Origin of the sequence: Microbulbifer sp. JSM ZJ756 (assembly GCF_044383805.1) — a bacterium.
Lineage (GTDB): Bacteria > Pseudomonadota > Gammaproteobacteria > Pseudomonadales > Cellvibrionaceae > Microbulbifer > Microbulbifer zhoushanensis.
This window is the reverse complement of record NZ_JBISER010000005.1, coordinates 1-57,671: the sequence shown is the minus strand read 5'-3', so window position 1 is coordinate 57,671 and position 57,671 is coordinate 1. Positions and strand designations below refer to the sequence as shown.

Below are 57,671 nucleotides of genomic sequence, written 5' to 3'. Positions count from 1 at the left end.
GTTGCCGAGTTCCCGCGCGACGTTGCTGCCGGAGGCCTGCGCTCCACCCAGCGCTGCGCCCTGCTGTGCGGCCTTGAGCTGCTTGCGGTCGGGCACATGCACCTGGAACTTGGCCAGTGGATTGGGTTTGGCCTCGCTCAGGCAGCGGGTGAATTTGTAAGCGGCGAGCCCGGCAGCCAGCGCGAGCTGCTGCGCCTGCCAGCCGATATCGGCGTCGGTTACTTCTGTTTCCGTCAGGTAGCTGGTGGCGTCCTTGAAGCCCTTCACGGCGCCGGCGGCGGCGCGGGCGAGTTTGCGGAACTCTGCCTGGTCAAGAACACCGTCGCCAGTGCGCACCAGCAGGATGCGGTCTGCCTTGCCCTCACTCGGGGTGAGCAGCAGGGTGCTGCCGGGCTTGCTGCCGAGGTCGCCGCGCTTGAGGATGCGGCTGATATAACCACCAGTCTCACCGTCGAGGCTGCTGCCGCTGGCGGTCAGGCGGTTCTTGCTGTCTGCGGGGAGAATTGCGCAGGCGCTGCGCTGCTTGGTGATATCAGAGACCTTGGCGGTGAACTGCATCATTCCTTTCCTTTTACTGAAAACTGGATCAATGTCCCCGAACCGAGACATTGCTTGCGATTTTGGTGATAATGCGCCGCTCAAGTTTAACCCGGTAGCGATTGTAATGCTTAACTGGGTTTGCACTTGTGCAAATTTTGTCCGGCCGTACGCACTGCTGTTACCAAGGAAGCCATTCGTCCTGTGATTATTTTCCGCTATCTCTGCCGCGAGCTGCTTTATGCCACGCTGGCAGTCAGCGCCGTACTGCTGCTGATGGTGATGAGTGGTCGTTTTGTAAAGTACCTTGCTGAGGCGGCTGCCGGAGACCTGTCTGCCAGTATTCTTTTCCCGGTGATGGGTTATCGCCTGCCGGGTTTCCTGGAGGTGCTGCTGCCGATGGGGTTCTTCCTCGGCATCCTGCTCGCCTATGGGCGTCTGTATATCGAGAGTGAGATGACGGTGCTGCACGCCTGTGGTTTCAGTGAGCGGCGCCTGCTTACCTACACCCTGGCGCCCGCATTGCTGGTGGCGCTGGTGGTGGCCTCCATGAGCCTGTACCTGACGCCCACCGGCCTGGAGCGCTCCTCCGGCCTGCTTACCGCCGACAAGTCCCGCAATGAATTCGATCATCTGGTGCCGAGGAAATTTGTCGCTACCGAGGGAGGCAGGGCGGTCTATTACGCCGACTCCCTGAGCGAGGACCGCTCCACCATGAATGAGGTGTTCCTGGCGGAACTGGGCTCCGCCCGGGCACAGACGGAATCCGACTACCAGGTGGTGATTCTTGCCCGCGAGGGAGTACAGCAGATCGACCCGGAGACCGGCCTGCGCTACCTGGTGCTGCGCGACGGATATCGCTATGAGGGTGTGCCGGGGCAGCGCGATTACCGCCTGATGGAATTCTCCAGCTACGAAACCCTGCTGGAGATGCCGCGGCTGCGGGAGCGCGAGAGCGATCGAATCGAAAGTGCCTCCACCCTGGACCTCTGGCGCAGTGATAAACCGGAGGAGCGAGCCAACCTGCACTGGCGCTTCAGCCTGCCGGTGCTGGTGCTGGTGGTGGCGATCCTGGCGGTGCCGCTGAGCCGTACCAATCCGCGCCAGGGCCGCTACCTGAAGATGATCCCGGCAGTGCTGCTGTACATGGTCTACCTCTACAGCCTGATCTGGGTGCGCGGCGCGGTCGAGGACGGAGACATCAGCAATCCTGCAGCCCTGTGGCTGGTGCATCCGCCTTTCCTGGTGCTGGGGCTGCTGCTACTGGGCGGGGGCAGGTTCCGCCGCTGTCCCAGGCGCAGTGGCCTGAAGCCGGGGGAATCCGGTGGAGAAACGCGGGGAGAGACAAGCAATGATGGGTAAGCTGGATCTCTATATTGGCCGCACGGTGGCCGCAGCGATTGCCGGCGTACTGCTGGTCATCCTGGGGCTGGATATGATCTTCGCCTATATCGATGAGCTGCAGGATATCGACGGCAACTACCAGCCGGCGGATGTGGTCCGGTACCTGCTGTGGACGATTCCCGACCGGGCCTACGAATACCTGGGCTTTGCGGCCCTGGTGGGATGCATGATCGGCCTGGGTACGCTGGCAGGTACCAGTGAACTCACCGTGATGCGCGCGGCCGGTGTCTCCATCGGCCGGCTGGCGTGGGCGGTGATGAAGCCGGTGCTGGTCCTGATCCTGCTGGGCCTGGTGCTGGCAGAGTTCGTGATCCCGCACACCAGCCAGACCGCGGAAACACGCAAGGCGGTGGCCCTGGGTGAGTTGCAGCGGGGTGGCCTGGAGCAGGGGCTGTGGCTGCGCGAGGGCGGGGAGTTTGTGCATTTCAATGCCGCGATGCCCGGTGGGGACCTGTACGGTGTGACCCGCTACCGCTTCGGTAGCGACCGGGACCTGGAGCGGGTGACTTTCTCCGAGCGGGGGCAGTTTGCCGACAATCAATGGCAGTTGGTCAATAATCGCTCGACCCGTTTCACCGAGGAGGAGGCGATCGCGGAGACCAGCGAGAAGCAGGGGTGGGAAACCGATATCCTGCCAGAGCTGTTCTCCCTGGTGGTGCCGCTGCCATCGGACCTGTCACCGCGCAACCTGTGGTCCTACGGCAACTTCCTGGATAACAAGGGTGAGGATGCCAGCCGTTACTGGCTGGAGTTCTGGAAGAAACTGTTGCAGCCGCTGACTATTGCCAGCCTGGTGATGGTGGCCATTTCCTTTATCTTCGGTCCCCTGCGGGAGGTTACCACCGGTCTGCGAGTGTTCACCGGGGTGATGGTGGGCATTGTCTTCCAGACCCTGCAGGACATGCTCGGGCCGTCTTCACTGGTGTTTGGCTTCCCGCCGTTTATCGCCGTGCTGGTGCCGATCCTGCTCTGTTTCGGCCTCGGCTGGATGCTGTTGAAGCGGGCGCGCTAGCCCCGCTGCGCCCTGTAGCAGCTACCCGGGAAGGCCGCGCCGCAGGCGCCTGGATCCCGGGGGCGGCCCCGGGAGGCCGAAATCGACCCGTATTATCCCGATCCCTATTTTTTCTTCTTGGGCAGCACGCGCACCTGGGTGCCGGAGAGCAGGTCGTGCCAGCTGGCGCGGTCGGCCCGGGTCCAGGACCAGAAGAAACCCGCCCCCAGGGTCACCAGTGACAGCGGTCCCACTAAAGCGCGGATAGCGCACTGGCGCCAGCTCATCTGCACGCCCTCGGGGCTCGCCAGCAGTAGGCGCCAGGCGCGCATGCCAATGGTCTGTCCCGCGGCACGCCAGGACCAGATAAAGTAACCGGCGATTACCGCCAGTGCCCCCAGCCGGAACAGTGGTTCGTCGCCACTGACACAGGGGGTGGAGTAATCCTGCGCCCCGGACTGGCAGTCTAGGCCCACCACAGCGGATGCCACCATCAGGGCGATAAAGCCGTAGACCATCAACAGGCCGGCAATGATCAGGCTGTCATAGAGCAGGGCCGCCAGGCGACGGCCGACGCCGGCCAGGGGCAGGTCATTAAAGCTTGCAGGGGGGGTAGGATTGCTCACGGGAGGCTCCGCCAGGTTGGACTGGCGGAGATTCTAACAAACTGCCACGCCTGTGTGCGTTGCGGAATTTCGTGAGCTCCAGGTTGGCTTCAGAACTCGTATTCGAAGCTCACCTTGAACTTGTCGTCCGACAGGCGCACATCGTAATCCATCGACTTGCCAATGCGACCATGGCCGGCGTTGGAGTATCGCAGCAGCGGGTTGGACGAGTTGCGCTTGTTTTGCTCCCGGTACGTATCCCAGCCCATTTTCAGGATCTGGTTGAGCGCCCGGCCACCCATGGTGGGCTTGAACTTGTCCGGATGCGTGTGCATCTGCAGCCACTGGTAATTCAACTGGCGCTGGACGTTGCTCATGGAGTTGTTGCGCAGGTTGTCGGCCGCCTGGTAGAGAGCGGTGTTATCCAGCGCGAAGGCACTGTCGACGAAAAAGGCGTTATCGGCCTGGAGGTTGAGAGCGTGACTGGAATCGGGAATGAAAAGATCGTCGGCGAGGCAGGTAGCTGGGAGCAAAAACAGCCCGAGCACCGCTGTCAGGTGCCTGGAGCTACGGAAACGAGTACTGCAGAGTTCCATTGGATTTACCCCGGGGGTGTCTGTTTTCCTGTACGGTTACTGAACAACCGCTGTAATTATTATGGCTCACCCAGAACAACAAGATGTATCTCACAGAGCCGTCAGCAGTTGCAATGGAAAAGCGTGGACCAATGGGGGTTTTCAGTCAGTTTTTTCTGCAGCCCGCGCCACTACTCACCTCTCACATTGTTGACCAGCCTTGCCTGGCGGTGGGGTGCAAAGCGTCAAAGTTTTTTATTGCGCGGCTATGGCGTCCGGACCTTTTTTATAAAAACTTGATCTAGTTATCATTGCCGCCAGACGCTAAATTCATCAAGTTGCTCGCAAATTGATCAATCCTGGGGCCGCTGAATTGAAAGCCCGGCCCTGAGAGGGCCACAGGAAAACAGCAATCAAAGTTAAGCGCTATTGACAGCGCTGTCTTATTCGCTATCTTGGCCGACAAAGACAATAAGCAATGAGAAGCCCATGGCCACAAAACGACCCGCCAGACTCCTGTCCACGCTGTTTACCTGCCTGCTTGCCGCTTCCTGCAGCGATTCCGGCCGGGGCCCGGCCGCGGATTCGGCGGCGGCGCGCATAGCCGGCAATGTCGAGGTGCAGCAGGCGGTGCTGGTTAACTTCCAGGCCATCGATGCCGACCTGCGCGAGCGCTGCAAGCGGGCCGGGGGCAGTGGCGCAACCTGTTCCACCTATCGCATCTCGCTGACCAATAATGGTCCGGCCATTGCGCCCGGCGAGCGGGACTGGACCCTCTACTTCCACAGCGTCCGCCGGGCACTGGCTGTGTTGAATCGCGACGACCTGGCCCTGGAGCACGTGAAGGGAGACCTGCACCGGCTGCGACCGACACACGGGTTCACCGGTCTGGGTGCGGGGGAAACACTGGATATCGACCTGCTGGCGGAGCACTGGCTGCAGGCAGAGTCAGACCTGATGCCGCGTATGTTTGTGGTGGATGGTAAAGGGCAGGCCAGGGTAATCGAGTCCACTGATAGCGATGCGATTGATGCACTGGTGGCACCCATCAACGCCCACCACCAGGACAACTGGAAACGCACCGCCGACGATGCCAATACCCTGGCCAGCGCCGCCAGTCGCTACGAGGAATTTTCCGCCGAGGAGCATGGAGCCGCGGCAGAGTGGCGCCACCGTATTATCCCCCGGGCGCAGGAGACCCGTGTCACCGGTACAGCCGTGGCGATTGATGCGGGCATTACCCTGGATGCAAACGCACTGGCTCCGGCAACCCGCGCCGCGATCGAGGCGCGACTGCAGCAACTGGGACTGGCCGCCGGCGATAGCGGCGCCTACCCGGTAGCAGTGACTGTCGACCCGGACGTGTTTAGTGAGGGTGCCGGGGAAGAGGGCGTAAGTGGTGCAGGGAGTGTCGCGGGCGCATACCGGCTGGAGACCCGTGCGGATGGCGCCGAGATCGTCGGTTTTGACGTGACGGGGGCTTTTTATGGCGTGCAGTCGCTCCTGGCACTGGCAGATCCCCGCAGCGCAACTTTGCCTACTGTGTCAATTGCAGATGGGCCACGGTTCCCGCATCGCGGTATGTTCCTGGATGTGGGGCGCAACTTCCACAGCAAGGCACTGGTGCTGAAACTGCTGGACCAGATGGCCGCGTACAAGCTCAACCGCTTCCACTTCCACCTGTCCGACGACGAGGGCTGGCGGTTGGAAATTCCCGGCCTGCCGGAGCTTACCGAGGTGGGGGCGCGACGCTGCTTCGATCCGGGCGAGACCCGCTGCCTGCTGCCGCAGCTGGGTTCCGGGCCAGGTACTGACAATAATGGCAGCGGCCATTTCACCGTGGACGACTATATCGAGATTGTTCGCTATGCGGCTGCGCGGCATATCGAGGTCATCCCGGAATTTGATATGCCGGCCCACGCCCGTGCGGCTGTCGTGTCGATGGAGGCTCGCTACCAGCGCCTGGCGGATGAGTCGCCTGGGAAGGCCGGCGAGTACCGGCTGGTGGACCCGGAGGACGATACCCGCTACCTGTCAGTACAGTTCTACGATGACAGTTATATCAACCCGTGCATCGATTCCACCTACGCCTTTGTCGGCAAGGTCTTGCGCGAGGTGCAGGCCATGCACGAGCAGGCCGGGCAGCCCCTGCGCAGCTGGCACTTCGGTGGTGATGAGGCGGTCAACATCCTGGCCAGCGATGCCTTTGAGGCGGGCCCCGGGAATGACCCGGGCAAGGGCGATGTACCCGCCGAGTCACGCCGCCAGCCCTGGTCGGGCTCGCCGCGGTGCGAAAAACTGATTGCCAGCGGGGCGGTGGACAGCATCGATGAGCTGGGCGCCTATTACGCACAGCGTGTCAGTGCCCTGGTGGCAGAGGCGGGGATTGAGACTTTTGCGGCGTGGAATGACGGCGTCAAAACCATCGAGGATGCCGGTAGCACCCTGTCCACGGATGATAATTACGCCAATGCCTGGGCACCGTTGTTCTGGGGTGGCGGAGACGAGAGCGTACACCTGGCGGAGGCCGGGTTCGACGTGGTGCAGTCACACTCTGACTTTCTCTATTTTGATATGCCCTACGAGCTGGACCCGGAAGAGAGTGGCTACTACTGGGCGTCGCGGGGCACCGATACACGCAAGACCTTCAGCTACGCACCCCTCAATACCGCACAGCTGGCGGAGATCTCGCTGAACCGCGATGGTGGTTCCTGGTCCGCCACTGCGCCGGCGCCATCCTTCGCCGAGCGGGTGCGCGGTGTGCAGGGACAGCTGTGGAGTGAAGTGGTGCGCACCGATGCGCTGGTGGAGTACATGGTGTTCCCCAGGCTGCTGGCACTGGCAGAACGGGCCTGGCACGGGGCGGAATGGGAGCTGCCCCTGCAGGCCGGGCAAAAGTTCTCCGCCGAATCCTCCCACGTCGATCGCCGGGCGCTGGAAGAGGACTGGCGGGGCTTCGCAACTGTGCTTGGCCATCGCGAGCTACCCAAACTCGACCTGGCTGGTGTGGGTTACCGGGTTCCGGTGCCGGGTGCCGTCGTCAGTGGCGGTGAACTGCGTACCGCGATGCCTTTCCCTGGCCTGCAGCTGGAGTATTTCGATGGCGAGCAGTGGTATCCACTGGCTGCCGGCGAGTCAGTTGACGCCGGGGGCGTCCGGGCTGTGCGCGCACTCAGCGCCGACGGGCGCCGCCAGGGGCGCGCTGCGACCCTGGCAGCTGCCGGGCAACAGGGACAAGACCGGCCACAGGCTGCTGCGGCCGACTGAAGCCCGGCTGGTGGGCCGGGCGGCGGTCACTCGCTGCGACTGCCCACCAGTATCAATGATGCGGGCTGGCCGGTCTCGGGATGCAGCGGTTCGCGCAGCGCCACCCGGTCCAGCCCATTGCGCTGGAATAACTCGACCCAACTTGTGATTGTGCGAAAGTACCAGGGCGCAGGATCAGAAAACCCTGCGCCAAACCCCTTCCAGGACCCGCTGCGCCAGCCATCCCGGTAGGGTTCCCCACCAGTAGTAACAGTCGGGTGCAGGGTCTGCACCACCAGCCGGCCGCGCTGCTTCAGCAGGCCGGGAGCGCTGGCAAACACCTGTTCCACCGACTCCCTGCCCAGCAGGGAGAAGTTACAGGCCAGGGCGTCGAATCGACGTCCCTGGTAGCCGGGCTCCAGCCCTTCGTAGGAGACCTGCCGGTAATTTTCCAGCGGCCCCGCCTGGCGGCGGGCCGCCTCCACCAGTTCCGCGGTGGCATCGATCCCCCAAACCCTTATCCCGTGCGCGGCCAGCGCCCGCCCCAGCCAGCCCTCGCCACAGCCAACGTCGAGCACTGTCCCGGGTTTGCCCTCGAGCAGGGCGGCTACAATTTCTGCATCGGTGACCAGCCTGCGGCTGGCAATCTCACCGGCACCGACAGCCCGGGTCCAGGGCGAGGCGTTGACCTCCCAGCTCTGCAGGATCTTTTTATCGCTGAATTCGGAATCGGTCATGGCAAGCTTTCCATTCGCCTTGGAGAAGGAGCGCGCCAAGTGTACCTTGAAGGTAAAACAGAGAATAAGAGAGAAACAGTAAATGCCCCGCCAGATGATTTTCGATTATGTCATTGTGGGTGCCGGTTCCGCCGGCTGTGTGCTCGCCAACCGCCTCAGTGCCCAGGAACAGAACCGGGTCTGCCTGCTGGAGGCGGGCCGTCGCGATCGTAGCCTGATGATCAGTATTCCCGCCGGCATCAGCTACCTGGTACCGGGCCAGCGTTATAACCTGCACCATCATACGGAGCCCCAGGAACACCTGAACGAACGGCGCCTCCTGTGGCCCCGTGGACGTACCCTGGGCGGTAGCAGTGCCATTAATGCCATGATCTACATACGCGGCAATGGCGCGGATTACGATGCCTGGGAGGCGGCGGGCAACCCCGGCTGGGGGTGGCGCGATATGCTGCCTTATTTCCTGATGGCCGAGGGCAACGAGCGTGGCAGCGATGCACACCACAGCGGCTACGGCCCCCTGGCGGTGTCGGATCTCAAGTGGAAGACCGAGTCCGGTCGTGCTTTCGTGCGCGCGGCGCAGAAAGCCGGGCACCGGCTGAACAGCGATTTCAATGGCTCACAGCAAAATGGGGTGGGGTTCTACCAGGTGACCCAGCGTCGCGGCCGGCGCTGCTCGGCAGCCGCTGCCTACCTGCACCCGGTGATCAACCGCCCCAATCTCAATGTCCATACGGGAGCCCAGGTGGCGCGGCTGCTGTTTCACGGCGACCGGGTCACCGGTGTGGAGCTGCTCGATGGCCGGCGCATCATTGCCAACCGCGAGGTAATCCTGAGTGCCGGGGCCATCCAGTCGCCGCAGATATTACAGCTGTCCGGTATCGGGGATGTGGCCGAGAGCAAACGGCTGGGTATCACACCGCAGGCGCACCTGCCCGGCGTGGGTCGCAACCTCCAGGATCACCTGGACATCACCCAGGTGGTGGAAGCCAATGCGCCGGTGACTTTTTCCAATTCGTTCTGGCCGATAGTGAAAAACGCACTGCGCCTGCCGGAACTGTTACTGCTCAACCGGGGCCCGCTCAGCAGCAATGTTGCCGAGGCGGGCGGTTTCGCCAGTTCCAGCCATGCCGGCGGGCAGCCGGATATCCAGTTCCATTTTTGTGCTGCGCCCCTGTTCCAGCACGGGCTGAAGAAGCCCGGTGGTTATGGGTACTCGCTGCACGCGTGCGGCCTGCGCCCGGCAAGCCGCGGCACAATTTCACTGGTTTCCCGCGACCCGGCGGCGCTGCCGCGTATCCAGCCGAATTACCTGAGTGAGCGCGAGGACCTCGATGTGCTGGTGGAGGGATTCGAAATGGTGCGCGATATTCTCTCCCAGGCGGACCTGCAACGTTACCAGAAACGCTGGTGGAGCCCGGAGGGCGCGCTGGCGACGCGGCGCAAGATCGAGGCATTTATTAGAGAAAACGCGGAAAGTATTTATCACCCCGCCGGCACCTGTAAAATGGGCAGCGATGATATGGCCGTGGTGGACAATGAGCTGCGGGTACGCGGTGTCGGCGGCCTGCGAGTGGTGGATGCATCGGTGATGCCCACGCTGGTGAGCGGCAACACCAATGCGCCGGTCATTGCAATTGCAGAGAAAGCCGCCGATATGATCCTGCAGCGGGAGCCCGCGCAGGCGTACCCAAGTGAGGAAAAAGAGACAGGATGATCTGGTTGTGCCCGGTTTGCCAGTCGGCTATTGAGAACACCCGAGACAGCTGGTGCTGCGCAAACGGCCACAGCTTTGATCGCGCCCGCGAAGGCTACGTGAACCTGCTGCCGGCAAATCGCAAGCGCAGCCGGGAACCGGGCGACTCCGCGGACATGCTGCGGGCGCGTCGCCGCTTCCTGGAGGCGGGCCACTACCGTCCACTGGTTGATGCCATCGCTGCGCTGCTGCCGTATCGCAGTGGGCGCCAGCTGTTGGACATTGGCTCCGGCGAGGGGTTTTACACCCGCCAGCTGCTCCGGGCCGGCTGGCCCGCCGGGGCGCTCGGGGGGCTCGATATCTCCAAGGCGGGTGCACGTATGGCCGCCAAAGCCCAACCGGATATCCAGTATGTGGTGGCCGGCAGCTATGCAATCCCGGTGCAGACCGATAGTGTGGACCAGCTGTTACGGGTGTTTGCCCCGGCGGCGGACAGCGAGCTGAAACGGATTGTGAATCCCGGCGGCACGCTACTCGATGTGGCGCCGGGACCGGTGCATCTCTGGTCGTTGAAGCGCGCGCTGTATGAAGAGCCGCGGGAGCATGCGCCACCGAAACCGGTTGAGGGGTTTGCGCCGGAAGTGGAAATGCGCTGCAGCTTCCGCTTTGTACTGGATGGGACTGCAGCCGTGGCCGACTTCCTCGCCATGACGCCGTTTGCCTGGAAAGGTGACAGCAGCGCCCGCGAGGCACTGGAGCAGCAAGAACGACTGGAGCTGGAAGGCGACTTCGTCCTGCGCCGCCTGGTTGCCAAACCCTGATCGAGAGACAATGGCGACACCGAAAGACTACACATTTATGCAGCACGCCCTGGAGCTCGCCCGCATTGCCGCGGAGCGCGGCGAGGTGCCGGTGGGCGCGCTACTTGTCCGGGATGGGCAGATCATCGGTGAGGGCAGCAACCGCCCCATCGGTAACTGTGACCCCAGCGCCCACGCGGAAATTGTCGCCCTGCGCCGGGCGGCGGAAAAAGAGCAGAACTACCGGCTGCCGAAAACCACCCTGTACGTCACCATCGAGCCCTGCACCATGTGTTTCGGGGCCATGATGCACGCCCGGGTTGCGCGGCTGGTGTATGGCGCCAGTGAGCCCCGTGCGGGTGTGGTGGAGAGCCAGCTGCAACTCGGTGAGGCGGGTTTCTTCAACCATCGCATCGCGGTCGAGGGCGGCGTGATGGCAGAGGAGGCCGCACAGCTGGTGCGGGAATTTTTCCGGGGCAGGCGCTGACATGCTGTACGCCATGTTTATCAATAGTGCCCTGGTGGCAACGGTGGTGGTGATTCACCACGAGGCGCTGAACGGGCTCTTCCGCCTGGGCCAGAGAATCACCGTGCACCGCAACCTGGCCCTGCTGATCGGGGTGTTCGGCGCCCTGATCGCCCATGTGATTGAGATGTGGCTGTTTGCACTGGGATACTACTACATGGTGCATTCAGACCGCTTTGAGATGCTGGAGGGCAATTTCGACGGTTCCCTGCTCGATTGTGCCTACTTTTCCTTCACCACCTACACATCCCTGGGGTTCGGCGATATCGAACCCCACGGCTACGTGCGCTTTACCGCCGGCCTGGAGGCACTGACCGGCCTGGTGATGATTACCTGGACCGCATCCTTCATGTTCCTGAAGATGCAGAAGTACTGGGTCCACCAGGATGACAATTCTCCGGCTGGTCACAAGCGGGGCTAGATGCCGTAACATCGTCAACCGAGTTCCCTCCCGCTGCCGGTGCAGTCCGCAGTCCCGTTGAGCCAAAGAGAGTTTATGAAACCCGGATTTATCAAGATGGCCCTGATCCTGGGCCTGCTCAGCTGTGTCGGTCCGTTTGCGATTGATATGTACCTGCCCGCGCTGCCGCAGATCGCGGCCAGTCTCGATGCGCCGGTGGAAGCGGTGCAGTACACACTGATGTCCTTCTTTGTGGCCTTCGGTGTCTGCCAGCTTTTCTACGGACCGGCGTCGGACATGTTCGGGCGCAAGCCGCCGCTGTATTTTGGCCTGGGGTTGTTCCTGCTGGCCTCCCTGGGGTGCGCCTTCGCGCCCACGATCGACTGGCTGATCGCGCTGCGTTTCCTGCAGGGTGTGGGTGCGGCGGCGGTGATGTCGATCCCGCGGGCGATTATCCGTGACCAGTACACCGGCAACGAGGGCACCCGCCTGATGACCACGGTGATGCTGGTGATCTCCATCTCGCCGATGCTGGCGCCACTGGCGGGTAGTGCGGTAATCGGGTGGCTCGGGTGGCCATCGGTCTTTATTGCCGTAGCCCTGGCCGCGGTGGTGAGCCTGCTGCTGACACGCTGGAGCCTGGAGGAGACCCTGGCACCGGAGAGCCGGGTGCCATTCCGGTTGTCGTCGATGCTGGAAGCCTTTGGCGTGCTGTTCCGTGACCGGACTTATATGGGCCTGACACTGATCGGTGGGCTGGGGATGTCGAGCTTCTTTATCTTTATCTCCACCTCGTCATTCCTGTATACGGAGTTCTACGGATTGACGCCGACCCAGTTCAGCCTGGCCTTTGCCCTGAATGCCCTGGGCTTCTTCACTTCCAGCCAGTTCGCTGCCACCCTTGGCGAGCGCTATGGGCCCCAGCCGGTCGTCAGGGTTGCCGTGGCCGGTTTTGCGGTGGCATCCCTGGTAATGGTCAGCCTCGTTAGTGCCGGGTTCGACAGCTTTGTATTGCTGGTGACCCTGCTGCTGACCGGCAACACCTTCCTGGGCCTCGTGGTACCCACGTCCATGGTGCTGGCCCTGGATGACCACGGCCCCATTGCCGGCACTGCGGCAGCCCTGGGCGGTGCCCTGCAGATGTTGCTGGGTGCGGTGGCGATCGTGCTGGTCAGCCTGGTTTTTGATGGCACACCGGTGGTGCTCGCGGCGAGTATTGCCATATGTTCTGTGCTGGCGGTTATCCTGTCAGTAACAACCCTCCGCCGGGCAGTACCACAAATGGCCTGAACCTGACTTGATCGCGGAAGGTGGAACCTGGGGTAGCTCGTAATTGCAGCTCTCGACAAGCCGAAAGCCGCAATGGAAAAGCTTTGACAAATTGGTGGCAGAGTCAAGTGTTCCTGTGTGTGGCATTGAAGCCCCCGGCAGGCACTGCAATTGGTTGTACCGGAGACCGGGTGAATGACTGCCGGAGCCCCCTTTTGTGATGGATTTTGCCAATCAATCCTTCAATATTTCACGGGCCGCATTATGTCCCGGAACCCCGGTTACGCCGCCGCCCGGGTGAGTACCGGAACCGCACAGATAGAGTCCCTTGATCGGGGTGCGGTAGTCGCTGAACCCCATAAACGGGCGATTGCACCAGAGCTGGTCGAGGCCCAGTGCACCGTGGAATATGTCACCGCCCACCAGCCCGAACTTGCGCTCCAGGTCCAGTGGTGAGTGGATCTGCCGGGCTATGATTGCATCGCGGAAGTTGGGGGCATACTCAGTCACCGTGTCGATGATGGTGTCCGCGGCCTGCTCGCGATAGTCGTCCCAGTCCTTGCCGCCCGGCAGCTCCGGTGCGAATTGCTGGCAGAACAGGCTGGCTACGTGCTGCCCTGCAGGCGCCAGGGTGTCGTCGACAGTGGAGGGGATCAACATTTCCACGATGGGCTTTTTCGACCAGCCGAACTGTTTCGCATCCAGGTAGGCCTGTTCCAGGTGCTGCATGGAGGGGCCGATCACGATACCTGCCTGATGGTGTTGCTGCAGTTGGGTCCCCGGACGACAGGTGAAGTCCGGCAGCTCTGATAGGGCGACATTCATGCGGAAAGTGCCCGAGCCCACCTTGAACCCCCGCACCCGGCGGCGGAATTCCGGCTCCAGGTGCTGCTGGTCGAGAAGCTTGCCGAACAACAGTTTCGGGCCCACGTTGGAAACCACTTTGTTTGCATGCAGCACCTCACCGTCGGCGAGTCTGACGCCTTTTGCCTGTCCCCCATCGATAATCACTTCCTCGACTCCGGCTCCGGTAACCACCTCGACGCCGAGGCGCTCTGCCTCTTTCAGCATGGCCTGGGTAATGGCCCCCATGCCGCCGATGGCATGGCCCCACGCGCCCTTTTCGCCATTCACTTCACCGAATACGTGGTGGAGCAATACGTAGGCCGAGCCCGGTGTGCTGGGCGCGGCGTAGTTGCCGACAATAGAGTCAAAGGCGAATGCCGCTTTGACATGGTCGTTTTCGAACCAGGCGTCCAGTACGTCGGTGGCGCTCTTGGTGAACAGGTCGAGGGCATCGCGGCGCTGGGCCATGCTGAGCTTCCTGGCACGCATGCCGAAGCTGCCGGCGCGGATCAGGTCAGCCAGTCCGCCGCCGACGTTGGGCGGTGTCCGCAGCAGTTCTTCCCTCAGCACATCGGCGACCGTTTCCAACATCTCGTAGAAAGCGGGTAGGGCATCGGCATCCCTCTGGGAGAAGCGTGCGATCTCCGCCTGTGTTTCCGCGGGGGTCTTGTAAAACGACAGGCTGTCATTGCCTGAAAGGGGAAAGAAGTTGGACTGGGGACGCAGCTTTACCTGCAGCCCGTGTTCGTGCAGGTTCAGGTCCCGGATGATCTTCGGGTTCAGCAGGCTGACCGTGTAGCTGGCCACGGAGTTGCGAAAACCGGGGTGGAATTCTTCGGTGACCGCGGCGCCGCCGACGATGTCGCGGCGCTCCAGTATCGTGACTTGTTTTCCTGCTCTGGCCAGGTAGCAGGCGCACACCAGACCGTTGTGCCCGCCGCCGACAATCAGTATGTCTGTCATTGTTATTCTCTTTACTGCATGGATGTAACGAGGTTATGCCAAAGTTGGCGCAAAAGGGAAGGGGCACCCGGTGGAGGAGGTGGACTGGAGAGTTGACTGCATTGGCATGGCGGGTGTACCCCTGCGCGCACCGCATTGGGGTGTCCCAGCCGCTGGAGTGGTTGGTCGAACCGGAGGGCGGTTCTCGCCGATATTCAGTGGGACTAGAGCCACGGTTTGTCGTCGGGCGAGGATCCTGAAGACCCTCGGCCGGACTAACCAGAAAAGCTGTGGCTTTCTGGCCCTGCGGGCTTCGCAACCTGCGGTTGCTCGTTATTGATTGCGCCCCCAGGGTGGCAGGCGATAGGCGCAACCGGTCGAACCGGGGGGCTGCTCTCTCCGGCCCCTGGTACTATAGGAGAAGAGTTCGCGGGGGCAGAGGATTCAGTTTTCTTCAGCCGGCCGGAGTGATCGCATCGGCGTTGCCGATGCGCCCCTGCGGGCTTCGCTGTCGCTCGTCGTTGATTGCGCCATGGGGCGCAATCGATCGAACCGAGTGCCGGTTCTCGCCGACGCTCCGATTCCAAACAAAAAAGGCCCGCTTATGCGGGCCTTTCTGTTTGGTACCAGAGGCCGGACTCGAACCGGCACGGGTTTTACCCCAACGGATTTTGAATCCGTCGTGTCTACCAATTTCACCACTCTGGCAGCGGTTCGGGGCGTGTTGTGCCCGCTTTGCGGGGTGCCCCGGATAGGGGTGTTGATTATAGCGATGGCCGGTTGGGGGTCAACCGGATTTGGCGGTGGCGGGGGATTCCGGTACTCTTCGCGCCACTTCCCAACCACCTAAACTGAAACCATGCGTCGCCAGGATTTTCATTTCGATCTGCCCGATGAGCTGATTGCCCGCGCCCCTGCAGAGGAGCGGCGGGGTAGCCGCCTGTTGTGCCTGGACGGGCCCTCCGGTGCGGTGAGCCACCGCCGCTTTGCCGAGCTGCCCCAGCTGGTGAGGCCGGGGGACCTGTTGGTATTCAATGATACCCGGGTGATTCCCGCGCGCCTCTATGCGCGCAAGGAGACCGGTGGCCGGTTGGAGATCCTGGTGGAGCGGGTGCTCGACGAGTACCGGGTGCTGGCGCATGTCCGTTCCAGTAAGTCGCCCAAGCCCGGCAGCCGCCTGCTGCTGGAGGACGATACGCCGCTGGAGATGGTGGCGCGCCACGAGGCGCTGTTCGAGCTGGCGTTCCCCGGTGAGGGTGTACTGCCGGTGCTGGAGCGGCTGGGGCATATGCCGCTGCCACCCTATATCGACCGTCCCGACGAGGCGTCCGACCGCGAGCGTTATCAGACAGTCTACAGCCGCGAGCCGGGTGCCGTGGCGGCCCCCACCGCCGGGTTGCACTTTGACGATGACATGCTGGATACGCTGCGGGATATGGGCGTGGAGACTGCCTTTGTGACCCTGCATGTGGGGGCGGGGACCTTCCAGCCCGTACGGGTGGACGATATACACGACCACCAGATGCACAGCGAGGTGCTCAATGTACCCGAGTCTGTCTGTCGGGCAGTGGCCGACTGCCGTGCCCGTGGCGGCCGGGTGATTGCCGTGGGCACCACCAGCGTGCGCGCGCTCGAGAGCGCGGCAGGTTCAGGGGAGCTTCGCCCGACGGTAGGTGAGACCTCGATCTTCATTTATCCGGGCTACCGCTTCCGGGTGGTGGACCGGCTGATCACCAACTTCCACCTGCCGGAGTCGACGCTGATGATGCTGGTGAGCGCCTTTGCCGGTTACGAGCAGACCATGAACGCCTACCGGGAGGCGGTGCGGGAGCGCTATCGTTTCTTTAGTTATGGCGATGCCATGCTGATCGAGCGTAATCCCGACGTTAACCCCTGGTAGGGGTGGACCTGCTGTCTGCCTTGCCACGGGGCCTCTTTGCCGGGCGAACACAAGGTTCGCCCCTACGTTACGAGCGGGTTATGTCCTGGGCGGATATTGTCGCCGCCCGGCAGAACCCCGTTTCAGAGAAAATCCAGGAGCTTCCGTTGAGCCGCCAGTGCTTTATGCAGTTTGAATTGGATACCACCGATGGCCACGCGCGCCGGGGCCGCTTGCGCTTCCCGCGCGGGGTGGTGGAGACCCCGGCCTTTATGCCGGTGGGTACCTACGGCACCGTGAAAGGTATGTTGCCGCGGGATGTGGAGGCCATCGGGGCCCATATCATTCTCGGCAATACCTTCCACCTGATGCTGCGACCCGGTACCCAGGTGATCGAGGAGCATGGCGACCTGCACGACTTCATGCAGTGGCAGGGCCCCATCCTGACCGATTCCGGCGGCTTCCAGGTGTTCAGCCTGGGCAAGATGCGCAAGATCACCGAAGAGGGCGTGTCCTTCAAATCGCCGGTGGACGGCAGCCCGGTATTTATGGACCCTGAGGAGTCCATGCGTGTGCAGAAGGCGCTGGGGTCCGATATCGTCATGATCTTCGACGAATGCACCCCGTACCCGGCGACACCGGATGAGGCGCGCAAGTCCATGGAGCTCTCCCTGCGCTGGGCCGAGCGCTCTAAGCAGGCACACGGCGACAGCCCGTCGGCGCTGTTCGGCATTGTGCAGGGGGGCATGTACCCGGAGCTGCGGGATGTGTCCCTGCGTGGCCTGACGGAGATCGGCTTTGATGGTTATGCCATCGGCGGCCTGTCGGTGGGGGAGCCCAAGGAGGAGATGATCAAGGTGCTGGACCACCTGGCCCACAAGATGCCCGCCGACCGGCCGCGCTACCTGATGGGCGTGGGTAAACCGGAGGATATCGTCGAAGCGGTGCGCCGGGGCGTGGATATGTTCGACTGTGTCATGCCCACCCGCAATGCGCGCAATGGCCACCTGTTCACCTTCGAGGGGGTGGTCAAGATCCGCAATGCCAAACACCGCCATGATACAGGCCCGCTGGATCCCGATTGTGACTGCTATACCTGCCAGAATTTCTCCCGCGGCTACCTGCACCACCTGGACCGCTGCGGTGAGATCCTGGGCTCGCAGCTCAATACCATCCACAACCTGCGCCACTACCAGCGCCTGATGCAATACCTGCGCGACGCCATTGCCGCCGGGGCGCTGGAGGACTATGTGGCCAAATTTTATGCAGGGCTGGGGCGGGAGGTGCCACCGCTGGCCGCCCAATCCTGAGCCTTGCACCTATAGGGGCGGATCTTGTATCCGCCCGTCCCTGCAGATCCCCCTTCCGGCCGGGCAAGAGGTTTGACCCCGTCGGGTCCCGGCTGATTTGTACCCTCAGGCGATCCCCGTATAATCAGCCCCCGATTCGGTTGTGACGCCCGCCTTGCAATTCCCGGCATGTGCCCGCATATCTGCCGAAATCGCCAGCTTTACCGGCCCACAAGGCCGCATTACAACAACGAGAGCAGCATGAATCGCTACCCCATCTGGAAGTACCTCCTGATTCTCATCGTCGTGGCGCTCGGCTTCCTGTACGCCGCGCCCAACCTCTATAAACCGGATCCGGCGGTGCAGATCTCCGGCCAGTCGAGCGCCATGGAGATAGGCGAGGGCGTCCTGGAAAGGGCGCAGAAAGCCCTGGATGAGGCCGGTATCGAGCACTTCGGTGGCGAAGTGGGGGACAAGGCGGTGCTGCTGCGGCTCGATTCCGTCGAAGACCAGCTGCCCGCCAAGCGTGTCATCCAGGAGTCCCTGGGGCACAGCGACTTCGTGGTGGCCCTGAACCTGGCCTCCACCACCCCGGACTGGCTGAGCGACCTGGGTGCCAGCCCGATGAAACTGGGCCTGGACCTTGCCGGTGGTGTGCACTTCCTGATGGAAGTGGATACCAACACCATCGTGCGCACCAACATGGAAGGTTATGAGCAGGATGTGAAGGCCAAGCTGCGGGCCGCTGACGCCCGCTATCGTGGTGTTGACCTGGTGGATGAACGTGAGATCGTGGCCCGCTTCCGCACCGAGGAGCTGCGTGACAAGGCGGTTTCCACCATGCGCAAGGAATTCCCGCAGCTGCAGCTGACCGAGGCCGGCAGCGGCGACAACCTGGAGGTGCGGGCGACCCTGGGGGACCAGGAGATCAAGCAGCTGGAAGATTACGCCGTCAGCCAGAACCTCACCACCCTCCGTAACCGGGTGAACGAGCTGGGTGTGGCGGAACCGATCGTGCAGCGCCAGGGGCGCAACCGCATCGTGGTGGAGCTGCCGGGCGTGCAGGACACTGCCGAGGCCAAGCGCATCATCGGCAAGACCGCCAACCTGGAATACCGCATGGAGGCCCGGCCCGACACCCTGGTCACCAATAAGGAATACTTCGAGTACCGCAGCGAGCAACAGCGGCAGGCCTACGGTGGTGCCTGGCTGGAGCGCAAGGTGATCATCAAGGGTGACCGCGTCACCGATGCCCGCGTGGGCTATGACGAGAGCGGCTTCCCGCAGGTGAACATCACCCTGGATGCCCGCGGTGGTGAACTGATGCACCGTGCCACCTGGAAGAACGTGGGTCGCCGCATGGGCACCCTGTTTATCGAGAGCCGCTTCACCCCCGAGACGGTGGTGGATGCAGAGGGCAACGAGACCGTGGTGCAGAAGCGCACCGACGTGAAGAAGATCATCAGCCTTGCCACGGTACAGAGTGCCCTGGGCCGGCAGTTCCGCATCACCGGCCTGGACAGCCCGGCCGAGGCCCAGGAGCTGGCGCTGTTGCTGCGTGCCGGTGCCCTGGCGGCACCCATGTATTTCGTCGAGGAGCGGGTAATCGGCCCGTCCCTGGGTGCCGACAACATCAAGGTGGGTGTGAAATCGGTGCAGATCGGCCTGATCGGCGTGCTGATCTTTATGCTGATTTTCTACCGGGTCTTCGGCCTGGCGGCGAATATCGCCCTGGCAGTTAACCTGGTACTGCTGGTGGCGGTGATGTCGATCCTCGGCGCCACCCTGACGCTGCCCGGTATCGCCGGTATCGTGCTGACCGTGGGTATGGCGGTGGACGCCAACGTGCTGATCTTCTCGCGAATAAGGGAGGAGTTACGCAATGGCATGCCACCACAGACCGCAATCAGCGCCGGCTTCGACAACGCCTACAGCACCATCGTGGATGCCAATATCACCACCCTGATCGTGGCGGTGATCCTGTACGCCATTGGTTCCGGCCCGGTACAGGGCTTCGCGGTCACCCTGTCCATCGGCATCCTGACTTCCATGTTCAGCGCCATCATGGGCACCCGCGCACTCATTAACCTGTTTTACGGCGGTCGCCGTGTACAGAAGCTGTGGATCTAGGAGACGAGGCGACCATGAGCGAGACAAAAGTAAAAGAAGGCAAGATTACCGAGTATATGGGCAAGCGCGTGTTTGAATTCATGCGCTGGCGCAAGCTGGCCGCGGCGCTGTCGATCGTGGCAATAGTCGCCTCCATTGCCGCCCTGGCGATGAACGGCCTCAAGTTTGGCCTGGACTTCACCGGTGGTACCCAGGTGGAGGTTGGTTACGAGATTGCCCCGCAGATCGAGGATGTGCGCGGCCAGCTGGCCGATGCCGGCTATGAAGGCGCCACGGTGGTCCGTTTCGGCTCCGACAACGAGCTGCTGATCAAGCTGCCGCCGGAAGTGACCGAAAAGCAGGTGCAGACCAGTGCCCGTGACGAGGAGGCCACCCAGTCCATTGGCGACAAGGTGGTAACCGTATTGCGCCAGAATACCGAGGGTGATGTTGACCTGCGCCGCGTGGAAGTGGTGGGGCCGCAGATCGGTGAAGAGCTTCGTGACGACGGCGGCCTGGGTATGCTGTTCGCACTGGCGGTGGTGATGGGCTATGTAGCCCTGCGCTTCCAGTACAAGTTCTCGATCGGTGCCGTGGCAGCCCTGATCCATGACGTGGTGTTGGTGCTGGGCTTCTTCGCGCTGTTGCAGCTCGATTTCGACCTGACGGTGCTGGCTGCGGTGCTGGCGGTGATCGGTTACTCGCTGAACGACACCATCGTGGTGGCAGACCGGATCCGCGAGAACTTCCGCAAGGTGCGCAAGGCCGATTCCGAGGAGATTATCAACATCTCCCTGAGCCAGACCCTGGGCCGTACCTTGATGACATCATTGACGACCCTGCTGGTGCTGTTTGCCCTGCAGTTCTTCGGTGGTGAGCTGATCCACAACTTCTCCCTGGCGCTGGTGGTCGGGGTGCTGGTGGGTACCTACTCGTCCATCTACGTGTCGGCGAATATCCTGATGGCGCTGGGTATCACCAAGGAAGACATGATGCCGCCGGTGAAGGAGGGGGCTGAGCTGGAGGAAATGCCCTGAGGCACCAGGTCCTGTAGCGGGGCGGCCGGCGGCCGCCCGTGCAAGCTTCTCAACAGGATCTGCAATGGATCCCTGTGTGGGGATCCTGGCGGGATGGAATCAGGCGCGGGGCTTCTTGTTGCCCAGGGTAATGTGCTTGGGGCCGGAGGTGTTGGTCTGCCCGCTTACCCCCTTGGGGACCTGCTGGATTTCTCCGCCGGAAGCGAGAAAGGCCTGTACCTGTGCTTCGATACTCTCGCTGGTTTCAAGGGCGTTTGGCTGCTTGCGCTTGGCAGCAGAAGTCGATTTCTTGGCCACAATCATTATCCGGTTTCTGCGTGAGCGGGCTATTCTACAGCAGTTTGCACAAAAAATCACCTTTTCGCCAAATGCCACTCCGTTGCGCGCAGATCGCAGCATTTCCTGCCCCGATGTTTTCCATTGGCAACATAAAAAAGCCCGGCTGAATACCGGGCTTTTGAGCGGGGCTTTTTCTGGCTTGTGGGTCAGGTCAGCCGCCGGGGCAGCCACCCACTGACCAGCTGGTGCCATCACTACTGGACAGGGTATTCAGGCCCCAGGTGGAGCCGGGCATCGGCTCGTCGGTGCCATTGGCGTAGTAGTCCGGGGAGAAGTAATTCCCGCTGCTGTACGCGCGGCCCGCAGTCTTGTGGTAGTAGTTATAGGTGCTTTCCTCCACGCAGGCAGAAGGGTCCGGCCCGTCGCCGCTATCGTCCCCACCGCCACCACCAGTCTCGCTGCCGGAGCAGGCCACCTGCGGGCCGACACAGCTGGCGTCGTCGTCCCGCCACTGGCATTGCCCGCCGCTTGCCGGATACTCGTCGAGCCGGAAGGGGGCCGTGCTGTATTCCAGGTAGCAGGTGGAGTAGCCGGTGTAGTCGAGGCGCCCGGCGGCGATATGGGCATCCAGGTCCGCGGTAACACCGACATCCACGGTAAAGCTGACTGTCGCGCTGCTGCTCTGGCCGGCGAGATCGGTGGCGGTCACAGTAGCGCTGCCATCCCCTCCAGGCAGGTCACAGCGCTCGGCACTGAAGCTGGTGCCGGTGATGGCGGCCGGGCTGTCGCCGGTGGAGTAAGCCACCACCACGGTGTCCAGGTCCAGGTTGTCATCCACCACCTGTCCCGAGACAGTGACGCACTGGCCGGCGACTTCCGCCGCCAGTCCGCTCAGTACGGGCGGGGCGGACGGGGGCTCGGGGCCAACGCGCACGGTTTCCTCATAGGGTTCACTGCCAGCGCCGCTGTCGTCGGTGGCGGTAACGGAGACCAGGTAAAGGCCGTCCGTCAGCGCGGCGCTGGCCAGGCTAAAAAAACCGTTGCTATCGACCCCGCCACTGGTACTGCTGGTGGTGGAGTCCGTGGAGAAGGAGGCAGTGACTTCGCTTACCATGCCGTCGGTGTCACTGGCGTTGCCGCTGACCAGGACCTGGTCGCCACTGGTGGAGATATCCACCTCGCTGACCACCGGCGGCTGGTTGCGGTCGGCCCGCTGGTTGTTATCGAGAAAGAACTGGCCCAGGTAGCGGGCATAATTGATACCGGCACCACTGATGTAACTGCCACTGGCGCCCTCGCCACCGGACCAGGAGTGATCCACCCCGTCCAGCCACAGCATGGAGACGCGCCCGTCCTGCCACAGGGTCTCGTCTGCGGTGCGGCTACCTTCGGTCACGGAATTGGTGCCCGGCAGCTGGGCCACGCCGTAGACGCCGGCCATGCCGCTGGCGTTCTGCTCGTTGTAGCAGGCGTTGACAGTGGTGTCCTCGGTACCGTGGGCAACGGAGGCCACCTGGGTTTCGAAGTGGCTGGCATAGCTGCCGGCATAGGTGCGGCAGCGGCTGGTCACGTCGGCGGATTCGCAGGGACCCAGCGCGCCATTGGAGCTGGTGCCGATACTGGGACCGGCGCTGACGCCGACGCCGGCAAACACATCCGGCGCCAGGCAGGCGGTGGTATTGGCAAAGCTGGCGCCGGAGGAGAGGCCGGCGATATAGACCTGGTCGGGGTCGATGTCCCGGCCGGTGTCGCCAGACAGGGTGTTGGCGAGCTGGATCAGGTTGCTGTAGTCACCGGCGCCGCGGGATTTCGTACCTTCCCAGTAGGACCAGCAGCTGTAGCCCGCCTTGTTCATGGCATCCGGCACCGCTACAACCATGCCGAACTCCTCGGCCGCTTCCTCGAGGTTGGCGGTCAGGTAATTGTCGATCGGCTGTACGCAGCCGTGCAACACGATCAGCAGCGCCTTGCCATCACCGATGCTGGAGCGGCTGTCCGGGGTATAGATATGGACATTGTTGAAACCACCGACAGCTGCATCTTCCTGCCAGCTGCCGGCTGACGCGGCTGCCGGTGCGCAGAGCGCAGCGGCGAGCGCCAGCGCGCGGCCTGTGCCGCGCCGGGGATTGGGGGTCATCATCGCATTCACCGTTATTGTTGGAGTTGTGCACCGGCCAGACTAGGTCGGTCCAGTCGCGGGGGGAATGGGACTTTGGTTGTAGGCCGGAGGGGCGCCGGGGCGGAAGGCTGCGGCCGCGGGAAGATCAGTCGGCGGCTTCAAATTCGGGCAGGCCGCCGGGGTCGGGGACAGCCGGGTTGGGGAGCTGCTCCCGGCCTTCAGCGGGGGCCCCGTCCCGGCATTCCCCGCGCAGGGACAGGCGTCCCCGGGTTACGGTCCGCTCCAGTTCCATATAACCCTCGGGGCAGTAGCCGGTCTCGGCCAGTTTCGCCCGCGCGCCCTCCTGCAGTGTCAGGTTCATCTGCTCTTCGTACTTTTCCCTGATTTCCCCAGCGCGCGCCTGCATGCCGGCCCGGTTGCCGCCACCCATGCCTTTCCCCTTGCCCCGATCCCGGCGTTCCGGGGGCTTTATATGCATGGTGTACTCGAACTGCTTGGAGCCGTTGTCACTGATTTGGGTGTTGAAGAACTCCCGCATTGCGCGGTCGTTTGCAGTGGAACTGGTGGTGCAGCCCGTTGCGCCCAGAATTGCGGTGGTAACTATCAGCGGAATAAGTGGTCGCATGGTGACTTCCCCGTTGCCCTATCTGGCTTGTACTTGAGCGGGGCAGTCTATGCGGGGCGGGGGAGTGGCGGTGTTTAGAAACGAAAAGAAGTGTCAGGCGGGGCCCTGAGTGCCCCCGCCGGCTGCGGACAGGGGCGGGGGCAGTCGCGATCAGTCTTCCTCCGGTTCGCCAGCCGCTCTATCGGGCAGCGGCCAGCCGCCCAGTTCGCGCCACTTGTTGACGATACCGCAGAACAGTTCGGCGGTTTTCTCGGCGTCGTACTCGGCAGAGTGGGCGCTACTGTTGTCGAACTCGATCTTTGCCACCTGGCAGGCCTTGGCCAGCACGGTCTGGCCATAGGCAAGCCCGGCCAGGGTGGCGGTGTCGAAACAGGAGAAGGGGTGGAAAGGGTTGCGCTTGATACCGCAGCGGTCCACCGCTGCGTTAAGGAAGCCCAGGTCGAAGTGGGCGTTGTGCGCCACCATCACTGCGCGGGTACAGCTGTGTTTCTTGATCGCCTTGCGGATCTTGCGGAACAGCTCGGGGAGGGCGATCTCCTCGGGCCAGGCATCCCGGTCCGGGGATTCCAGGTCGATACCGATAAAGTCCAGCGCCGACTGCTCGACATTGGCGCCCTCGAAGGGCTCCAGGTGGAAGCTGTGGGTCTCTTCGGCGAACAGGTGACCATCCTCATCCATGTCCAGGATGACTGCCGAGATCTCCAGCAGGGCATCGGTACTGTTGTTGAATCCACCGCTTTCCAGATCCACCACAACGGGCAGGAATCCGCGGAATCGCTGGGCCAGCAGGCTTTTTGGTCCGGTGGGTTCTTCGGCGGGGGTCACTGGGACTCCTTAATCGCTATTACTTGGTTTTCTGGGCTGGCCCGGGTGTCGGTGGCCGTTTGCTCGACGGCCTCACCGGCAATCGTCTCACAATTGGCCCCCCGGCACCCGGGCCTTCATATATTGTTGTGACGGTACGGATGCCTTTCCGGTGGCCGGGCGATTACGCCAGCCGCCAGTTCAGGGTCTCGCCCGCGGCCAATGGGACCAGCTGCTCACTGCCCATCGCCAGGCTCGCCGGCAGCTGCCAGGGTTCGCGGACCAGCGTGATGGTGTCCTGGTTGCGCGGCAGGCCGTAGAAGTCGGGGCCGAACTCGCTGGCAAAGGCCTCGAGCCGGTCGAGCTTCCCGGCCCGCTCGAATACCTCGGCGTAGAGCTCGATGGCGCTGAAAGCGGTGTAGCAACCGGCACAGCCACAGGCAGTCTCTTTCTTGTCCTGGGCGTGGGGGGCGGAGTCGGTGCCGAGGAAAAACTTCGGGTTGCCGCTGGTGGCCGCCTCGATCAGCGCGGACTGGTGGTAGCCGCGCTTGAGGATTGGCAGGCAATAGTAGTGGGGGCGGATGCCGCCCACCAGCATATGATTGCGGTTATACAACAGGTGATGGGCGGTGATGGTGGCGGCGACACCGTCGCGCGCCTTGCCCACGAACTCCGCCGCATTGGCCGTGGTGATATGTTCCAGCACGATGCGCAGGGCGGGGAAGTCCTCCACTACCCGGGAGAGGATCTTCTCGATAAAGACCTGTTCGCGGTCGAAGATATCGATATCACTGGTGGTGACCTCGCCGTGCAGCAGCAGCTTCATACCGCATTCCTGCATGGCTTCCAGCGCCGGGTAGATATTGGTGATATCGGTCACGCCGGAGTCCGAGTTGGTGGTTGCCCCGGCCGGGTACAGCTTGGCGGCAACCACGCCCGCCTTGTGCGCCAGCTGGATGACCTCCGCATCGGTCTTGTCGGTGAGGTAGATCACCATCAGCGGCTCGAACGGGTTGCCTGCCGGTATCTGCTCGCGGATACGGAGCTGGTAGAAGAGGGCGTCCTCGGCATCGACCACCGGCGGCACCAGGTTGGGCATCACGATGGCGCGGCGGAACTGGCGCGCGGCGTCGCCGACAGTGCGCTCCAGGGCGTCGCCATCGCGCAGGTGGATATGCCAGTCATCGGGGGCGCGAAGAGTGAGTTTTTCCATGGGGCTGTACCGCGGGATATCTGTCTCAGGGCTGTTGGGGCGCCGATGCTAACCGAACCGCCGGGAAATTGCGACGGCGCCGCCTGCTTAAAAAATAATCAGTGTTGTATCTTAATGCAGTGAGATCAGCATAGGTGCTAGTCGATCGCGGCCTGAGGCGCTACAATCGCGCCCCGAATACGGCGGCGGGACCGTCGTACCTGGGCGCACTTCTAATAACAACTCCCCCCAGAAACACACCATCAACACGTTTTCGCGGCGCGGATTGCTGCCCTGCGGGCCTGTTTATGGTGCTGGCATCACTCCTGGCTGAGGAACGCAATGAGCAAGATCGATAAGGTTGTACTGGCATATTCCGGCGGACTGGATACATCGGTAATCGTTCGATGGCTGCAGGAGACCTACGATTGCGAGGTGGTGACCTTCACTGCCGACATCGGCCAGGGGGAAGAGGTCGAGCCGGCGCGGGCCAAGGCTGAGGCGCTGGGCGTCAAGGAAATCTATATCGACGACCTGCGCGAGGAGTATGTGCGGGATTTCGTCTTCCCCATGTTTCGCGCCAACACCATCTATGAGGGTGAGTACCTACTGGGTACCTCCATCGCCCGCCCGCTGATTGCCAAGCGCCTGATCGAGATCGCCAATGAGACCGGCGCCGATGCCATCTCCCACGGCGCCACCGGCAAGGGCAACGACCAGGTTCGCTTCGAGCTCGGCGCCTACGCACTCAAGCCCGGCATCCAGGTGATTGCCCCGTGGCGCGAGTGGGACCTCAATTCCCGCGACAAGCTGATGCAGTATTGCGAGCAGCACAATATTCCCGTGGATTTTTCCGGCAAGAAGAAAAAGTCCCCTTACTCCATGGACGCCAACCTGCTGCATATCTCTTACGAGGGCGGCATCCTCGAGGACCCGTGGGCCGAGGCGGAAGAGGACATGTGGCGCTGGAGTGTCAGCCCGGAAGCGGCGCCGGATATCCCGACTTACATCACCCTGGAGTTCGAGAACGGCGACCCGGTCGCGATCGACGGCGAGCGCCTGAGCCCGGCGACCATGCTCGAGCGCCTGAACAAGCTGGGCGGCGCCAACGGCATCGGCCGGCTGGACATCGTTGAGAACCGCTATGTGGGCATGAAATCCCGCGGCTGCTACGAGACTCCCGGCGGCACCATCCTGCTCAAGGCGCACCGCGCCATTGAGTCCATCACCCTGGACCGGGAGGTGGCGCATATGAAAGACGAGCTGATGCCGCGCTATGCCAAGCTGATCTACAACGGCTACTGGTGGTCCCCGGAACGCCGCATGCTGCAGGCGGCTATCGACGAGTCGCAGGCGGTGGTGAATGGCGAAGTGCGCCTGAAACTGTACAAGGGCAGTGTGTCCGCCGTGGGCCGGCGCTCTGCCGACAGCCTGTTCGATGAGCGCATTGCCACTTTCGAGGATGACGCCGGGGCCTACGACCAGAAAGATGCCGAAGGCTTCATCAAACTCAATGCCCTGCGGTTGCGGATTGCCGCGGGCAAGGGGCGCGACTTGATCTAAATCAAGTTTGGCGGGCGAATGATGCGTTTAAATCGTCGCCTGCTGGCGGGCTCTGTCTATCGTGTAGGGATGGAGCCGAGTAACCGAGGGGCGGGCCTGCGCTCGTTTATTGGAATTTAATTCAATAAAGCAATGGAAGTAACACAATGACGACAAGCGTGGTAAGGACTGGCCCGGTGCCAGCCTATGACTACAAGATCGTGCGCCAGTTCACCATCATGTCGGTGGTCTGGGGTATCGTTGGAATGGGGGTGGGTGTGCTCATTGCTGCCCAGCTGGCATGGCCGGCGCTGAACGACCTGTTCCAGCCGTTCACCCACTTCGGGCGCCTGCGTCCCCTGCACACCAACGCGGTGATCTTCGCCTTCGGCGGCAGTGTATTGTTCGCAACCTCCTATTACGTGGTACAGCGCACCTGCCAGACCCCGCTGTGGGGTGGCTGGCTGGTGCCGTTTACCTTCTGGGGCTGGCAGGTTGTGATCGTCGGGGCTGCGATTACCCTGCCGATGGGGCTGACTTCCGCGAAGGAGTATGCCGAGCTGCAGTGGCCGCTGGACATCCTCATTGCATTGATCTGGGTCGCCTACGCGCTGGTATTCTTCGGCACCATAGCCAAGCGCCGCACCTCGCACATCTACGTGGCCAACTGGTTCTTCGGCGCCTACATCATCACAATCGCCGTGCTGCACATCATCAATAACCTGGCGATTCCCTATGCGCCGTTCATGGCTTATTCGATGTTCTCGGGCACGACCGACGCGATGATCCAGTGGTGGTACGGCCATAACGCGGTGGGCTTCTTCCTGACCGCGGCTTTCCTCGGCATCATGTATTACTTCGTGCCCAAGCAGGCGGGCCGCCCGGTATATTCCTACCAGCTGTCCATCGTGCACTTCTGGGCACTGATCTCCATTTACGTCTGGGCCGGTGGTCACCACCTGCATTACTCGGCGCTGCCTGACTGGACCCAGAGCCTGGCGATGATCATGTCCGTGATCCTGCTGGCGCCCTCCTGGGGCGGCATGATCAACGGCATCATGACCCTGTCCGGTGCCTGGCATAAATTGCGCACTGACCCGACCCTGCGCTTCCTGGTGGTATCCCTGTCCTTCTACGGCATGTCCACCTTCGAAGGCCCCATGATGTCCATCAAGACCGTGAATGCCCTGTCCCACAATACCGACTGGACCGTGGGCCACGTACATTCCGGCGCCCTGGGCTGGGTTGCCATGATCTCCATCGGTGCCCTGTACCACCTGGTGCCGGTGCTGTTCGGGCGCAAGCAGATGTACAGCGTGAAGCTGATCAACGCGCACTTCTGGCTGGCCACTGTGGGCACCGTGCTGTACATCGCCGCCATGTGGGTAAACGGCATCACCCAGGGCCTGATGTGGCGCGCCTTCAATGCCGACGGCACCCTGACCTACAGCTTTGTCGAGAGCGTGATCGCCAGCTACCCGGGCTATGTGGTGCGCTTTATCGGTGGTGGCTTCTTCCTGCTTGGCATGCTGCTGATGGCCTACAACGTGTTCCGCACGGTGACGGACAAAGAGAACGCCGCCCGTGAAGACAACATCGTGCCGCACGCGCAGACAGCATAAGGAGGCCAGATCGTGAAAAACCATGACATCGTAGAAAAAAATATCGGTCTGATGGTGGTCCTCATTTGTGTCGCCATCAGTTTCGGCGCGCTTGTTGAGATCGTCCCGCAGTTCTTTATCAAGGCCAACAACGAGCCGATCGAGGGCCTGGAGCCCTGGAGCCCGGTAGTGCTGGAAGGGCGCGACATCTACATCCGTGAGGGCTGCCACGTCTGCCACACCCAGATGGTGCGGCCGCTGCGCGCCGAGGTTGAGCGTTACGGCCACTACTCCATGTCACAGGAGTACGTCTACGAGCACCCGTTCCTGTGGGGCTCCAAGCGCACCGGGCCGGACCTGGCGCGCGTGGGCGGCCGCTATTCCGACGAATGGCACCGCGCGCATCTGTACAACCCGCGCAACGTGGTGCCCGAGTCCAATATGCCGGCCTTCCCCTGGCTGTTCGACAATGTCGTCACCGGTGACCAGACCGCTGCCAAGATGCGTGCCATGCGCGCCGTGGGCGTGCCCTACACCGATGAGGACATCGCCAAGGCAAGCGAGCCGTTTGTTGGCGGTCGCGTAAAGGAAATCGATGCCCTTGTGGCTTACCTGCAGCAACTCGGGGTGCTGGTACAGCAGAAGCGCTAACGGAAGGGCGGTAATTGCTATGGATATTTTGCGTCAGATTGCTGTTGTACTGGGCGCGGTGGCCTTCCTGGCAGTGTGCTGGTGGGCCTTCTCCCCGAAGCGTCGCAAGCGCTTCGAGGAGGATGCCAAGCTACCGTTTGCTGACGAAGAGCTGTCGCAGCGCTCGGCTGAGGCGGCAGACGATAAAGACACTGAAGAGAATTCGGCGGCTGTGAACCGGGGCGATGCCGGTTCAGCACCCGCAGACAAGAACAAGGGGCAGGACGAAAAATGAGTACTTTCTGGAGTATTTGGGTAATTGTGCTCACGCTCGCCAACCTGGCACTGGTGATCTGGGTACTGTTTGCCAACCGCAAGGTGGCGGTGGATGACCAGCAGGAGCCGGGTAACCAGACTACCGGCCACGTCTATGACGGCATCGAGGAGTACGATAACCCGCTGCCGCGCTGGTGGTTCCTGATGTTTGTGGGCACCCTGGTGTTCTCTGCCCTGTACCTGGTGGTTTACCCGGGCATGGGTAACTTCAAGGGCGTAAGCGGCTGGACTTCCGTGGGCGAACTGGAAAACAGCCAGGAAAAAGCCCTCGAGCGGTTTGACGAAACCTTCGGCAAGTACGCTGAAATGCCCATCGAGCAGATCGCCGACAACCGCGAGGCGCTGAAGATGGGCGCCCGTATTTTTGCCAACAACTGCGCGGTCTGCCATGGCGCGGACGGTGGCGGTAACTACGGTTTCCCCAACCTGACTGACGAAGCCTGGCTGTATGGCGGTACGCCCGAGAAAATCCTGGAGACCCTGTACAAGGGGCGCCAGGGCATGATGCCGCCGCAGGGCCCGATCATCGGCGAAGAGGGCGTCAAGAATGTGACCGAGTATGTTCTGTCCATGAATGGTCTCGAGCACAACGCCGAAATGGCAGCGGCTGGCAAGCAGGTGTTCGGCACCGTCTGCATGGCCTGTCACGGTATGGACGGCAAGGGCAACCAGGCCCTGGGCGCTCCCAACCTGACCGACAATATCTGGCTCTACGGCAGCAGCCGCGAGCAGATCCAGCACACTGTCCGGGGTGGCCGCAGCAACCAGATGCCCGCCCAGAAAGACAAGCTGCGCGAAGACAAGATCCGCCTGGTGGCGGCCTATGTCTACAGCCTGTCACGCCAGCAGGAAGCGGCGCAATAACTACCAAGTAACCATAATCCAGCCCCGCCTCCGCGCGGGGCATATTCAGGACTCGGGCGCCACAGGGACGAAAAAGAAAAGCCTCATCGTTTGTTACCAGACCAGAGTGCCCGTCCACCCAGGCATCCGGGTATAAGTGAGGTTCCGTGAGCGATCTGATACCGACCAGGGAAGAGCAGGAAGGTGATGGCGAAGTCCGCTATCGCATGCTCTACGAGTCCGAAGACAAAGTTTACACCCGCCATATCCGCGGTTTCTTTACCCGCGTGCGCAAATATACCGGCCTGCCGTTGCTGGCCGCGTTCTTCTTTATCCCGTGGCTGAACATCGAGGGGCGCCAGGCGGTCCACTTTGACCTGCCAGAGCGAAAGTTCCATATTCTCTGGAGCACATTCGGTCCCCAGGACGGCTTCCTGCTGGCCTGGCTGCTGATCATTGCCGCGTTTGCATTGTTTGCGGTCACCACCTGGCTCGGCCGGGTGTGGTGCGGTTTCACCTGCCCGCAGACGGTCTGGACCATGATGTTCATGTGGGGCGAGCGGATCTGCCAGGGCGACCGCAGCAAGCGGATGAAACTGGATGCCGCTCCCTGGGGGGTGGAGAAGGTGCTGCGCAAGGGCGGGACCCACCTTATCTGGCTGTTGATCTCGTTTGCCACGGCGCTGGCATTTGTGGGGTATTTCTACGGTATCCGCGACCTGGTTGTGGACCTGGCCAATTTCAGTGCCCATCCACAGGGCGTGTTCTGGACCGCCTTCTTTACCCTGGCTACCTATTTCAATGCCGGTTTTATGCGCGAGCAGGTGTGCAAATACATGTGCCCCTATGCCCGTTTCCAGTCGGTGATGTACGACAAGGACACCCTGGCGGTGTACTACGATGCCGACCGCGGCGAGGTCCGTGGCCCGCGCAAGAAGGGCGTCGACTACAAGGCCGAGGGTATGGGCGACTGCATTGACTGCTACTGGTGTGTCCAGGTCTGCCCGGTGGATATCGATATCCGCGATGGCATGCAGTACGAGTGCATCAACTGCGGCCTGTGTGTGGATGCCTGCAACAGCGTAATGGACAAGATGGGCTATCCCAGGGGGTTGATCCGCTTCACTTCCGAGGATGAGCTGGAGACCGGCAAGACCAATTACTTCCGCCCGCGGCTGTTCGGCTATGCCTTTGTCCTGCTGGCCATGATCGGCCTCTTTACCCAGCAGGTGGTGACCCGCAGCCCGATCGAGGCGGAAGTCCTGCGCGATCGCGGTGCCCGGATGTACCGTGAATACCGCGGCGATATCCAGAATGTCTATACGGTCAAAATCAACAACATGGACCGCGCCGGTCACGAATTCACCATTCGCGTCGAGGGCGAGGAAGGGTACGATTACTCCCTGCGAATGCCGCGGGAGATTTACCTGCAGGAAGGCGAGATCTATTCGGTGCCCATCCGCGTGAGCGTCCCCAAGGAGCAGCTCACCGAAACCAAGCACAGTATCTCGATTATCGTGCAGGCGGTGGACAAGCCGGAACTGGTTGACCGGCACCGCACTGTCTTTATCGGCCCCAAGCAGTAAACCCTGATATTGCGGGCCCAGGTCGGGAAGACCGGCAGTATTTCCTGATTCAACATGAGCGTGAACGTGACTGAACATTCCCCGAAATCCTCTCCCCGTCCCTGGTATCGCGAGCCGTGGGCGTGGATGGTGCTGGCGCCCCTGATCCTGGTGGTGATTGCCTCCACTGTTTTCGTTTCCATTGCGGTGCGGTTCGCTGACGACACTGTCAGCGATACCTACTACAAAGACAGCCGCATGTATCACTTCAGCGAGGAGCAGGATCGCCGCGCGCAAGCGCTGGGCCTGGCCGGCCTGGTGAAATTTGCCAGTGGCGATCAGCTGGTGACTCTGGAGCTGAACGGTGACCTGGAGTATCCGGAACAGTTGCTGCTTACCCTGAGCCATCCGGTGGAAGCGGATATGGACCGCCACATCCTACTGGAGGCTGTCTCGCCGGGGCGCTACCGCGCCAGCCTGCCAGAGCCGCTGAAACACCGCTGGTACCTGCGCCTGATGCCCGAAACCGATCCCGGCCAGCACCTGCAGGCGGAGTGGCGCCTGAAGGGGGAGATCAATTTTGACCTCGGGGATGCCGCCCCCCTGACTCCCGCCCGCTGATGACCGCCCGATCCTGCTTCCATTGCGGCCTGCCGGTGCCCGCCGGCAGCCGTCACTCGGTGGTGATCAACGGCAGCGAACAGCCCATGTGCTGCCCCGGCTGTGAGGCCGTGGCCGGCGCCATCGCCGCCGGGGGACTGGATAATTTCTATCGCTACCGCGATGCCAGCAGTGAGCGCCCCGAAACCGCGCCCCCGGCAGATCGCTGGTCCGCCTATGACCTGCCCGAAGTACAGCGTGAGTTTGTACGCGACTGGGAGGACGGCCGCCGGGTGGCCAGCCTGCTGGTGGGTGGAATCACTTGTGCGGCCTGCGTGTGGTTGATCGAACAGCACCTGGGTGCCATTCCCGGCGTGGAGAAGGTGTCGGTCAATGCCAGTACCCATCGCGCGCAGCTGGTTTTCGACCCTGGCCAGGTGACTCCCTCATCGCTTTTTGCGGCACTGGCGGATATCGGCTACCGGCCGGCACCGGCCACCGCTGCCGGCAGTGAGCAGTTACTCCTGCGTGAACGCCGCACCGCCCTGCGGCGCCTGGGCGTTGCGGGGCTGGGCACCATGCAGGTGATGATGTTCGCCATCGCCCTCTATTTCGGTGGCAGCTCCGGGATCGAGGCGGAGATGGAACGGTATTTCCGCTGGGTGTCACTGCTGGTGGCGACCCCGGTGGTCCTGTTTGCCGCACAACCTTTTTTCCGTGGCGCCTGGCGCAGCCTGCGCAACCGCCACCTGAGCATGGACGTACCGGTGTCCCTGGCTATCGGCCTCGCCTACGTCTCCAGCCTTTATGCCACCGTATTCAATACGGGAGAGGTGTACTTCGAGTCCATCTCGATGTTTACCTTCTTCCTGCTGCTGGGGCGCACGATCGAGATGCGTGCGCGCCACCGTGCCGGGCTCGCCAGCGGTGGCCTGGCGCAGCTACTGCCGATTACCGCCACCCGGCTCGATGGTGATACCGAGATCCAGGTTCCAGTTACCGCGCTGCACCCGGATGACCGCATCCTGCTGCGCCCGGGCGATACCATCCCGGCTGACGGAGAGGTGCTGGAGGGCTGCAGCGGCGTGGATGAATCCCTGCTCAGCGGCGAGTCCGCGTTACAGGCGAAACAGGCCGGCAGTCGCGTATACGCCGGCAGTGTGAATGGCGACTCCTCACTGGTGGTGCGGGTCACTGCCGCCGGGGAGTCGACGCGCCTGTCGGCGATCGAGCGACTGGTGGAGCGGGCCCAGCTGGAAAAGCCGCACCAGGTGGCGTTGGCAGACCGGGTTGCGGGCTGGTTCGTGGCAGCAGTGTTGCTGGCAGCCGGCGGCGCCTTCCTGTTCTGGTGGCAGGTGGAACCGGAGCGGGCATTCTGGATTGCCCTGTCGGTACTGGTGGTGACCTGTCCCTGTGCGCTGTCCCTGGCCACGCCGGCGGCGCTGGCCGCGGCGACTCTGCGGTTGCAGCAGCTGGGACTGCTGGTAGCGGGCGGCGGGCTGCTGGAGACGCTGCCGCGCATCAGCCGGGTGGTCTTCGACAAGACCGGTACCCTGACCCGCGGGGAGCCCCGCGTGCTGGATATCCAATGCCGGCGCGACGACTGGGATGCGCAGCGGGTGCGGGATGTGGCGGCGGCACTGGAATCCCACAGTAATCACCCGCTGGCCCGGGCATTTCGTGCCTGGCGGGGCAACGCTGTGGCCTCTGGTGTACAGGTTCACACCGGGCGCGGCCTGGAGGGCATTGTGGGCGGCCAGCGGCTGCGCCTGGGGCGCGCCGATTTTGCCGGACGGGGTGAGGAACCGCCGGGGAGAGAGGGTCAGTGGTTGTTGCTTGGGGATAACACTGGCGCCATCGCCTGGATCGCCATCGGCGATCGCCTGCGCGCCTCGGCTGCGCCGGCTGTGGCGGCACTGGGAAGCCGGGGCCTGGATGTGGAGTTACTGAGTGGCGACCAGTCGGCAGAGGTGGCCCGCGTGGCCGGTGCGGCAGGTATCGATGAGCACCGTGCGGGTGCTGCCCCCGAGGACAAGCTGGAGCGGGTGCATGAATTGCAACGCGCCGGCGAGCGCGTACTCATGGTTGGGGACGGGCTCAATGATGTGCCAGTACTCTCCGGCGCGGATGCCTCGGTGGCGCTGATGTCCGCCGCCGACCTGGCCCAGTCCCGTGCCGATGCCATCCTGCTGCGGGGCGACCTGCAGGTGCTGCCACAGGCACTGGAGCTGGCACTCCAATGCCGGCGCATTGTGCGCCAGAACCTGGCATGGGCGCTGGGTTACAATGCCCTGGCATTGCCGCTGGCCGTCTGTGGCCTGGTGCCGCCCTGGGTGGCGGCCCTGGGCATGTCGGCCAGCTCGCTGATTGTGGTGCTCAACGCGCTGCGCCTGTCCGGGTGGCAACCCCCGGCGGTGGGCGCCCGGGTTGGGCCTGAAGCTGTGATGGACAGCGCGAGGTAAACCAATGGACAGCCTGTACTACCTGATTCCCATCGCCATCGTATTCGTGACTGTCGCGGTAAAACTGTATTTCTGGGCGGTCAACAATGGCCAGTACGACGACCTGGAGACCGAGGGGCGACGCATCCTGTTTGATGACGACGACCCGCTCGACCCGAACCGGGTGCCCGCAGAGCCCGACAGGCAGCCGGAAAGCGATAAGGAGTCCGGACGTTGACGGGAGAATGGGGGTTCCTGGCGGCGGCCCTGGCAATCGGTTTCCTGGGTAGCAGCCACTGCATTGGCATGTGTGGCGGTATTTCCGGTGCGCTGGGGATGGCCGTACCCGGTGGCCAGCCAGCCTGGAGCCGGCTGCTGGGCTACTCGGCAGGTCGCCTGGCCAGTTATGCGCTGATGGGGGCGCTGGCAGGGGCACTGGGCGCAGTGGTGCTGCCTGCACTGGGACCGCTGCGGGTGTTCGCGGGGATAATGCTGATTGCCATGGCGCTGTACGTGGCCGGCTGGTGGCGCGGGCTTGTGTGGCTGGAAAAGGGTGGTGCGCGCCTTTGGCGCCATGTCCAGCCGCTGTCCGCACGCCTGCTGCCGGTGCGCTCCACGCCCCAGGCAATGGCCCTGGGATCCCTGTGGGGCTGGTTGCCCTGCGGGCTGGTCTACAGCGCGCTCACATTTGCCCTGGCCCAGGGCAGTGCCCTGCGCGCGGCATTGGCAATGTTTGCCTTCGGGCTGGGTACAGTGCCGGCGGTGGTGGCGAGTGGTGCGGCGGCGGCACGGGTGCGGGGGCTGGTGCAGCGGCCGTCGGTGCGCCTGGTATTTGCCGGCCTGATCCTGCTGTTTGGCGTCTGGACCATCTGGGGTGGCCTGCCCCACGGAGGGCACGGCGCCCACGCCAATATGGAATCCCCGGCCCCTTCCAAGGAGGATGGTGGCGGACACCACCATCATCACTGAGTCGTCTCAATAGCACCCGGCCGCGCTGACTGTACTTTGCCCGCCAGCTGATTCTCAGGCCCGGTCGACAATTTCGTCGTGCCCCGCGCGTGCGGCGCAGTGGGCGCAACAGAAGAAATCCCCTCCTGCCTCCATACCATGGCCGAGAATACGACAGCTGCACTGGGCACAGCGGGGCGCCAGGGCCTGAATGGCGCACTCGAAGCTGTCGAAGGTGTGATCCTCATTGCCGATCGTGATCTTCATGGCTTTGTCGTACTCGTTGCCGCAGGTTTCACACTGGCTCACTTTGTAGTCTCCGATGGATTAGGTGGGTTGCTCCCGTCCGGGAACGGCCGCAGTTACATTGATCATGAGTTGACCGGGTATGGGTAAATGGTAGGAAAGATACCCCGTGCCGGCGGTATTCCCGCGCGCTCGACAGCGCCAATTTCCGGCGCCATTCTCCTCCCCGGGGGCGTCAGCGCTCCGCAGCCGTCTTACACTGTGCTGGTCAACAGGGATAAATGGGGTTTGCCATGAGCAAGGAAGACGATAAAAGCGCTTTCGAGGAAAAGGTCGCCGCACAGCTGAAAGAGTGGAACGCGAAAATTGATGAGCTGGAGGCCAAGGCCGACAAGGCGGAAGCGGATGCGAAAATCAAGTACCGCGAACAGCTGGATGATGTGCGCAAAAAACGCGACGACCTTCGCCACAAGCTGGATGACATGAAAAGCAAGAGTGGTTCGGCCTGGGACGAGGTGAAAGGGGGTGTCGAGAAGGCCTGGGATGAATTGAAGAAGTCAGTCGACCACGCCCGTGACCGGATGAAATAGCGTATCGCAGTAAGGGCCGGCCCTGCGAGGCCGGCCCCGGTGTGCATCGTCTTTACATATCGATGCGCAGGGACAGGTCGACGGCCTTCAGGTGCTTGGTGAGGCTGCCCGAGGAAATAAAATCGACCTCCAGCCCAGCGAGCTTTTCCAGGCGCTCGCTGTCCACACTGCCGGAGATTTCTATCTTCGCCCGGCCACGGGCAAGCTCGATGGCTGCGCGGGTATCCGCATCCGAGAACTCGTCCAGCATCACCACGTCGGCGCCACTGTCGAGCGCCTGTTCCAGCTCCTCCAGGTTTTCCACTTCGACTTCAACCAGGGCACCGGGCTTGATGACTCGCGCCTGGCTCACCGCCCGGTCTATGCCGCCCGCAGCGGCGATATGGTTCTCCTTGATCAGGAAGGCATCGTAGAGCCCGATACGGTGATTGTGGCAGCCGCCACACAGGACTGCGTATTTCTGCGCGCTGCGCAGGCCGGGAATAGTCTTGCGGGTATCGAGGATCCGGATTCCCGAATTTCCGGCAAGCTTCGCGTAGGTTGCTGCCGTGGTCGCGGTGCCCGAAAGGGTCTGGAGAAAATTCAGTGCGGCCCGCTCACCAGTCAGGATAGAACGTGCATTGCCCTGCAATTCGAAGATCACCGCCTCCGCCGGCACGCGGTCGCCGTCATTGAAGTGCCAGTCCAGGTCCAGTGCCGGGTCGATCTGGCGGAAAACTTCCTCTACCCAGGCGCGGCCCGCCAGGATGCAGTCCTCGCGGGTGATGACCCTTGCACGGGCGTCCCGGTCGGCCGGAATCAGTTGTGCCGTTATATCCCCATCGCCGATGTCCTCGCGCAGGGCAAAGGCAACCAGCTGCTGTAAATCCTCCAGGAGGTTGGGGATGGCGGTATCTTTCGGGTGCATAGGCGGAACCTCAATCTTGACGGCGCAAGTTTAACAAAATCGGTCGCCGTGGGGCGCCTGTCACTGCCTTACCGGGTACGACAATTAATCGGCGTCAACTGTGACTGGGGTCGCAAATGCAGGTCAATGACCGTTTTATTCCCAAAGCCGCGCGCTAGAATGGCCGCTAAATCATCGCGCGGTGGTTTGGGCCTATGGCAGCCATCGCCCGAAACAAACCCGGAATCCGAAAACTGACGATTGGCCCGGTCCCCGGCCCGCACGCCCCGGCGTGAGGCCGCGAGGGAGCCAGGGATGTTAAGCGACGTGCCAATGGAAAAACCGGACAAGGTGCTCTCTCTCGAGCTGGCCCGGAATCGCGCTGCGGCGGGAGAGCCGCGCCCGGGCGACTCTAAATCCAGGCCCCCCGAGACGATCCTCGATTCGTTGCATGAACGTGCGCGGGAATTGCTCCTTGAGCAGCTCAAGAGCCTGTTCGGGCGCGTGGATGACTCGCTGTTCGCAATGGCCGAGAGGGCGCATGGCCAGGCCGAGCAGGATGGCCTGTTCCAGGCGTTGCGGCTGTTACGGGTGGAGCGGCGCAGCATCACCCGGCGTTTCGGCGAGAACCTTGCCGATACTTTCAGCCTCAAGAGTGTCACTACGCCGGAACGCGAACCCGATTCCCGCAGCGGGCTGTCCCTGGTGCAGAACGACGAGCTGGAACAGCTGGTCGCTGTCGACACCATGGTGAACAACGCCGGCCGCGATTACTCCTCACTGATTTCCGAGCTGTGCCTGCGCCTCGATACGCTGTACCGGGACAAGGTTTACGAGAAGAACCTGCCCATCGGCCCGACAGCTCTTTGTGATGCCTTTGTCGCTGCCATCTGGCCACTGGATATCCATATCCGTGCCCGCCTTACCCTGCTCAAGAAATTCGAACTGGAAGTGATGCAGCGGCTTGGCCCCCTGTACGAGAGCTGTAATAGCCTGCTGGTGGAGCAGGGCGTACTGCCGGACCTGCAGCAGCAACGAAGGGTAAAGAAAGAGTCGGCGCCGACGCCGCAACCCCGTACCGGTGGGCCTGCTTCCGGGGCTGGCAATATGGCAGCCGGCGGGGGGATGGTCTCCGCCAGCGCCATGGGGCTGCAGCCGGGACTGGTACCTGCCGGCACTGGTCTCGCGCCAATGCCGGTGCCCGACCTGCTTACTCATTTGGGCGTCCTGCAGGAACAGGTGCCGGGCCAGGCCGGGGCAGAGCTCAAGCCGCTGGACGTGGCGGCATTGCTACAGCAACGATTACAGGACGCCGACCAGGCCGCCTCGCTGGCCAAGGCTGACACCGACGTTATCAAGCTGATGGAGATGCTGTTCTCGTTTATTGTCGAGGATCGCAATCTGGCTGCGCCGGTAAAATCCCTGCTGGGACGCCTGCAGTTACCGTTGCTCAAAGTCGCCATTGCCGACCGTACGTTCTTCAGTAAAGCCGGGCACCCGGCACGCAAGCTGCTGAATGAACTTGCCGATGCCGCCACCGGTTGGCATCCATCCTCCGACGTGGGGCAAGACCCGCTGTACCGGGAGATGCGTTCTGTGGTGGAGCGGGTGATCGCCGAGTTCGATCGGGATATTGGCCTGTTCGAGACATTGCTGGACCAGTTCCGCAGTTTTGTCCGCAACCAGCGCAAGCGAGCGCAGGTGCTGGAAAAACGTATCGTTGACGAGGCTGGCGGCCGTGCCCGGGCAGAGGCCGCCAGGGCGCGGGTGGAGGCGGTGATGGAAGCCCTCACCGCCGACCGCGAACTACCACCGGTGGTGGGGGAGTGGCTGGATAAGGTATGGCGCCGCGCATTGTTTCTCACCTGCGTAAATTCGGGACCTGACAGCGAGGCCTGGAGTAACGAAGTGCGCGCCGTCCGCGACCTGGTGTGGAGTGTGCAGGTGCCGATGCCTGCGTATGCCCGGCAGTTACAGGCATTACTGCCCTCACTGCAGGTCCGCCTGCGCGACAGCGTGCAGGCGGTGTCCCTCAACCCGTTTGAGGCGCGGCGACTGTTCGCGGACCTGAAGGAGGTCTACCGACAGAAGTTTGATGTTGCGCGGGCAGCGGTAGAGCAGCGGGAGGATACGGCCGGGCCCGGCGAGTCCCCGGGCAGTGCGGGCAGCGAAGTCAGGGATTCCCGGGAGGAAAGTGGTGGTGATGTCCTGCCCCAGGTCGAGGAACTCGAGCAGGCTGCCGCGGCTGTCGATCCGGTAGCGGAGCAGGTCGGCGAAGAGATGGCCCCGCTGCCCGAAGATGACGCCCACTGGAAGCAGACCTTCCGCCTGTCCCAGGGCAGCTGGTTTGAATTGCAGCGCGGTGAAAGTGAACAGTTTCGCTGTCGGTTGGCCGCAGTGATCCGCGATATCGACCAGTTTATTTTCGTCAACCGCAACGGTGCCAAAGTCGCCGAGTTCACGCGCCTGGAGCTGGCCTATGCACTGCGACGCAGCCAGTTGATGCCCATGGACGACGGTATGTTATTTGAGCGCGCGCTGCAGTCAGTGATTGGCAGTACCCGGCGCAAGCGTGACGACCAGGGTTGATGTTGAAGGCCCATTGGCCAGGCCAGGCCAGGCCAGGCATCCGCGGGGGCTGCTACCTCCCCGGTAGCGGGGTGACTCCCTGTACCCAATCCCGCAGTCAGCTCCGGTAGCCTGGCCCGCCCGGGCGGCGGCGGACCGATACCCTTTTACACCCTGATTCCCCCTGTCTAATCGGTACTAACGTACTAAGTTGGCGTTTCAGTTGATTGTCAAAACTGACTTTAATTCTATACCTAGAAAAAAATCGACTAACTTGGCGTAAAAGTGTGCCCCGGGACCTTGCCAACAAGACGCCAGTGGCGGATATTTCAAAAGCGCACCAATAGTCATAAAAAGTGTGAGGTTCGTCAGGTTTTGACCGTGCAATTTTCGCACAAACGTCATGCGATAACCTACGGCCAAGCGAATTTCACCGGTGCGAAATAACCAGAATGAACAAAATGTAGACAAGCCGGCATTCCCCCGAATCGCCGATAAAACGGAATTTGCCTGAGTCAGGACGACGATTTGAGGCTTATATGAGCACTGATGAATTTCCCCGCGTAGTCAGCTTTTCCCGCGGCCGCCCAGGCCCCAGCAATACCCGCCCGGTCACGCTTCCCCGTGAGGTGAGCGCTGTACGGGACACCGCCGTAAGCTGGTTATTCGCGCGTATGAAAGAAGTTTTCGCGGCGGTTGACGACAGCCTGTTCGAAACGGCGGAAAAGGTGAACCGCCAGGATGAGCAGGATGGTATTTTCCAGGCCCTGCGTAGCCTGAGGCTCGAACGGCATCGCCTGATCGACCGCTTTGTCAACCTGGTGGGGCAGGGCTTCGCCGAGATCCCCGAGGCCGGGGCCGATGACAGTACGCTGGAGGAGGCGGAAGAGCCGGCTGAGCCCGGGCTGGCGCTGGTGGAAGATGAAGACCTGGAGCAGCAGGTGGCCCTCAAGGGCATTATCGCAGCGGCGCGGCGGGATTTCGCCAGTCCCATTGCGGAAATGTCGCTGCGGCTGGATACCCTGCTGCCGGTGAAAGTCTACGACGGCAATATGCCGCTGGCCCCTGTGGCCATCTGTCGCGCCCTGCGCAAGACCCTGAAGCCCCTGGATATCCACCTGCGGGCGCGCCTGATCGTCCTGAAAAAGTTCGAGAAGCTGCTCGCCGTGCGACTGGGTGAGCTTTACGGGAAATGTAACCAGGTACTGGTCGAGAAAGGTGTGCTGCCGGACCTGAAAGACCCCTTGTTGATGCGGCGCGCGCAGTCCCGCGGCTCGCGGACTCCGGTGGCGCCGCCGGGCAGCCGGAGCACACCGGCCCAGCCTTCAGCAGGCCCGGTTCCCGATGGGCAGGGGGATGTCGCCGGGGCGCAATCACCGGGCTTCCCGGGTTACCAATCCAATTCTCCAGGGGGTGTCCCCGCCGCCGGCGGCCATGCATCCGGAGCGCATGGGACTGGTGCTGCCCCTGTCGGTGGCGGCTATGCTCCCGGAGCCCAGGGGGCTGGCGGCTACGGCCTGGTCCCTGCCGCCCCCGGTGTAGCCTCGCTGGCCACCCCGGACCTGTTGCAGCATCTCGGTGAGCTGCAGGTAACTGTACCGATGGAAGCCTCTTCCCTCGGCACAGTGCTCAACGTCAATACGCTGCTGGAACAGCGGCTGGTGCAGGCGCAGCAGAAAGCCTCGCTGGAGGAACTGGACACTGAAGTCATCCGCATGGTGGACATGCTGTTCTCCTTCATGCTGGAAGACCGCAACCTCGCGGAGCCGATCAAGGTCCAGCTGATCCGCCTGCAGCTGCCCCTGCTCAAGCTGGCTGTGGCCGACAAGACTTTTTTCAGCAAGGGCGGGCACCCGGCGCGCCGGCTGTTCAACGCACTGGCCGATGCGGCGATCGGCTGGCAGGCGCGGGATAATTACCGCGAGGACCGCTTCTATCGCGAGGTCTGCCAGATTGTCGAGCGGGTCCTGCAGGAGTTCGAGAATGACGAGGGCGTATTCCAGGAATTGCTCCAGGATTTCGATACCTTTGTTTCCCGCGAGCGCGTGCGCGCGCGGATCATGGAAAAGCGCACGCTCGACGAAGTGCAGGGCAAGGCCCGCATCGAGGCGGCCAAGGCGCGTGTCGCCGCAGTATTCGACGCGCTGACCGCTGAGCGCCAGCTGCCCAGGATTGTCCATATCTGGCTCAACCGGGTTTGGAATAATGTGTTGTTCCGCGCCTGCCTGAAAGAGGGGACTGACAGCGAGAGCTGGCGCCGCAGTGTTCTGACGGCCCGCGACCTGGTCTGGAGCGCCGTCGCCCCGATGCCGGAAAGCAGTTTCAAGATGCAGCAATTGCTGCCCGGGCTACGGCAGAGGTTGAAGGACGGGGCGGAATCCCTGTCCATTAACCGGACCGAGCTCGAGCGTCTCCTGGGTGGGCTGGATACATTCTACCGAGAGCGCCAGAGCCTGGCCGACCGGGTCGAGTCCGAGCGGGAGCGCCGTACCCGCGAACGCCTGGTGCAAGAGCTGCTGCGCGAGGCCGACAGCGTAATGAAAATCCCGGCGGTGCAGCCGGGGGCGGAAGAGGCTCCCTTGCCCGACCGTGAGCCGGACTCGCACCCTGGGGCTGAAGCCGCTGCCAGTGCGGACAATGTTGAGCTGGAGGACAGCGAGACGGACCTGCCGGCCCCGGAAGAGCTGGATCGCCTGTCGCGCGAGGCGGTGGTTCCCCCACAACAGGAGCTGCCTGCCATCGCCAACACCGATGAGCACTGGCGCCAGACCTACCACCTGAAGGGCAGCTGGTTCATGCTGCAGCCTGGGGACAGCCACCCAACCCGCTGCCGCCTGGCGGCGATCATCCGCGACCTGGACCAGTTTATGTTTGTAAACCGCAGCGGCGTGAAGGTGGCGGTGTACTCGCGCCTGGAGCTGGCCCATGCGCTGCGCAGCGGTAACCTCAAGCCCCTTGAGGATGGGCCGTTGTTCGAGCGGGCCCTGCGTTATGTGATGGGCAATATTGGCGAGACAAAGATTGCGGTCGAGGTGGGTGAGCCCGCCGCGGAGCCGGTGAGTTAAAAGGGATCCGCTGCCCCGCGGGCAAGCCTTGTGGCAATGCTCCCGGGGCTTCCCTAGAATGTCCTGCAACCGCGATTGGAGTGCCAGTGTTTGAAGGAGGGCAGGGCGTGGACCAACAGGTAGAATCCGGCTGGCTTAGCGGCGCCCGCCGGGTACCCAGCCCCCACTGTAACGAGCGCCCCGCCGGGGGCGACATAGACCTGCTGGTAATCCACTGCATCAGCCTCCCCCCGGGGCAGTACGGTGGCTCCTGGATCGACGACTTCTTCCAGGGTCACCTGGATACCTCGGCCCACCCCTACTTTGAAGAGATCGGCGAGCTGAAAGTCTCGGCGCACCTGCTGATCAACCGTACCGGCGAAGTAACCCAGTACGTACCATTCGACCGGCGTGCGTGGCATGCAGGACAATCCAGTTTCTGTGGCCGGGAAGGGTGCAATGACTTTTCCATTGGTATCGAGCTGGAAGGCCTGGATACGGATACCTATACCGACGCCCAGTACCACTCCCTTGCGCGTGCCACCGTGGCGATCATGCGTGCCTACCCGGGAATTACCCCGGAAACCATCACCGGCCACTCCGACATAGCTCCCGGTCGCAAGCTCGACCCGGGCCCGGGGTTTGACTGGCGGCGATACCTGGCCGAGGTGGAGACGCTGCGCCAGACAGCCGGCTGATCTCCCCCGGATTGGGCACTGGCGGGCCGGGGAGGTTTTTTCTGCTCGCCCATGGCGTTATTCTCTGACTCTGGGAGAGCTTATATTGAGAATAACGTATGGCACTGATCATCGTTTTACTGACCCTGGCCCTGGTGCAACTCTGGGGCTCCGGGAAGCCGGTTCACCATGACGGCTGGTTCGCGCGCTGGCGGCAAAACATTGCCGGCCGCAAGGCCATGCAACAGAACGCGGGCCTGCGCCTCGCAGCGACGGTATATCCGGCGGTTCTGTTGGCGGCGGTGCTGATGGTACTGGCAGAAGTCGCCATGGGCTGGCTGGGTACGCTGGCACTCGGCGTAATCCTTCTTCTCTACTGCCTCGGCCGGGGCAACTTCAACGAAATGCTGTCCGATTACCTGCGGGCCTGGTACCGCGGCGACCTGGAGCAGGCCCGGGCGGCTGCGGCCCCCCTGATCCGTGACCTGCACGAGGAGCCAGGTGGCCCGCAGCAGTTGCATGAACAGGTTTTCCGTGGCTCCGCCTACCTGGCGTTCGAGCGACTGTTTGCCGTGCTGTTCTGGTTCCTGCTGCTGGGGATTCCCGGGGCGTTACTGTTCCGGTTGAGTGCGCTCTACGCCGACGAGACGCGGGGTACCGCTGACGAGGCCACCGCGTCACGCTGGCTGTGGCTGCTGGAGTGGCTGCCGGTCAGGGTAATGGGGTTCAGTTTTGCCATCGTGGGCAACTTCGCCGGTTGCTACCAGGCCTGGCGACAGTGCCTGACCTGCCGCGAGCGTGATACCGCGGAGGTGCTCGAAGCCTATCTGGAAGGTGCGCTCGGCGGTATCGATGCCAGCCAGTGCAGCGTTGGCGGGGAAGTGGCAGAGGCCCAGAGATTCTGTGGAGCCCAGCTCGAGGGCCTGCAGTCGCTGCTGTCGCGCTCACTGCTACTGTGGGTGACAGTGCTGGCCCTGGCGGTGCTGTTCGGCTATTGATTTTGGCCTGTCAAGGCTGGAACAGGTTTTGGTGAACTGGTGCCTAGTTTAGAACTTTGTTCCTTTTTGTGCCTTGACTTGCCCCCGGGCGGGCTCGGATATTGCCGCCTGAAGGCGAGCGTAATGGACACCAGTTGGCTGTGCACAAACTGCTCTGTACCGATAGAAAAACAATGACAACACTGATGAAGGGCGAGCAAATCTAGATGGAAGCTGAAACCCTTGAGCCCCGGCTGGGCTCTGACGATGGATCCGGCCAGGGCCCATCCCCCAATTCCGCTGCGCTGGTTGGGGGCCTGCGCACCTATTTCAGCAGCGGCACCACATCCAGCCTGTCCTGGCGCCGGCAGCAGCTGCGCCAGCTGCGCAAAATGCTGGTGGAGAATGAATCCCGATTCCTGCAGGCACTGCGGGAAGACCTGAACAAGGCTCCCCAGGAAGGCTTTATGACCGAGGTCTCCGCTACCTGCGGGGACATCGACCATGCACTCAAGCGCCTGAAAAACTGGGTGAAGCCGCGGCGGGTATCGACACCACTGGTAGCACAGCCGGGGCGCAGTTATGTGCAGCCCGAACCACTGGGAGTGGTGCTGATCATCGGGGCCTGGAATTATCCGCTGCAGCTGTTGCTGTCGCCGCTGGTCCCCGCGATTGCCGCCGGAAACTGCGCGGTAATCAAGCCCTCCGAAATGGCGCCGGCCACGTCAGCGCTGGTGGCAGGGTTGCTGCCACGCTACCTCGACAGCGATGCCTTCGCCTGTGTTGAGGGGGGCGTGCCGGAAACCACTGACCTGCTGGAGCAGCGCTGGGACCATATTCTCTATACCGGCGGCGGGCGCGTGGGCAAGATCGTCATGCAGGCGGCCGCCCGCCACCTGACTCCCGTCACCCTGGAACTGGGGGGCAAGAGCCCCTGTATTGTCGCCGACGACGCGGACATCACGGTTACCGCCCGGCGTATTGCCTGGGGCAAGTTCACCAATGCCGGGCAGACCTGTATCGCCCCGGACTATGTGCTCTGTACCCGCGCCACGGCGGAACGACTGGTGCCGGCTATCGAGGCGGAAGTACGCAGCATGTTTGGCGAAGACCCGCGCCAGTCCCCTGACTACGGGCGAATCGTCAATCGTCGCCATACCGAGCGGCTGGCGGCGTATGTGGCGGAGGGTAATGTTGCCTGGGGCGGCCAGGTCGATATCGCTGACCGCTATGTTGCGCCGACACTGCTGCGCGGTACCGGCATCGATGCCAAGGTGATGCAGGAAGAAATTTTCGGCCCGGTGTTACCGGTGATCGAGCTGGACGATTTCCGTGAAGCGGAGGATTTCGTCAACCGGCGCGAGAAACCGCTGGCCCTGTATGTGTTCTCCGATGACAGTGCCACTGCCGATCGCATCCTGGCGCGTTGTAGTTCCGGTAACGCGTGTGTGAATGACTGCATGATGTTTATGGCCGTGCACGAACTGCCGTTTGGCGGCGTGGGCCAGAGTGGCATGGGCGCCTATCACGGCGAGCATGGTTTCCGGACTTTCAGCCACTACAAGGCGGTAATGAAGCGCGGCTATGCCTTTGACCTGGACCTGCGCTATGCCCCGTTCACCGCCCGCAAGTTCAAGCTCTTGCGCTGGTTGCGTTGACGTTTCGATAAGGTTGCGCCGAGCGCCCGGCCGCGGCAGGGTGCGGTAAACTATTCAGAGACTTGGATTTCCCGTACCTGCTATGCCTGATGAAAATCTCGACTTGCCGGGCAGCGCTGACATTTTCAGCGCTGCCCAGGCGATTGCGGAGCGGATTCACCGCACACCCCTGATCACCAGTGCGCAGATCGATCGTATCTGTGGCGCTCATCTCTTTTTCAAATGTGAACACCTGCAGAAGACCGGTGCCTTCAAGGCCCGCGGTGCCAGTAACGCCCTGTGCCATTTGCCCGCGGGGACCAGTATGGTGGCGACCCATTCCTCCGGGAATCACGGCGCCGCGCTGGCCTGGGCAGCGGCTGCGCGCGGCCTGGCCTGTACTGTGGTGATGCCGGACACGGCGCCGCTGGCCAAGCGCGCGGCGGTTGCGGGTTACGGCGCCGAGATCGTGCTCTGCGGCCCGACCCTGCAGGACCGTGAGGCAGCGCTGCGCAAAGTGGTGGAAAGTACCGGCGCCCATGTTGTGCCGCCTTTCGACGACAGCCGCATCATCGCGGGGCAGGGCACGGTGGCACTGGAAATAATTGAGCAGAGTCGCGCCCGGGGTTTCAACCCGGATATCGTCCTCACGCCGGTCGGCGGTGGCGGCCTGCTGGCGGGTACCGGGCTGGCCATGGCAGCCATGGCACCGGAAGTGCTGGTGCTGGGCGCCGAGCCCGCAGGCGCGGATGATGCCCAGCGCTCATTGCGCAGCGGCACCCATGTCACTTCGCAGACTGCGGATACCATTGCCGATGGATTGCGCACGACCCTGGGGCAGCGCAACTTTGCCCTGATCCGGGAAACGGTGAAGGATATAGTTACCGTAAGCGAGCAGGGCATCGTCGATGCCATGCAGCTGCTGTGGACACGCACCAAGCAACTGGTGGAGCCGTCTGCGGCAGTGCCACTGGCAGCGGTGCTGGAACATCCTGCCCGCTTCAGGGACAAAAATGTGGTGCTGGTACTGAGTGGCGGCAATATGGACCTGGAACGCGCGGCGTCCCTATTTGCAGAGGAGGCAACAGAATCATGAAACCTGGCCAAGCTGTTTCATCGCAGCGCCGCATCCAGCCGGTGCGGACTGCTAAACTGGTGGCGTCCGCCATCCTGGCGTTGTTTGCCGCATCAGTATCCGCCGCCGAGCTGGTACTGTCTTCGGACAGCCTCGGTCCCGGTGAACGCATGCCCATGGAGCATGTGTACCATGGCTGTGGTGGGGAGAACCTCTCTCCGCAGCTGAGCTGGAGTGGTGCGCCCGAGGGAACCCGGAGTTATGCCCTGATGGTGTATGACCCGGATGCGCCCACTGGCAGTGGCTGGTGGCACTGGGTGATGTTCAATATCCCCGCTGGCACCACCAGCCTGGCGGAGGGGGCGGGTACCCCCAAGAATGGGCTGGTGCCGGAGGCAATCCAGGTGCGCAATGATTACGGCAGCCCGGGCTACGGCGGTGCCTGTCCGCCCAAGGGCGACGGCGACCACCGCTACCAGTTCCGTATCTATGCGCTGGGGGTGGAGCAGTTGCCCCTCGACCAGGATGCAACGCCCGCGCAGGTGGGTTTCCAGGTGAACGCCAACAAGCTGGCGGAGGCGGAGCTGGAAGTGGTCTGGGGGCGCTAACGGTTAGTGCCGGCACCGGATCAGTTGGTTTGCAGGAAACAGTCGACCGGGAATTAACGGATAACAAGGACAACGCAGCGGCATGCCAGAACAGACGCTTTCTTGGGGACAGGCAATGCGGGTTTACCTCAAACCCCGTGTGCTGGCGATGTTTTTCCTCGGCTTTTCTGCCGGGCTGCCGTTCCTGCTGGTATTTTCCACCCTCTCTGCCTGGCTGACCGATTACGGTGTCAGCAAGACCACCATCGGTTTCTTTGCCCTGGTGGGCCTCACTTACTCGATCAAGTTTGCCTGGGCACCGGTTATCGACCACCTCCGCCTGCCGTTCCTTACCCGCTGGATGGGCAAGCGCCGCAGCTGGATGGTGGTGTCGCAACTGGGGGTCGCGCTGGGCTTACTGGCGCTGTCCCAGATCAATCCGCAGCTGGCCCTGGTAAAGATTGCCGTGGTGTCGGTGGTCATCGCCTTCTGCGCCGCTTCCCAGGATGTGGTGATCGACGCCTACCGGATCGAGTCTGTGCGGGAAGAGCTGCAGGGGGCCATGGCGGCCAATTATGTATTCGGTTACCGGGTGGCGTTGCTTGTGGCTGGTGGCGGAGCGCTATTCCTGGCGGATATCTGGGACTGGTCTTCTTCCTACATCAGCATGGCGGGCCTGATGGCTGTGGGCATCATCACCACCCTGTTGATCGCCGAGCCGGACCATACCCGCGCGGAGAACCTGGCCGAGCCGTTCGAGCACACCTGGGTCGACCGGATCATGGGCAGTGGCACGCACGGGCCGATCAAGGAGTGGTTTGTCCGCGCGGTGGTATGTCCCTTCCTGGAGTTCTTCCAGCGCAACGGCCGCTTTGCGCTGGTGCTGCTGCTGTTTATCGGCATCTACCGTGTCAGTGACCTGGCCATGGGGGTGATGGCCAACCCCTTTTACCTGGACCTGGGGTTCTCGAAGACGGATATCGCCCAGATCGTGAAGGTATACGGCTTCTTCTTCTCCATCCTGGGGGCCTACCTGGGGGGCTTGCTGGTGGTGCACTACGGCATCCTGCGGCCGCTGATCCTGGGTGCGATACTGGTGGCTGCAACTAACCTGCTGTTCGCCAACCTGGCCCTGATCGGCCCGGAGAAAGCGTGGCTGGCGCTGGTGATCAGTGCGGATAACGTCAGTGCCGGGATATCCAACACTGTCTTTATTGCCTACCTCTCAAGCCTGGTGAACCAGGAGTACACCGCCACCCAGTATGCGCTGTTCAGTTCACTAATGACCCTGCCGGGCAAGTTTATCAGTGCCTTCTCCGGGATCGTCGTGGACACCCAGGGATATGCCGAGTTCTTTGTTTACGCGGCAATCCTGGGCATACCGGCCGTCCTGCTGGCCACTTATATCTGGTGGCGTGACTCCCGCCTGCAGTCGGTCGAGCCCTCTACCGGCGCGGGATAAAGACCCCTGGTGTCCCCTGGGCCGCGGCTCACGGACTCCAGCGGTATTTGCCCAGGTCTACCCGCCCACCAATCAATACTACCCCCTCCCGCTCCAGCCGCTCCTGCTGGCGCTGCGCAGCGGGTTCGGGCAGCGAGATCCGGCCCTGGGCATTGATGACCCGGTGCCAGGGCAGCTTGCTGCCCTGGGGCAGCCGGCGCAGGGCCTGGCCGGCAAACCGCGCCGCGCGGGGGAACCCGGCCATCTCTGCCAGGTCCCCATAAGTAATGACCCGCCCCCGGGGAATCTCCGCCAGTACACGGCAGATCCTCGATATGGCATCATAGTCATGATTTTGCGCTTTGTTCCCCACTAAAAAATTCTCCCGAAACCAACCTATCTAACAACAAGGTCTATTTGTGCTTGTAGTAATAAAACGCTTGCCCATATTTTTGCTGTTCCTGGCACCTCTGGTCGCATCAACAGCCCTGGCCGGCGTGCTGACACTGGATAATGGTGACAGGATCCACGGCCAGCTGGTCGTAGTGGAACAGGACCACGTGGTCTGGCAGTCCGAGAACTTCGGTGAAATCCGGATTGAGAAAGCCAAGGTGCTGTCTCTCGACACTGACCAGGACCTGAAGATCGCCGGGCGCGATGAACCCTGTGCCCTTGCCGGCCACCGCCGCGAACAGTGGGAGCTTTACTGTGACAGCGGCAGCGGCTGGGTCATGGATTTTCCCGCGATCAACCGCGCTGAACCTTACATCAATTACATCGGCAAGCCCTACACCCTGCATGGCAACGTCAGCGCCGGCGGTGTATTTGAGCACGGCAACCGCGAGCGCGAGGACCTGGACGTCAACATCAACCTGGACCTGCGCCACGGTGACTTTCATCACCTGCTGAATGCGCTCTACCAGAGCCAGAGCAACCAGGAGGTGGACTCACTGGAAAAGTACCAGTTGGGCTACGACCTGCGCTGGATTTTTTCCGAGAAATGGTTCGCCGCCGCCAACACGGCCGCAGAGAAGGAAGAGGCCCGCAACCTGGACCTGGGTACCACCGTCGGTCTGGGCCTGGGTTACCTGTTCTTTGATACCGAAAAAGCGGCGCTCTCCGTCCAGGGCGGTGTGAGCAGCCTGCAGGAAAACTTTATCAATACCGACCTGAGTGAATCCCAGGACGACCGCTACGCAGCGGCACGGGCGGCGATCAACTATCGCTACAAGTTCGCCCTGGGGCCGGAGATCTATTACGACCAGGAAATCCTGCAGTCAGTGAACAGCAGCGAGGACTACCAGACCAACGTCAAGCTTGGCCTGCGCACGCCCCTGATGGAAAACCTGATGATGGAGATCGCCCAGCACTGGTTGTACGACAATACACCTTCACTGGAAAGCGAAAAGGAAGACACCAAACTGACCATCGGTGTCGGCTACCAGTGGTAGGGCGGCAAATAATAATCAACCAAGAATAACGAGACAGTAGACGAGGATTACCCATGCAGATCGCAAACAGCGTTGTGGTTATTACCGGTGGCGGCCAGGGCCTGGGCCGTGCCATGGCAGAACACCTGGCAAAACAGAATGCCCGGCTGGCGCTGGTGGATGTGAACGAGGACGCCCTGCAGGCGAGTGCCGAGGCCTGCCGTGAGCTTGGTGCCGATGTGCGCACCTATGTGATCAACGTGGCCGATGAAGCCGAGGTGGACCAGGGCTTTGCCCGTATCCGCGATGACTTCGGCGGGCTGCACGTGCTGGTAAACAACGCCGGTATCATGCGCGACGGCATGCTGCTGAAGGTGAAAGACGGCAAGGTGACCGACCGCATGTCCCTGTCCCAGTGGCAGTCGGTGATCGACGTGAACCTGACCGGTGTGTTCCTGTGTGGCCGCGCCGCCGCCGGCATCATGGCCGAGAGCGGGCAGGGCGGTGTTATCGTGAATATCTCCAGCCTGTCCCGCGCGGGCAACATGGGCCAGACCAACTACTCCGCCAGCAAGGCGGGCGTGGCCACCATGACGGTTTCCTGGGGCCGCGAGCTGGCCCGCCACGGCATTCGGGTGGCCGGTATTGCGCCGGGCTTTATCAATACCGATATGGTTGCGCAGATGCGCCCCGAAATTCTCGAGGGCCTGGTCAAGCAGGTGCCCCTGCGCCGCCTCGGCGAGCAGGAGGAGATCGCCTCCACTGTGGCCTTCATCCTCGAGAACGACTACATCACCGGGCGTGTACTGGAAATCGACGGCGGTGCACGCCTGTAACTGCCACAGGCACGATCCCTGAAACCGGGGAGCGACGACACCCGTAGGGGCGGACCTTGTGTCCGCCCTTTCTCGTTGCCCGTCAGGCCGGGCGATCACAGGGATCGCCCCTACAGTAGAGCAGGGTGCGGCAGGACCCGTAGGGGCGGATCTTGTATCCGCCCTTTTCGTTGCCCGCGAGGCCCTCAGGAGACCCTGGCGACGCCCCCTTCCACCCTGTCAGAGAACATCCACTGCCACAGCTGGATATGCCGCGCGCGGAAGGCGCCGGCGCAGGACAGCAGGTAGTAGCGCCACATACGGTAGAAACGCTGGCCGTAGCGATCGGCAAACTGGTCCCAGTGCTGCTCGAAGTTGGTGTGCCAGGCCATCAGGGTGTGGTCGTAGTCACTGCCGAAGTTGTGCAGGTCCTCGGTCACCAGCAGCCGGTCTGCCGCATCGCCGATCTGGCCCGCCGAAGGCAGCTCGCCGTTGGGGAAGATATAGCGCTCGATCCAGGGGTCGGTGGCGGAGTGCCGCTGGTTCTTGCCGATGGTGTGCAACAGCAGCAGGCCGTCCGGCTTCAGGCAGCGTTTTGCCACCTTCATGAAGGTGCGGTGGTTGCGGTGGCCCACGTGCTCGAACATCCCCACACTGGCGATGCGGTCGAACTTCAGGTCCAGGCTGCGGTAATCCTGCAGGTGAACGCTGATGGGCAGGTCGGGGTATTGCTGGTGGATCCAGGCCTGCTGCTCCCGCGACACAGTGACCCCCACACACTCCACACCGTAATGCTGGGCGGCGTAGCTGACCAGGCTGCCCCAGCCACAACCGATATCCAGCAGGCGCATGCCCGGTTCCAGCCCCAGTTTGCGGCAGATCAGGTCCAGCTTGGCCTCCTGGGCCTGTTCCAGGTTCTCCGCACCGGCACGCCAGTAACCACAGCTGTAGACCATGCGCGGATCCAGCATGGCCTGGTAGAAGTCGTTGCCCAGGTCGTAGTGCCGTTCGCCCACCTCGAATGCGCGATGGCGGCTCTGCAGGTTGACCACGTAGCTGCGCAGCAGCCGCAGGGCGTTGCGCCAGGGGCGCACCAGGCGGGTGAGGTCGGCGCGCAGGATCCGGCAGAAGAACTGGTCCAGTGCCTGGACGTCCCAGTCCCCCAGCATATAGGTCTCCCCCAGCCCCAGGCTGCCGCGGGCGAGGATCTCGTCCAGCGCCTCCTCCCGATGCAGCTGCAGGTCCCAGGGGCGGTCGCCGTTGATGCGCACCCCGGCCCCTGCCAGGGCCTCATCCAGTAGGTGACGTCTGCGTGCCAGCACCGGCGCCTCCACAATATCCTGTTGGTTGCTCCCCATCAGTGCCTCCTTGCTGTTGTTATTCGATTATCGGTCCCCCGGGACCCGCAGGCCTTGAGAAATCACGCGACAGGCCGCATTTAAACGGTTGGGTATGCGATACCCTGACTCTATCGAAAATAGCAGTTTCGCCGAATCCCTCAAGCGAACTGCCCGGAGGAGCCCTATGCGCCCGCTGTTATTGCTGTTTATTGTCGTCCCAATCATCGAGATGTGGCTGTTGATCACCGTTGGCCAGCAGATCGGCGCACTGCCGACCATCGGCCTGGTGCTGCTCACCGCGGTGGTGGGACTGGCCATGCTGCGCCGCCAGGGCCTTTCCACCGTCATGCGCGCCCAGCAGAAGATGCAGGCCGGCGAACTGCCCGCCCGGGAAATGGCCGAGGGAATCTTCCTGGCGGTGGGGGGCGCACTGCTGCTGACCCCCGGGTTCTTCACCGATGCGCTGGGCTTTGCCTGCCTGGTGCCGGGCCTGCGCCAGCTGTTACTGGGCCGCTTCCTCAACCGGGTGATCGTGGTGCGCTCCTACGGGCCCCGGGGCCCGGGCGCAGGACCCTACCGACGGCCGGGGGATGACGACATCATCGAGGGGGACTATTCCCGGGATGACGCGGGAAACGGATCTCGCGAGAAGCCCGGGACTCGTGATCGCGATCGCCTTGAATAAAAAATGAGCAGTCCGGTCTCCCGCTACCGAGGCCGGCCCTCGCGAGTTTCCCTGCCGACACTTGTCGGCAATTTTTTTACCCCAGACTGTTGAAATCTCCCTTGCCGCCCATAGATAGGGAGCACCCTGAGAATTTGTCCCGATCCTGGCGACAGGAGCGGGCACCCGGGGCCGGAGGTCGAGCGGACCAAGGGTCCCCGGTCTGGAAACCCTAAAAACGACTCAATGGAGAGCCTATCCATGAAAATTCGTCCTTTACACGACCGCGTCGTAGTACGCCGTAAGGAAGAAGAAGAAAAGACTGCCGGTGGCATCGTGCTGCCGGGCGCTGCCAAAGAAAAGCCGAACCAGGGCGAAGTGGTCGCCGTGGGCGAAGGCAAGCTGCTGGACAACGGTGACGTGCGCGCACTGTCTGTGAAAGTAGGCGACGTTGTGGTATTCGGCCGTTATGCCGACAGCAACACCCTCAAGGTGGACGGCGAAGAGCTGATCATCATGAGCGAGGGCGACATCTACGGCGTGCTGGAAGGCTAAGCCCAGCGCACTCGATACGCACACAAAGAATTTGAGGAAAAAGAATCATGGCAGCAAAAGACGTTAAATTCGGTGACGACGCCCGCCAGAAGATGCTGGCCGGTGTAAACATCCTGGCAGACGCCGTTAAAACCACCCTGGGCCCGAAAGGCCGCAACGTGGTGCTGGACAAGTCCTTCGGCGCCCCGACCGTAACCAAAGACGGTGTATCCGTAGCCAAGGAAATCGAGCTGAAAGACAAGTTCGAGAACATGGGCGCCCAGATGGTGAAGGAAGTGGCTTCCAAGGCCTCCGACACCGCCGGTGACGGCACCACCACTGCCACCGTACTGGCCCAGGCCATCGTAACCGAGGGCCTCAAGTCCGTGGCCGCCGGTTTCAACCCGATGGACCTGAAGCGCGGTATCGACAAGGCAGTAATCGCCGCCGTTGACCACATCGCCGGCCTGGCAACCCCGTGCGAAGACAGCAAGTCCATCGCCCAGGTAGGCACCATCTCTGCCAACAGCGACGCCAGCGTCGGCACCATCATCGCCGAGGCGATGGAGAAGGTAGGTAAAGAGGGTGTAATCACCGTCGAGGAAGGTTCCGGCCTGGAGAACGAGCTGGACGTGGTTGAAGGCATGCAGTTCGACCGCGGCTACCTGTCCCCGTACTTCATCACCAACCAGGAGAACATGACCGCCGAGCTGGACGACCCGTTCATCCTGCTGGTAGACAAGAAGATCTCCAACATCCGCGACCTGCTGCCGCTGCTGGAGCAGGTAGCCAAGGCTTCCAAGCCGCTGCTGATCGTTGCCGAGGACGTGGAAGGCGAAGCGCTGGCCACCCTGGTTGTGAACAGCATGCGCGGTATCGTGAAAGTTGCCGCCGTCAAGGCACCGGGCTTCGGTGACCGCCGCAAGGCCATGCTGCAGGACATCGCCATCCTCACCGGTGGTACCGTGATTTCCGAAGAAGTTGGCCTGGAACTGGAAGCCACTACCCTGGAGCACCTGGGTACCGCCAAGCGCGTGACCCTGTCCAAGGAAAACACCGTGATCGTTGACGGTGCCGGCTCCAACGCTGACATCGAAGCGCGCGTCAAGCAGATCCGCGCCCAGATCGAAGAGTCTTCCTCCGACTACGACAAGGAGAAGCTGCAGGAGCGCGTAGCCAAGCTGGCTGGCGGTGTTGCGGTAATCCGCGTCGGTGCTGCCACCGAAGTGGAGATGAAAGAGAAGAAGGCACGCGTTGAAGACGCCCTGCACGCTACCCGCGCAGCAGTGGAAGAGGGTGTGGTACCTGGCGGTGGTACTGCCCTGGTGCGCGCCGTTCAGGCCATCTCCGTGACCGGTGACAACGAAGACCAGAACCACGGCATCGCCGCCGCGCTGCGCGCCATGGAAATGCCGCTGCGCCAGATCGTCGAAAACGCTGGTGACGAGTCTTCTGTAGTCGTCGACAAGATCAAGCAGGGTGAAGGTAACTACGGTTACAACGCTGCTACCGGCGAGTACGGTGACATGCTGGACATGGGTATCCTGGACCCGGCCAAGGTAACCCGCTCTGCACTGCAGGCGGCTGCCTCTATCGCCGGCCTGATGATCACCACCGAGGCCATGATCGCCGAGATCCCGGAAGAGAAGCCGGCTGCCCCGGACATGGGCGGCATGGGTGGCATGGGTGGTATGGGCGGCATGATGTAAGCCAGCCTTTCCGGCCAAACCCCAAGAAGAGCCCCGCATTTGCGGGGCTTTTTTATTGGCGTCATCCCCCCTGTATCTCCCCCTTATCCATTCCGACACCGTCCCCAGTCACCAGCACCCGGTGAGCCCGCCCGATAGAAAGCCATGTCATTCCGGCAATCGACAGCCGGCCTCGTGGCTGTTGAATAAGATTCGTTCGAGCAAAGGTGCCACGCTCACTCCGATAGTGATGCCCTGAAAGCTGCCTCAACGCCCATTACTGTCTCCGCCTGCTTATACACGGTTGTTTTTTGCACGGGAGCGGTATTAAGTAGCTGCTGATACGAGACCCGGATGCGCCAGGATTACGAGACGCGTCGCCTATCTGCGCAAAAAGCGCTCTAACTCGTTGACTTGAAAGGAGTGGCCCGTAAGATCAATTGACAGGGATGCAGGCTAGTTCAAGCGACGCGTCGTGCTATTCCGTAGCTTTCTATTGCCGAGGAGGCTGTAACCCTTTGATATTAAGGGTGATTCTATAAATTTTCGGCGTCTCGGCTCTGTAGATACACGACGTCTGGATATAAAGACGCGTCCTTTGAATAAACTGTTAGTTGTATAAAGATTATGTGGGAAAAGACAATACCAAAAAGAGCTCTAATCCTTTCAATCGTTACGACGATATTAATAATGGTAGTCGTTGCTTTTAAGATGTTAGTGACTGATGTGGTAGGGACGCCACTGGAGGCTTTTGGAAGATTCATATTAGCAGCACTTTGCTGCCTCTCGGGTTTTTGGATTTTTTACATCGTATATCTGTTTTTCAATCCGGGCTTCGACCATGAAAACAACTAACAAGGCCATGAACTTTGCGCCTATCGGCGCCGGACAGCCTACGCTACGCTCCGGCTGCCGGTTATGGCGGCGTTAAGCGTAAGACTTACCCACGATTAGTAGACACCCTGTATAGTTAGGTTTCGGCCTAACACGGAGGTGTACCATGGGTAAGAAGAGAGCTCAGGCGTATACGGAAGAGTTTCGCAGAGAGGCGGTCAAGAGGGC

50 protein-coding genes and 1 tRNA gene (1 of these 51 running past the window's edge) are annotated in these 57,671 nt (G+C 62.3%); 36 read left to right on the top strand and 15 right to left on the bottom strand.

Going from position 1 to position 57,671, the window contains the following annotated elements:
• Positions 1–558, bottom strand: the 5' portion of a protein-coding gene (locus ACH6CX_RS09730) for a leucyl aminopeptidase (protein ID WP_233006671.1). Its footprint begins 909 nt before the window's first position; the window shows 558 of its 1,467 coding nt (coding positions 1–558); the start codon lies at positions 556–558; the stop codon falls past the left edge of the window.
• Positions 559–741: 183 nt separating this feature from the next.
• On the opposite strand from ACH6CX_RS09730, the gene lptF reads away from it, so the two are divergent.
• Both lptF and lptG read left to right on the top strand, forming a co-directional pair.
• Positions 742–1,899 (top strand): LPS export ABC transporter permease LptF, encoded by a 1,158-nt coding sequence (gene lptF, locus ACH6CX_RS09725; RefSeq protein WP_233005899.1) that lies wholly within the window; start codon positions 742–744, stop codon positions 1,897–1,899.
• A complete protein-coding gene (gene lptG, locus ACH6CX_RS09720) occupies positions 1,889–2,953 on the top strand; it encodes an LPS export ABC transporter permease LptG (protein WP_233005898.1) in 1,065 nt (354 codons plus the stop codon). Before lptF ends, lptG begins: the two co-directional genes overlap by 11 nt.
• 104 nt (positions 2,954–3,057) lie before the next feature.
• Here lptG and ACH6CX_RS09715 read toward each other — a convergent pair whose 3' ends face one another.
• Both ACH6CX_RS09715 and ACH6CX_RS09710 read right to left on the bottom strand, forming a co-directional pair.
• On the bottom strand, positions 3,058–3,558 hold the full coding sequence (locus ACH6CX_RS09715; protein ID WP_396675359.1) for an RDD family protein: 501 nt from the start codon (positions 3,556–3,558) through the stop codon (positions 3,058–3,060).
• An 89-nt stretch (positions 3,559–3,647) separates the two neighbouring features.
• A complete protein-coding gene (locus ACH6CX_RS09710) occupies positions 3,648–4,070 on the bottom strand; it encodes a hypothetical protein (protein ID WP_233005896.1) in 423 nt (140 codons plus the stop codon).
• 531 nt (positions 4,071–4,601) lie between these two features.
• On the opposite strand from ACH6CX_RS09710, the gene ACH6CX_RS09705 reads away from it, so the two are divergent.
• Positions 4,602–7,379 carry a family 20 glycosylhydrolase gene (locus ACH6CX_RS09705; RefSeq protein WP_396675358.1) on the top strand — a complete coding sequence of 926 codons (2,778 nt, stop codon included), beginning with the start codon at positions 4,602–4,604 and terminating at the stop codon, positions 7,377–7,379.
• 26 nt (positions 7,380–7,405) lie between these two features.
• Here ACH6CX_RS09705 and ACH6CX_RS09700 read toward each other — a convergent pair whose 3' ends face one another.
• Positions 7,406–8,095, bottom strand: a complete 690-nt coding sequence (locus ACH6CX_RS09700; RefSeq protein WP_396675357.1) for a class I SAM-dependent methyltransferase — start codon at positions 8,093–8,095, stop codon at positions 7,406–7,408.
• 82 nt (positions 8,096–8,177) lie between these two features.
• Between ACH6CX_RS09700 and ACH6CX_RS09695 the strand changes: the two genes are divergently transcribed.
• The 5 genes from ACH6CX_RS09695 (at position 8,178) to ACH6CX_RS09675 (ending at position 12,804) form a co-directional block, all read left to right on the top strand.
• Positions 8,178–9,809, top strand: a complete 1,632-nt coding sequence (locus ACH6CX_RS09695; protein ID WP_233005893.1) for a GMC family oxidoreductase — start codon at positions 8,178–8,180, stop codon at positions 9,807–9,809.
• Positions 9,806–10,609, top strand: a complete 804-nt coding sequence (locus tag ACH6CX_RS09690) for a putative RNA methyltransferase (protein ID WP_237063947.1) — start codon at positions 9,806–9,808, stop codon at positions 10,607–10,609. Before ACH6CX_RS09695 ends, ACH6CX_RS09690 begins: the two co-directional genes overlap by 4 nt.
• 10 nt (positions 10,610–10,619) lie before the next feature.
• Positions 10,620–11,075, top strand: coding sequence for a tRNA adenosine(34) deaminase TadA (gene tadA / locus ACH6CX_RS09685; protein ID WP_233005891.1), 456 nt, complete (start codon positions 10,620–10,622; stop codon positions 11,073–11,075).
• A 1-nt stretch (position 11,076) separates the two neighbouring features.
• On the top strand, positions 11,077–11,535 hold the full coding sequence (locus ACH6CX_RS09680) for a potassium channel family protein (RefSeq protein WP_233005890.1): 459 nt from the start codon (positions 11,077–11,079) through the stop codon (positions 11,533–11,535).
• 75 nt (positions 11,536–11,610) lie between these two features.
• The gene (locus ACH6CX_RS09675) at positions 11,611–12,804 is read left to right on the top strand and encodes a multidrug effflux MFS transporter (protein ID WP_233005889.1); all 1,194 of its coding nucleotides are present in this window, start codon (positions 11,611–11,613) and stop codon (positions 12,802–12,804) included.
• A 213-nt stretch (positions 12,805–13,017) separates the two neighbouring features.
• On the opposite strand, the gene ACH6CX_RS09670 is transcribed toward ACH6CX_RS09675, so the two are convergent.
• Positions 13,018–14,616, bottom strand: coding sequence for a phytoene desaturase family protein (locus tag ACH6CX_RS09670; protein WP_396675390.1), 1,599 nt, complete (start codon positions 14,614–14,616; stop codon positions 13,018–13,020).
• A gap of 576 nt (positions 14,617–15,192) precedes the next feature.
• Positions 15,193–15,279, bottom strand: a tRNA-Leu gene (locus ACH6CX_RS09665).
• A 151-nt stretch (positions 15,280–15,430) separates the two neighbouring features.
• Between ACH6CX_RS09665 and queA the strand changes: the two genes are divergently transcribed.
• The 4 genes from queA (at position 15,431) to secF (ending at position 20,885) form a co-directional block, all read left to right on the top strand.
• Positions 15,431–16,471, top strand: coding sequence for a tRNA preQ1(34) S-adenosylmethionine ribosyltransferase-isomerase QueA (queA, locus tag ACH6CX_RS09660; protein WP_396675356.1), 1,041 nt, complete (start codon positions 15,431–15,433; stop codon positions 16,469–16,471).
• Between the two features lie 146 nt (positions 16,472–16,617).
• Complete coding sequence (gene tgt, locus ACH6CX_RS09655) at positions 16,618–17,760, top strand: tRNA guanosine(34) transglycosylase Tgt (RefSeq protein ID WP_233006670.1); 1,143 nt, start codon at positions 16,618–16,620, stop codon at positions 17,758–17,760.
• Between the two features lie 240 nt (positions 17,761–18,000).
• Complete coding sequence (gene secD, locus ACH6CX_RS09650; RefSeq protein ID WP_233005886.1) at positions 18,001–19,869, top strand: protein translocase subunit SecD; 1,869 nt, start codon at positions 18,001–18,003, stop codon at positions 19,867–19,869.
• 14 nt (positions 19,870–19,883) lie between these two features.
• Positions 19,884–20,885, top strand: a complete 1,002-nt coding sequence (gene secF / locus ACH6CX_RS09645) for a protein translocase subunit SecF (protein WP_233005885.1) — start codon at positions 19,884–19,886, stop codon at positions 20,883–20,885.
• A 99-nt stretch (positions 20,886–20,984) separates the two neighbouring features.
• Here secF and ACH6CX_RS09640 read toward each other — a convergent pair whose 3' ends face one another.
• The 5 genes from ACH6CX_RS09640 to pyrC all read right to left on the bottom strand — a co-directional run bounded on the left by ACH6CX_RS09640 (position 20,985) and on the right by pyrC (position 25,925).
• Positions 20,985–21,188 carry a hypothetical protein gene (locus tag ACH6CX_RS09640; RefSeq protein WP_233005884.1) on the bottom strand — a complete coding sequence of 68 codons (204 nt, stop codon included), beginning with the start codon at positions 21,186–21,188 and terminating at the stop codon, positions 20,985–20,987.
• 187 nt (positions 21,189–21,375) lie between these two features.
• Entirely contained in the window at positions 21,376–23,304 is a 1,929-nt protein-coding gene (locus ACH6CX_RS09635) for a PHB depolymerase family esterase (protein ID WP_233005883.1), read from the bottom strand.
• Between the two features lie 124 nt (positions 23,305–23,428).
• A complete protein-coding gene (locus tag ACH6CX_RS09630; protein WP_334079062.1) occupies positions 23,429–23,908 on the bottom strand; it encodes a hypothetical protein in 480 nt (159 codons plus the stop codon).
• A 150-nt stretch (positions 23,909–24,058) separates the two neighbouring features.
• Positions 24,059–24,733 (bottom strand): ribonuclease T, encoded by a 675-nt coding sequence (gene rnt / locus ACH6CX_RS09625; RefSeq protein ID WP_233005881.1) that lies wholly within the window; start codon positions 24,731–24,733, stop codon positions 24,059–24,061.
• A gap of 163 nt (positions 24,734–24,896) precedes the next feature.
• The gene (gene pyrC, locus ACH6CX_RS09620) at positions 24,897–25,925 is read right to left on the bottom strand and encodes a dihydroorotase (RefSeq protein ID WP_233005880.1); all 1,029 of its coding nucleotides are present in this window, start codon (positions 25,923–25,925) and stop codon (positions 24,897–24,899) included.
• 321 nt (positions 25,926–26,246) lie between these two features.
• On the opposite strand from pyrC, the gene ACH6CX_RS09615 reads away from it, so the two are divergent.
• The 10 genes from ACH6CX_RS09615 to ACH6CX_RS09570 all read left to right on the top strand — a co-directional run bounded on the left by ACH6CX_RS09615 (position 26,247) and on the right by ACH6CX_RS09570 (position 36,431).
• Entirely contained in the window at positions 26,247–27,467 is a 1,221-nt protein-coding gene (locus ACH6CX_RS09615) for an argininosuccinate synthase (protein WP_233005879.1), read from the top strand.
• 146 nt (positions 27,468–27,613) lie between these two features.
• A complete protein-coding gene (gene ccoN, locus ACH6CX_RS09610; protein WP_233005878.1) occupies positions 27,614–29,068 on the top strand; it encodes a cytochrome-c oxidase, cbb3-type subunit I in 1,455 nt (484 codons plus the stop codon).
• A gap of 12 nt (positions 29,069–29,080) precedes the next feature.
• Positions 29,081–29,698: a cytochrome-c oxidase, cbb3-type subunit II gene (ccoO, locus tag ACH6CX_RS09605; RefSeq protein WP_233005877.1), complete on the top strand. Its 618-nt coding sequence runs from the start codon at positions 29,081–29,083 to the stop codon at positions 29,696–29,698.
• A gap of 19 nt (positions 29,699–29,717) precedes the next feature.
• A complete protein-coding gene (locus ACH6CX_RS09600; protein WP_233005876.1) occupies positions 29,718–29,972 on the top strand; it encodes a cbb3-type cytochrome c oxidase subunit 3 in 255 nt (84 codons plus the stop codon).
• Positions 29,969–30,877, top strand: coding sequence for a cytochrome-c oxidase, cbb3-type subunit III (gene ccoP / locus ACH6CX_RS09595; protein WP_233005875.1), 909 nt, complete (start codon positions 29,969–29,971; stop codon positions 30,875–30,877). The genes ACH6CX_RS09600 and ccoP overlap by 4 nt, the downstream gene beginning before the upstream one ends.
• A gap of 146 nt (positions 30,878–31,023) precedes the next feature.
• Positions 31,024–32,442 carry a cytochrome c oxidase accessory protein CcoG gene (gene ccoG, locus ACH6CX_RS09590; protein ID WP_233005874.1) on the top strand — a complete coding sequence of 473 codons (1,419 nt, stop codon included), beginning with the start codon at positions 31,024–31,026 and terminating at the stop codon, positions 32,440–32,442.
• A 66-nt stretch (positions 32,443–32,508) separates the two neighbouring features.
• Positions 32,509–33,042: a FixH family protein gene (locus tag ACH6CX_RS09585; protein ID WP_233005873.1), complete on the top strand. Its 534-nt coding sequence runs from the start codon at positions 32,509–32,511 to the stop codon at positions 33,040–33,042.
• Positions 33,042–35,483, top strand: coding sequence for a heavy metal translocating P-type ATPase (locus ACH6CX_RS09580; RefSeq protein ID WP_233005872.1), 2,442 nt, complete (start codon positions 33,042–33,044; stop codon positions 35,481–35,483). The genes ACH6CX_RS09585 and ACH6CX_RS09580 overlap by 1 nt, the downstream gene beginning before the upstream one ends.
• Positions 35,484–35,487: 4 nt before the next feature.
• Positions 35,488–35,700, top strand: coding sequence for a cbb3-type cytochrome oxidase assembly protein CcoS (ccoS, locus tag ACH6CX_RS09575; protein ID WP_233005871.1), 213 nt, complete (start codon positions 35,488–35,490; stop codon positions 35,698–35,700).
• A complete protein-coding gene (locus ACH6CX_RS09570; RefSeq protein WP_233005870.1) occupies positions 35,697–36,431 on the top strand; it encodes a sulfite exporter TauE/SafE family protein in 735 nt (244 codons plus the stop codon). The genes ccoS and ACH6CX_RS09570 overlap by 4 nt, the downstream gene beginning before the upstream one ends.
• Before the next feature lie 54 nt (positions 36,432–36,485).
• Here ACH6CX_RS09570 and ACH6CX_RS09565 read toward each other — a convergent pair whose 3' ends face one another.
• Entirely contained in the window at positions 36,486–36,719 is a 234-nt protein-coding gene (locus ACH6CX_RS09565; protein ID WP_233005869.1) for a hypothetical protein, read from the bottom strand.
• Positions 36,720–36,949: 230 nt separating this feature from the next.
• On the opposite strand from ACH6CX_RS09565, the gene ACH6CX_RS09560 reads away from it, so the two are divergent.
• Positions 36,950–37,246, top strand: coding sequence for a hypothetical protein (locus ACH6CX_RS09560; protein ID WP_233005868.1), 297 nt, complete (start codon positions 36,950–36,952; stop codon positions 37,244–37,246).
• Positions 37,247–37,298: 52 nt separating this feature from the next.
• On the opposite strand, the gene nadC is transcribed toward ACH6CX_RS09560, so the two are convergent.
• A complete protein-coding gene (nadC, locus tag ACH6CX_RS09555; RefSeq protein ID WP_233005867.1) occupies positions 37,299–38,153 on the bottom strand; it encodes a carboxylating nicotinate-nucleotide diphosphorylase in 855 nt (284 codons plus the stop codon).
• A gap of 294 nt (positions 38,154–38,447) precedes the next feature.
• Between nadC and ACH6CX_RS09550 the strand changes: the two genes are divergently transcribed.
• The 8 genes from ACH6CX_RS09550 (at position 38,448) to ACH6CX_RS09515 (ending at position 50,159) form a co-directional block, all read left to right on the top strand.
• The gene (locus tag ACH6CX_RS09550) at positions 38,448–40,721 is read left to right on the top strand and encodes a DUF1631 domain-containing protein (protein ID WP_334079061.1); all 2,274 of its coding nucleotides are present in this window, start codon (positions 38,448–38,450) and stop codon (positions 40,719–40,721) included.
• Positions 40,722–41,239: 518 nt separating this feature from the next.
• Positions 41,240–43,765 carry a DUF1631 domain-containing protein gene (locus tag ACH6CX_RS09545; RefSeq protein WP_396675355.1) on the top strand — a complete coding sequence of 842 codons (2,526 nt, stop codon included), beginning with the start codon at positions 41,240–41,242 and terminating at the stop codon, positions 43,763–43,765.
• Between the two features lie 107 nt (positions 43,766–43,872).
• Positions 43,873–44,442, top strand: a complete 570-nt coding sequence (ampD, locus tag ACH6CX_RS09540) for a 1,6-anhydro-N-acetylmuramyl-L-alanine amidase AmpD (protein WP_233005864.1) — start codon at positions 43,873–43,875, stop codon at positions 44,440–44,442.
• Positions 44,443–44,540: 98 nt separating this feature from the next.
• The gene (gene ampE, locus ACH6CX_RS09535) at positions 44,541–45,419 is read left to right on the top strand and encodes a regulatory signaling modulator protein AmpE (protein WP_233005863.1); all 879 of its coding nucleotides are present in this window, start codon (positions 44,541–44,543) and stop codon (positions 45,417–45,419) included.
• Between the two features lie 206 nt (positions 45,420–45,625).
• Positions 45,626–47,056 carry an aldehyde dehydrogenase family protein gene (locus tag ACH6CX_RS09530; RefSeq protein ID WP_237063943.1) on the top strand — a complete coding sequence of 477 codons (1,431 nt, stop codon included), beginning with the start codon at positions 45,626–45,628 and terminating at the stop codon, positions 47,054–47,056.
• An 82-nt stretch (positions 47,057–47,138) separates the two neighbouring features.
• Positions 47,139–48,131, top strand: a complete 993-nt coding sequence (locus ACH6CX_RS09525) for a threonine/serine dehydratase (RefSeq protein ID WP_233005861.1) — start codon at positions 47,139–47,141, stop codon at positions 48,129–48,131.
• Positions 48,128–48,718 (top strand): YbhB/YbcL family Raf kinase inhibitor-like protein, encoded by a 591-nt coding sequence (locus tag ACH6CX_RS09520; protein WP_233005860.1) that lies wholly within the window; start codon positions 48,128–48,130, stop codon positions 48,716–48,718. The genes ACH6CX_RS09525 and ACH6CX_RS09520 overlap by 4 nt, the downstream gene beginning before the upstream one ends.
• Positions 48,719–48,833: 115 nt before the next feature.
• The gene (locus ACH6CX_RS09515) at positions 48,834–50,159 is read left to right on the top strand and encodes an AmpG family muropeptide MFS transporter (RefSeq protein ID WP_396675354.1); all 1,326 of its coding nucleotides are present in this window, start codon (positions 48,834–48,836) and stop codon (positions 50,157–50,159) included.
• 28 nt (positions 50,160–50,187) lie between these two features.
• Here the strand turns inward: ACH6CX_RS09515 and ACH6CX_RS09510 are convergent, their stop codons facing one another.
• The gene (locus ACH6CX_RS09510; protein ID WP_233005858.1) at positions 50,188–50,511 is read right to left on the bottom strand and encodes an MGMT family protein; all 324 of its coding nucleotides are present in this window, start codon (positions 50,509–50,511) and stop codon (positions 50,188–50,190) included.
• Between the two features lie 67 nt (positions 50,512–50,578).
• Between ACH6CX_RS09510 and ACH6CX_RS09505 the strand changes: the two genes are divergently transcribed.
• Both ACH6CX_RS09505 and ACH6CX_RS09500 read left to right on the top strand, forming a co-directional pair.
• Entirely contained in the window at positions 50,579–51,589 is a 1,011-nt protein-coding gene (locus ACH6CX_RS09505; protein ID WP_233005857.1) for a DUF481 domain-containing protein, read from the top strand.
• A 53-nt stretch (positions 51,590–51,642) separates the two neighbouring features.
• Positions 51,643–52,404 carry an SDR family oxidoreductase gene (locus ACH6CX_RS09500; protein ID WP_233005856.1) on the top strand — a complete coding sequence of 254 codons (762 nt, stop codon included), beginning with the start codon at positions 51,643–51,645 and terminating at the stop codon, positions 52,402–52,404.
• A 185-nt stretch (positions 52,405–52,589) separates the two neighbouring features.
• Here the strand turns inward: ACH6CX_RS09500 and cfa are convergent, their stop codons facing one another.
• The gene (cfa, locus tag ACH6CX_RS09495) at positions 52,590–53,741 is read right to left on the bottom strand and encodes a cyclopropane fatty acyl phospholipid synthase (RefSeq protein WP_237063940.1); all 1,152 of its coding nucleotides are present in this window, start codon (positions 53,739–53,741) and stop codon (positions 52,590–52,592) included.
• Positions 53,742–53,907: 166 nt separating this feature from the next.
• Here cfa and ACH6CX_RS09490 point away from each other — a divergent pair, with 166 nt between their 5' ends.
• From ACH6CX_RS09490 to groL, 3 genes are all read left to right on the top strand, one after another.
• A complete protein-coding gene (locus tag ACH6CX_RS09490; RefSeq protein ID WP_233005854.1) occupies positions 53,908–54,408 on the top strand; it encodes an FxsA family protein in 501 nt (166 codons plus the stop codon).
• A gap of 240 nt (positions 54,409–54,648) precedes the next feature.
• Positions 54,649–54,942, top strand: coding sequence for a co-chaperone GroES (gene groES / locus ACH6CX_RS09485; RefSeq protein ID WP_091508891.1), 294 nt, complete (start codon positions 54,649–54,651; stop codon positions 54,940–54,942).
• Between the two features lie 47 nt (positions 54,943–54,989).
• Positions 54,990–56,630 (top strand): chaperonin GroEL, encoded by a 1,641-nt coding sequence (gene groL / locus ACH6CX_RS09480; RefSeq protein ID WP_233005853.1) that lies wholly within the window; start codon positions 54,990–54,992, stop codon positions 56,628–56,630.
• Positions 56,631–57,671 lie beyond the last annotated feature (1,041 nt).

Coding starts and splice junctions, on each gene's coding strand:
- lptG (WP_233005898.1), top strand. CDS start 1,889: ATGATGGGTAAGCTGGATCTCTATATTGGCCGCACGGTGGCCGCAGCG.
- ACH6CX_RS09705 (WP_396675358.1), top strand. CDS start 4,602: ATGGCCACAAAACGACCCGCCAGACTCCTGTCCACGCTGTTTACCTGC.
- ACH6CX_RS09700 (WP_396675357.1), bottom strand. CDS start 8,095: ATGACCGATTCCGAATTCAGCGATAAAAAGATCCTGCAGAGCTGGGAG.
- ACH6CX_RS09695 (WP_233005893.1), top strand. CDS start 8,178: ATGCCCCGCCAGATGATTTTCGATTATGTCATTGTGGGTGCCGGTTCC.
- ACH6CX_RS09690 (WP_237063947.1), top strand. CDS start 9,806: ATGATCTGGTTGTGCCCGGTTTGCCAGTCGGCTATTGAGAACACCCGA.
- tadA (WP_233005891.1), top strand. CDS start 10,620: ATGGCGACACCGAAAGACTACACATTTATGCAGCACGCCCTGGAGCTC.
- ACH6CX_RS09680 (WP_233005890.1), top strand. CDS start 11,077: ATGCTGTACGCCATGTTTATCAATAGTGCCCTGGTGGCAACGGTGGTG.
- ACH6CX_RS09675 (WP_233005889.1), top strand. CDS start 11,611: ATGAAACCCGGATTTATCAAGATGGCCCTGATCCTGGGCCTGCTCAGC.
- queA (WP_396675356.1), top strand. CDS start 15,431: ATGCGTCGCCAGGATTTTCATTTCGATCTGCCCGATGAGCTGATTGCC.
- secD (WP_233005886.1), top strand. CDS start 18,001: ATGAATCGCTACCCCATCTGGAAGTACCTCCTGATTCTCATCGTCGTG.
- secF (WP_233005885.1), top strand. CDS start 19,884: ATGAGCGAGACAAAAGTAAAAGAAGGCAAGATTACCGAGTATATGGGC.
- ACH6CX_RS09640 (WP_233005884.1), bottom strand. CDS start 21,188: ATGATTGTGGCCAAGAAATCGACTTCTGCTGCCAAGCGCAAGCAGCCA.
- ACH6CX_RS09635 (WP_233005883.1), bottom strand. CDS start 23,304: ATGATGACCCCCAATCCCCGGCGCGGCACAGGCCGCGCGCTGGCGCTC.
- ACH6CX_RS09630 (WP_334079062.1), bottom strand. CDS start 23,908: ATGCGACCACTTATTCCGCTGATAGTTACCACCGCAATTCTGGGCGCA.
- pyrC (WP_233005880.1), bottom strand. CDS start 25,925: ATGGAAAAACTCACTCTTCGCGCCCCCGATGACTGGCATATCCACCTG.
- ACH6CX_RS09615 (WP_233005879.1), top strand. CDS start 26,247: ATGAGCAAGATCGATAAGGTTGTACTGGCATATTCCGGCGGACTGGAT.
- ccoN (WP_233005878.1), top strand. CDS start 27,614: ATGACGACAAGCGTGGTAAGGACTGGCCCGGTGCCAGCCTATGACTAC.
- ACH6CX_RS09600 (WP_233005876.1), top strand. CDS start 29,718: ATGGATATTTTGCGTCAGATTGCTGTTGTACTGGGCGCGGTGGCCTTC.
- ccoP (WP_233005875.1), top strand. CDS start 29,969: ATGAGTACTTTCTGGAGTATTTGGGTAATTGTGCTCACGCTCGCCAAC.
- ACH6CX_RS09580 (WP_233005872.1), top strand. CDS start 33,042: ATGACCGCCCGATCCTGCTTCCATTGCGGCCTGCCGGTGCCCGCCGGC.
- ccoS (WP_233005871.1), top strand. CDS start 35,488: ATGGACAGCCTGTACTACCTGATTCCCATCGCCATCGTATTCGTGACT.
- ACH6CX_RS09560 (WP_233005868.1), top strand. CDS start 36,950: ATGAGCAAGGAAGACGATAAAAGCGCTTTCGAGGAAAAGGTCGCCGCA.
- nadC (WP_233005867.1), bottom strand. CDS start 38,153: ATGCACCCGAAAGATACCGCCATCCCCAACCTCCTGGAGGATTTACAG.
- ACH6CX_RS09550 (WP_334079061.1), top strand. CDS start 38,448: ATGTTAAGCGACGTGCCAATGGAAAAACCGGACAAGGTGCTCTCTCTC.
- ACH6CX_RS09545 (WP_396675355.1), top strand. CDS start 41,240: ATGAGCACTGATGAATTTCCCCGCGTAGTCAGCTTTTCCCGCGGCCGC.
- ampE (WP_233005863.1), top strand. CDS start 44,541: ATGGCACTGATCATCGTTTTACTGACCCTGGCCCTGGTGCAACTCTGG.
- ACH6CX_RS09530 (WP_237063943.1), top strand. CDS start 45,626: ATGGAAGCTGAAACCCTTGAGCCCCGGCTGGGCTCTGACGATGGATCC.
- ACH6CX_RS09525 (WP_233005861.1), top strand. CDS start 47,139: ATGCCTGATGAAAATCTCGACTTGCCGGGCAGCGCTGACATTTTCAGC.
- ACH6CX_RS09520 (WP_233005860.1), top strand. CDS start 48,128: ATGAAACCTGGCCAAGCTGTTTCATCGCAGCGCCGCATCCAGCCGGTG.
- ACH6CX_RS09515 (WP_396675354.1), top strand. CDS start 48,834: ATGCGGGTTTACCTCAAACCCCGTGTGCTGGCGATGTTTTTCCTCGGC.
- ACH6CX_RS09500 (WP_233005856.1), top strand. CDS start 51,643: ATGCAGATCGCAAACAGCGTTGTGGTTATTACCGGTGGCGGCCAGGGC.
- cfa (WP_237063940.1), bottom strand. CDS start 53,741: ATGGGGAGCAACCAACAGGATATTGTGGAGGCGCCGGTGCTGGCACGC.
- ACH6CX_RS09490 (WP_233005854.1), top strand. CDS start 53,908: ATGCGCCCGCTGTTATTGCTGTTTATTGTCGTCCCAATCATCGAGATG.
- groES (WP_091508891.1), top strand. CDS start 54,649: ATGAAAATTCGTCCTTTACACGACCGCGTCGTAGTACGCCGTAAGGAA.
- groL (WP_233005853.1), top strand. CDS start 54,990: ATGGCAGCAAAAGACGTTAAATTCGGTGACGACGCCCGCCAGAAGATG.